Source organism: Actinoplanes solisilvae (assembly GCF_003999975.1).
GTDB classification, from domain to species: domain Bacteria; phylum Actinomycetota; class Actinomycetes; order Mycobacteriales; family Micromonosporaceae; genus Actinoplanes; species Actinoplanes solisilvae.
Map to the genome: position 1 here is coordinate 169,989 of NZ_RJAC01000014.1, position 56,475 is coordinate 226,463.

Below are 56,475 nucleotides of genomic sequence, written 5' to 3' on the forward strand. Positions count from 1 at the left end.
CGGCCCGCCCGAGTCGCCCGCGCCGGCACAGTTGCCCAGCCGGTGGCCCTGTGCCGCGTTGCGGATCTCGCCCATGTTCCAGTAGTCGAAGTTGATCCCGGTGGCGTTGACCGAGTAGCCGCAGATCTCACCGTTTGCGTAGCCGGCCGCGCAGTACTGGTCGCCGCTCGCGGCCCACCGCGACCACTTCGACCGTACGGTCGTGTAGCCGGTGTTGGTGCGCCACACATACGGCTGCACCGAGTAGGCGCTGCGGACCTCGATCAGCGCCATGTCGCCCCGGTAGTACGCCGACCCGTTGATCTTCACGGTGCCGGCGGTGTTCCAGTTCTCCCGTGTGCCGGCGGCGACGGTGCCCATGTCGTACGCGGGTGTTCCGACGGTGCCGCCGTTCATGACGCAGTGACCGGCCGTGAGCATGCCGTGCACCCCGGGCGCGATGGCCCACGGGAACGCGGTCGTGCAGGTCCCGCCGCCGGGCGTATGGATCTTGGAACCGCCGTAGAACGGGCTGGTGTCGTTGTCGCGGGTCGTGATGGTCGCCTTGATCCGCGGCCGGACCCGCACCGCGAGGTCGTCGGTTCCGAACCGCTTGACCAGCTCGGCCGCGAGCTCGTCGCTGAGCCGCTCGACCGACACGATGATCCGGTTGTTGATCGCGTCCGGCTCGGTCATCCAGATACTGTCGGCACCCGGGATCGACGACTCCTTGAGGTCGAAGGCGTCGTCCTTGACCCGCTCCAACCGCGCGAACGTGACCGGCGCCTTCTCCGTCGCCTTACCGGCCACGGCGCGGGCCCCGACCGTGGTGGCCACCCGGATGAGCACCTTAGGGCCACCCGCCGCCGCCCGGTCGACCGCCGGGTAGCCGAAATCGACGGGCCGCTTCGTGGCCAGGTCGTAGGCGTCGCTCCAAGCTTTCGCGACACTCTCGGGCAGCGGGGTCGGCGGGCCGGGCACCGCTCCGGTGAGGACCTGAAGCCCGCTGGCGTGCCGATACCCCTCGCCCCCGGGCGCGGCGTGGACCGGCGTCCCGATCAGCCCGGCCGCGACCAGCGACGCCGCGACCAGCCCTTTCCATCTGAGTTGCATTCCCCCTCCAATGCGTTGACGTGCGTCTCAGTCAACGCATCGGAGTCCGGCCGCGACAGCACGACAACCGGCCGTTCACCGGCAGTTTCGTCAGTGCTTGCGGGCGACTCCGCAGCAGACGGCCAGTTCGGTCGCCTCGCTGCCCGGGGCCGGGCGCCAGAGCGGGGTCGGCACGACGCCGGGGTCGACGAGGTCGAGGCCGTCGAAGAACGCGGTGATCTGCTGGGCCGTCCGCAGGTGGTAGTTCGCGCCCTCGCTCTTGGCCGCCTCGATCGCGCTGTCGTTCTGCGGGGTCGTGATGCTGTCGTTGATCGCCAGGTAGCTGCCGGACGGCAGGGCGTCGACGATCGTGCGCACGATCTCGGCCGGGCCGTCGGCGTCGGAGACGTGCCCGAGGATGCCGATCATCATGACCGCGATCGGCTGGGAGAAGTCGAGCGTGTTCCGGGCCGCGTTCAGGATCTTCTCGGGGTCGCGCACGTCGGCGTCGATGTAGTCGGTGGCGCCGCGCGGGTCGCTGGTCAGCAGCGCTCGCGCGTGGGTCAGCACGAGCGGGTCGTTGTCGACGTAGACGATCCGCGATTCCGGGGCGATGCGCTGGGCCAGCTCGTGGGTGTTGTCGGCGGTCGGCAGGCCGGTGCCGAGGTCGAGGAACTGCCGCACGCCCGCCTCGCCGGCCAGGAAGCCGACCGCGCGGGTCAGGAACCCGCGACCGGCGCGGGCGAACTCGACGATCTCGGGGAGCTGGGCGGCGACCGCGTCGGCCGCCTGCCGATCGGCCGCGAAGTTGTCCTTGCCGCCGAGCAGGTAGTTCCAGATGCGCGCGCTGTGCGGCACCCCGGTATCAAGCTTCTTCTGCAGCTCACTTGTCATCGAAGTGCTCCCCTCACGCCGCCGTGGCGGCCCAGCCTACCGTCCACTGTGGTGAGGAGAAGCATGCCTCCGAAAGGCAACCACCTGTCCCCCACGTTGTTGATCTCCGTTCGCGACGAGCGGGCCTACTGAGGCCGACACATGCGCGAACAAGGAGCCACCATGCACGAGACGAGCCGCCGCGGTTTTCTGGCCGGCGCCGGTCTGATCGGCGCGGGGGTCGCCGGCGCGGGACTCGGGGTGTTCACGCCCGAGCCGGCCGAAGCCCACACCCGCCCCGACATGGAGGACCTGAGGTTCACCCTCGCCGTCATCCCCGACACCCAGTACCTGTTCGACGCCGACCGCGGTGACCCCGCCCCGCTGGCGGCCACGCTGCGCTGGATCCAGGACCGGCAGGCCGACGAGAACATCGTCTTCACCGCGCACCTGGGCGACATCGTCGAGAACGCGCAGGCAGCCGAGCTGCAGGCGGCCGGTGAGGTCTTCAAGATCTTCGACAAGCGCCGTACGCCGTACAGCGTGCTCGCCGGCAATCACGACATCAATCCGAACACCACGGATCAGCGCGGCCCCAGCCCGTACCTGGAGGTCTTCGGACCGCAGCGGTTCCGCTCGCTGCCGACCTATCGCGGGGCGACGCCGGACGGCTACAACACGTACCACGTCTTCCGTGCGGCCGGTCGCGAGTGGCTGGTGCTCGCCCTCGACTGGCGGCCCTCCGACGCCACCCTCGCGTGGGCCAAGCAGGTGCTCAAGGCCCACCCCCGTACGCCCGTCATTCTCACCACCCACGACCTGGTCGACGCCGACGACGCGGGGAAGGCCGAGCTGTCCGGCCACGGTCAGCGGCTCTGGGACGGACTGATCAAGGACAGCGACCAGATCTTCCTCACGCTCAACGGGCACTTCTGGCCGCCGGGACGGACCGTGCTGGCCAACGCCGCCGGCCACGACGTGCACCTGCACATCACCAACTACCAGAACCGCTACTACGGTGGCGGCGCGATGATCCGGCTCTACCACTTCGACCTGGCCCGCGACACGATCGACGTCGAGACCGTCTCGCCGTGGATCCTCGGACAGGACGAGCGCAACGAGCTGGAGCAGCGCGAGGTCGAGCTGACCGACCCGGCCAACCGGTTCAGCGTGCCGATCGACTTCACCGCCCGTTTCGCCGGGTTCGCGCCGGTGGCGCCGCGTCCGCCGCGGGGGCCGGGCGCCGTGCTCACGAAGGGCACGCTGGCGTACTGGCGGTTCGACAATCCAGCCGGCGGTGCGGTGCCGGAGGGCGTACGCATCCAGGACCTCTCCGGCCGGGGCAACCACCTCGAGCGGGTAACCCTGCCCGGCAGCGGCCCGGACGCGCTGCGCTGGTCGGCCGAGCACGACGGCGACCAACCCGCCCACGGCAGCGTCTTCTTCGACGGCGGCAAGAAACCGGCCCGCGGCGCCTACCTGCGCACGATCGACGGCGCGCCGCTCAACGACGCGACGCTGGCCAACGGCTACACGATCGAGGCGTTCGTCAAGCTGCCGGACGACGTACGCGGCACCAACCACGCGTGGATGAGCATCCTCAGCCGGTTCGGGGCGGGCGCCGACGCGGGCAAGACCGGCGACGACCCGGCCGAGCCGATCGCGACGCTCAGCCTCTCCGACGGCATGGCGCTGCAGTGGGCGATGTTCCCGCTCAACCGCGACGCCATGTCGACCAACTGGGGCCACGAGATGACCGCCGGTGAGTGGTTCCACGTGGCTGTGGTCAACGACGGCAAGCACACCACCCTGTACGTCGACGGCGCCGAACTGCTGCGCAACCCGTCGACCCCGGCGAAGGGCGTGGCCACGTCGCACGAGCCGTGGTTCGTCGGCGCCTACCACTACGACCGCATCGTGGAGCAGGCGTTCTACGGCTGGCTGGGCGACCTGCGCATCGTCGACCACGCCCTGCCGCCCAGCAGGTTCATGCGCGCCTGAGCAAAGCGGGTTCGCGGTCAGCGCGGCCGCGAACCCGCCCCGCACCTGGTTACCCTGCTGCTTCGATCGATCGCGCAGGAGATCAGGAGCTTGCCATGTCACTGAACGTTCGAACCGCCGCCCGCGCGATCATCCTCGACGAGGCCGATCAGGTCCTGTTGTGCCGCTTCGTCTTCCCCCACCCGGCGGTTCCGGACGGAGCACCGGCCGTCTGGGCTGCGCCTGGCGGCGGCGTCGAAGCAGGTGAGGACGGGCTGTCCGCACTGCGCCGCGAGCTGCGCGAGGAAACGGGGTTGGTGACCGCCGCCGATCCGCCGCACGTCTGGCACCAGGTCATCGCCGCGGATCACGCCCCGCCCGGTTTGGACGGCCTGGTCAACGACTACTTCCTCGTCCGCGCCACCCACTTCGAGCCCCACGGCGAGTTCACCGACGACCACCTGGCCGTTGATGAGCACCTAGCCGGCTTTCGCTGGTGGAGACTCTCCGAGATCGCGAATTACGCCGGGCCCGACCTGTTCTCGCCCCGCGACCTCACCACGCCACTGACCGACCTGCTCACGTCCGGGATACCCTCCGCTCCGGTCACACTCGGTCTATGACGTGCCCAGACCCGACTCGTTGATCAGGGGTTCGAGCAGTTTCGACATCGTGGCGGCGGCCCGTTCGGGGTCGCCGCCGACGATCGCGTCGACGAGGTCGGTGTGCAGCTGCGCCAGGTCGTCGGTCTCCCCCGCGACGTCGTGCAGCTGCACCTCCTCGAACACGTCGATCAGTCCCTCGTAGACGTCTTCGAGCAGCGCGTTGTGGGTCGCGGCGACGACCGCCCGGTGCAGGGCCGAGTCGGCGCGCACCCGCTCGTGCACGTCACCGCCGGTCCAGGCGGCGCGCCGCTCCTCGAGCAGCGCCGCCAACCGTGAAGCGTCGTCCGAGGTGCGACGGGCGGCGGCGATGCGGGCCGACGCGGCGTCGAGGGCCAACCTCAGTTCGAGGCTGTCGCGGCGGGACGTGCCCGCGACCCGGCGCGACACCGACGAGCGCAGGTCGGACGTCGACACCACGAACGTGCCGCGCCCCTGCTCGCGCGACAGGATGCCCGCCTGCACGAGCGAGCCGATCGCCTCGCGCACCGAGTTGCGCCCGGCGCCGCTCCACTCGACCAGCTCGGGCTCGGTCGGGATCTTGCTGCCGAGCGGCCATTTTCCCTCGGTGACCTGCGAGCGGAACAGGTCGGTGAGGCGGGCGCCGAGAGCTGCGCGATCAAGGCTGGGCACGGGTGCAGCCTAAACGGAGACCGGGCGGCAGGCGGCCCATCCCGCGCCGAGCGTGACCAGCAGCGTCGCCGCGAGCAGCCCGTACGTCAAATTCCACCCGCCGGTCGCCTGGTTGATCGCCCCCAGCGCCAGCGGCCCGACGCACCCGATGCCGTAGCCGATGCCCTGCACCACACCGGACAGTCGCGACGCCGTCTGCGGGTTGGCCGACCGCGCGCCGATCAGCGTCAGCACCAGCGGGAACGTGCTCACCCCGAGCCCGAACGCCGTCGCCCACACAAAGGCCCCAGCGGCGGGCGCGACGATCATGCCGACATATCCGACACCCATGAGCACTGCACAAACAACCACGATCCCGTACGCATTGTCGAAGCGCCTCGTCAGCGGCGGCACCACGAACGCCGCGATCAGCCCGAGCCCGGCGAACCACGAGAGCAGCAGCGCACTCTCGGTCGAGCTGAGTCCCGCGTCCTGCAGCATCGCCGGGAACCACGTCACCAGCGTGTAGACGTGCAACGTGGTCATGGCCATCAAACCGATCAACCCCAGCACCAAGGGGGTACGCCACGTCAAGCGGGACGGCTCGAGCCGGGCCGGCTCAGTCCCGGCCCGGGTGCGCTCGCTCGCGCTCACGCTCGAGGAGTCACTCCGGCGGTCGCTCGACCGGGGTGCCGCAACGAACCACAGTGCCGCCGCCACCGCCGTCACGACCGCCCAGGCCCCCGCCGCCGTCCGCCAGCCATAGACATGCGCGAGCGGCAGCGCGACCAGCGGCGCCGCCAACTGCCCGACCTGCAGCAACACCATGTACATCGTGCTGACCGCGTGCAGCCGCTCGGGAAAATACTGCTTCACGATCGGGATCAGGATGACGTTGCACGCCCCCACCCCCGCGAACGCGACCACGGTAGCGACGATCATGACGGTCGGCGACCAGGCGACCGCCCGCAGCAGAATGCCCACGGTCGCCGCCGTCACCGCGAGCGCGGCCGTACGCTCCAGCCCGAGCCGTCGTGCCAGGGGCGGCGCCGCGAACGCCGCCCCCGCGAAGCAGGCCGTGACGATCGTCCCGATCGCGCCCGCCACCACCGGCCCGAAGTGCAGATCCCCGGCGGCGTCCCCGGTCAGCACGCTGAACCCGGTCACCGCCGTCCGCAGGTTCAGCGCGGTCAACGCGACGGCCAGCAGAATCCCGCGATGCACCCGTGGGCGCGCGGGCGCGGCGAGCAGAGTCGTAGTCACCCCGGCAGTAAATCATGGGATGATGGGATGAATCTAAGCGATCTCTATCACTCGCTTCAGGGCGGCAGGTTGTCCGCCGTCCGCCCGGCGGATCGCGGCGCGCAGCAGCCCGGCGAAGGGCCGCCAGCCACCCCCGGCGCGGCAGTCGGCGGTCAGCGTGAGGGTCGTACGATCGCCGTCGGGCTCGCAGCGGTAGGTGTAGGCCGCGGTGACGCCGCCCTGCGACGAGTGCACGACAACCGTGCGGCCCGGTTCGACGATCTCGATCCGGCCGGTCCGATCCCGGCCCCGGCTGCGGAAGACGAGTTCCGAGCCGCTCACCCGGACGCTCTCCACGCCGGCCATCCAGGCGGGCGCGGCGGGCCAGTCGGTCAGCCGGGCCCACACCTCGGCGACCGGGCGTCCGACGATGACAGATTTCGTGAAGGCAATGGTCACGGCGCTCAGCCTGGCCCGCCGGCCCGATCCGCGTCTTGGACGGATTTCACATCGACGTCCACCTCCGGCACGAAGCCCGGGGCCGCCTGATCGGGGGTGAAGGCCGCGCGCTGGGCGGCGACGTAGGCGGACGGCGACACGCCAGTGTGCCGGCGGAAGTCCCGGATGAAGTGGCTCTGGTCGAACCAGCCGTACGCCGCCGCGAGCGCGGGCCAGTCGACCGAGGCGTAGACGTCGATCGCCGCGAGCAGCGCCCGCAGCCGCATGATCCGGGACACGATCCGCGGACTCAGCCCGACCATCTCGGTGAACTCCCGGTCGAGATGCCCGTGGGAGACGCCGAGCCCGGCCGCGAGCCCGGCGATCGGCTGCACCGGATCGGCTTCCAGCGCCCGCACGGCCGCCTCGCACCGAAGCAGGGCCGGACCGGGCGGGCCGGCCGCCAGCACCTTCTCGACGAGATCGAGCGTGCCGTCGGCGAGCAGCGCGGTCCGCAGTGCCGTCGCAGCCGGCCAGGCCGTGAGAAGCTCCACGACCTTTCCCCGTACGGAAGCGGGCCGCAGGCCGAACGAAGCCCGGCACCCGACCGCGGTGGTCACCACCCCGTAGCAGTGGGTCTCGCCGAGGGGTTCGTTGAGCACCGGCCGGTCGTGCGGGCCGATCAGGAAGCCGGTGTCGGTCACGAGTTCCGGGCCGTCGCCGGCCACCACGCGGATCGGGTCGCCGAGCACGATGACAGCGACCGTCGACCCGGTGGGCGCGATGCGTTCCCGGCGGTAGCCGATGCGGCCGCGGGCGTACCAGATCGACTCCACGAACCGCCCCGACGCGGACGGGCTCCGGGTCTCGAAGACGAAATCCACGTCCCATCTGACCACGGGACAGCACGCAGAACCGCCCGGTGGCTCCACCCGGGCGGTTCCCGTTCAGGCTGCCCGGGCGGCGGCAACCTCGATCACGCTGACGGCCGGTCGCGGCCGGAACCGCACGCATTCTCACTAGGGACACACGGATGCGAGCGCGGCCGGTTACCCCCGACGATCGCTGTGACTACATGAGCAGCCGCACTCCTCGGCATCGAGACGCGTGCGGCGCCCGTACCGCACCGGAGGAACCGTCATGACCATCACCACCACCGGCCGAGTCGTCCTCGAACCGGCATCCCAGCAGTTCGTCGAGGCCACGGCCCAACCGCCCTTCCTGTACGACCTGGGGCCGGTCGCGGCCCGCAAGGTCCTCGACGACGTGCAGGCCGCCCCGATCGCGCTGCTCCCGGTCGACGAGGAGTGGATCACCGTTCCGGCGGATGTGGGCGACGTCCGGGTACGCATCGTCCGGCCGAAGAACGCCGCGGCCGTTCTGCCCGTCGTCCTCTACATGCACGGCGGCGGGTGGATCCTCGGCAACGCCGCGACCCACGACCGGCTCGTGCGCGAGCTCGTGGTCGGCACCGGGGCAGCCGTCGTCTTCGTGGAGTACACGCGATCCCCCGAGGCGCACTACCCGGTCGCGATCGAGCAGGGCTACGCGACCGCCCGATGGGTCGTCCGCGAGGGCGCGTCGCACGGGCTCGACCCGCTCCGGATGGCGGTGGCGGGCGACTCGGTCGGCGGGAACATGACCGCCGCGCTGGCGCTGATGGCTCGGCAGCGCGGCGACGTCCGGTTCGTGCACCAGTCGATGTACTACCCGGTCACCGACGCCGGGATGGACACCGGCTCCTACGAGCAGTTCGCCACCGGCTACTTCCTCAGCGCCAAGGCGATGGAGTGGTTCTGGGACGCCTACGTGCCGGACGTCGAGCGCCGGCGGGAGATCACCGCGTCCCCGCTGCGGGCGGAGCTGGACCAGTTGGCTGGGCTGCCGCCCGCGTTGGTGATCGTCGACGAGGCAGACGTGCTGCGCGACGAGGGTGAGGCGTACGCGGCGAAGTTGCGATCGGCGGGGGTCGCGGTGACGGCGGTCCGGTACGACGGCATCACCCACGACTTCATGATGCTCAACCCGCTGAGCGGCACCCACGCCACCCGCGCCGCGATCGCCCAGGCCATCGCGGTGCTGCGCGACGCGCTCGGCACCGCCCACGATCGCGTCGTGACGGCCCGGACCGTTGGGACCGGCCTCATTCGGGAGGACCTCGCCGCGACCGGGTAGGAGCACCTCCTCCCGCTGAACGCACCTTGACCCGGAGCCACTGCCTGGGGTTGCCTGGAGCCACCGCCGGGCGGAGGTGACATGGCAGCGACCTGGGGCGACGCGCGTTTTCGGCCCCGGCAGCGCCGCACCGCGCTGCTGGGGCGCGAAGCGGAGTGCGCGGCGCTCGATCGGTTGCTGACGGCGGTGCGAGGCGGGCAGGGCCGTTCGCTGGTGATCCACGGTGAGCCCGGAGCGGGCAAATCGGTCCTGCTGGACTATCTGATCGAGCGGGGAAGCGACTGCCGGCTGGTGTCCGCGGTGGGCATCCAGTCCGAGGCGGAGCTCGCGTACGCGGCGTTGCATCAGGTGTGCGCGCCGATGCTCGACCTGATCGGCCGGCTGCCGGAACCGCAGCGCGACGCCCTCACCACGGCGTTCGGCCTGCGCGGCGGACCGCCGTCCGATCGATTCCTGGCGGCCTCGGCGTCCTCGGCCTGTTCGCCCTGGCCGCCGACAGCCGGCCGCTGCTCTGCGTGGTCGACGATCTTCAGTGGCTCGACGAGGCCTCGGCCACCGTGCTGGCTTTCGTGGCGCGCCGGTTGGTCGCGGAACCGGTGGCGTGCGTGTTCGCGGTTCGCGACACCGAGCCGGTCTTCGCCGACGACGCGAATCTCCCGCGGTTGCCGGTGGGACGGCTCAGCGACGACGACGCCCGCGCACTTCTGGCAACGGCGGTGCTCGGCCCGCTGGACGAGCGGGTGCGGGACCGGATCATCGCCGAGGCCGACGGCAATCCGCTGGCCCTGCTCGAGCTGCCACGCGGACTGACGAACGCGGAGCTGGCCGGCGGCTACGGATTTCCGGCCGGCCAAGGGCTCGTTCAGCGGATCGAGACGAGTTTCCGGCGACGCCTCGACCGGATGCCGCCGGACACACGCCGCTTGCTGCTGGTGGCGGCCGCGGAACCGTACGGAGATCCCGTGGTCGTCTGGCGCGCGGCTGCACGGCTGGGCCTCGAGGCGGACGCCGCCATCGCCTCCGACCTGATCCAGTTCGGCGCCCGGATCCGCTTCCGGCACCCGCTCGTGCGTTCGGCCGTCTATCGGTCGGCCTCGCCGAAGGACCGGATGGCCGTGCACGCGGCGCTGGCCGAATCGCTCATCGGGAACGCTCAGGCGGAGCGGCGGGCGTGGCATCGCGCCCACGCGACCGCGGCGCCCGACGAAAACCTGGCCGCGGAGCTCGAGCGGTCGGCCGAGCGCGCCCAGGCCCGGGGCGGCCTGGCCGCGGCGGCCGCCTTCCGGCAACGCGCCGTCCTGTTCACCCCTGACCCGGAGCACCGGGCCCGACGCGCGCTGGAAGCCGCCCAGGCCCATCACGACGCCGGCGCGCCCGGCCCGGCTCAGGAACTGCTGGAGGTGGCACGCAGCGGCACGCACGACGCGGAACTCCTCGCCCGGGTCAGCCTGCTGCGCGCCGAGCTGGCCTTCACCTCGGACCACGGCAGCCAGGCTCCCCCGCTGTTGCTCGACGCGGCCCGGCAACTGGCCGCCTTCGACATCCCGCTGGCCCGCCAGACCTACCTGCAGGCGGTCTCGGCCGCGATGTTCACCGGCCGGCTCGCCGAGGGCGACGGCCTCCAGGAGATCGCTCTGACCGCACGGGTCGCGCCACCGTCGCCCGCCGCGCCTCGCGCCGTCGACCTGCTGCTGGACGCGTTCACCTCGTTGCTCACCGAGAATCCGGGCACAGCGGCGCCGTTCATGGAGGACGCACTCCGGCTGTTCAAGGGCGGCACAGTCTCCACCGAGGAAAATCTGCGCTGGTTGTGGCTGGCTTTCGTCCTCGCGCTGGCCCGATGGGACGACGACGCCTTACGCCTGCTGGCCGAACGGCACGTGCGTCTCGCTCGCGGCGCCGGCGCGCTCGCGGTGCTGCCGTTGGCTCTCAACGCTCGCGGCCTTCTGCACTTCTTCGAGGGCGACCTGGGCGAGGCAACCGCGGGCGTCGACGAGATCGAGACCATCACCACCGCGACCGGGATGCGGCTCACCCATTACGGCGCCCTCGCTCTCGCCGCTTGGCAAGGCCGTAAAGCTGAGGCCGAACGGTTGTGCGCCTCAGCCGTCCGCGAGGCGACGGCCCGCGGCGAAGGAGTCGGCCTGAGCAACGTCCAGTGGACCCGCGCCGTGCTCTACAACGGCCTCGGCCGCTATGCGGAGGCCCGGGACGCGGCGAGCGCGGCGAGCGCCGACGGTCCGGTCCCGGGCGCGGCCGCTCAGTTCGGTCCGGCCGAACTCGTCGAGGCGGCTGTCCGCTGTGGCGACACCGCCTTGGCGGCCCGCGCCCTGGAACAACTGCTGCGCAGCACGCGAGCGAGCCGGAGCGGCTGGGCGCGCGGAATCGAGGCCCGCTCGCGGGCGCTGCTCGCCCCTCGCGACGAGGCCGACGACCTTTACCGGACGGCGATCGAACGGCTGGACGGCACGCGGCTGCGCTCGGAGGCCGCCCGCGCCCACCTGCTGTACGGCGAATGGCTCCGCCGCGAGCGGCGCCGGCTGGAGGCGCGCGAGCACCTGAACCGCGCCCACGACATGTTCGACATGATCGGCATGGACGCGTTCGCCGGCCGCGCGGCCCGCGAGCTGCGCGCGACCGGCGAGACCGCCCGCCGGCGCAGCGTCGAGACGAACAGCGACCTGACACCCCGCGAACTGCAGATCGCCCGGCTCGCCCGCGAGGGCCTGAGCAATCCGGAGATCGCCAGCCGGCTGTTCATGAGTCCACGCACCGTCGAATACCACCTGCACAAGGTTTTCACCAAGCGTGGCATCACGTCCCGCGTCGAACTCCGAGCCGCCCTGGCCGACGACATCCGGACGGCTGGACCGGGCAGATGACGGCGTCAGAACTCCAGGACGAGCCGGCCGCGGACACCACCGGCCTCCAGGCGCCGGTGCGCCTCGGCCGCCCCTTCGGGCGGGAAGACACCGGCCACGCGCAGGCTGATCCGCCCCGTCGCGGCCAGCCGGCCGAGCAGGTCGAGCTTGTCCGGGCGCCCGTCGTACTCGTGCACGAAGGCGTAACTCAGCGCCACCTGGCGTTCGGCCGCCTGCTGTTCGAACGCGACCTGGTCGGGACGGCTGCGCACGTACACCAGGGAGCCGGCCCGGCGGACGGCCGGCAGCAGGGCCGGGCCGATGACCGCGGCGTCCAGTGCCGCGTCCGCGCCGTCCGGCCACAGCGCCCGGATGCGGGCGGCCACGTCCGGTCCGCGTTCGACGATCTCGTCGGCGCCGAGCGACCGTACGAGCTCGAGGTCCTTCGGCGCGGCGTCGACCAGGACCTGATGGCCGGCCTCCTTCGCCAACTGGACGGCATAGCCACCGACGGCGCCGGCCGCACCGGTCACGACCAAGCGGCTGTGCGGTCGCAAACCGAGGTGGTCGAGGCCGTTGAGCGCGGTCAACCCGCTCATCGGCAGGGTCGCGGCCTCGGCGTGACTCGCGCCGGCCGGCATCCGGGTCACCCAGGCTTCCGGCAGCACCACCCATTCCGCGTAGCCTCCACCGGCGGCCCGGGTCGGGTTCACCATCGCCATCACGTCGTCGCCGATCGCGAGCCGGGCCGACGAGGACGGGCCGACCTCGTCGATCGTCCCGGCGACGTCGAGGCCGGGAACGGCCGGACGGACGGCCGTCGGCCGGATCGGCGACAGACCACCGCGAATGAGCGTGTCCACCGGATTGACGACCGCGGCGCGCACCCGGATGCGGACCTCCCCGGCGCCAGCATGCGGCTCCGGAAGATCGATGACGTTGAGCACCTCGGGTCCGCCGAACCGGGTGAGACCGACCGCCCTCATGCCGACACCGTCCCCAGCGACAGACGAACGCCGGTGGCCGAGGAATTCTCGATCGCGTCGATCAGGCGGTGCCGGGCCAGCGCCAGTTCGAAGTCGGGCACTGTGCGGGTGTCCTCGGCGAGGTCACGGGCGAGCTCGGCGTAGAGCAGCGCCACCCCGGCCGCGGGGGTCCCGGCCAATTCGGCGGGGACGTCCCGCAGGTAACGCGACGGCACGTCGAGCGGGGTGACCGAGGTTTCCGGCCCGCGTCCGCCGGCGAGCGTCAAGGGGGCGACCTGCATGTTGCCCCAGGCGGCGGTCAGCACGAGGTCGCCGTCGGTCCCGTTGATCTCCCAGCGGAAGTTGTCGCCGCGAGACGTGCCGCCGCGGTAGAAGACGGAGGCGGCCGTGCCGGAGCTCAGAGTGCCGATGAGGGCGACCTGGTCGGCGACGGTCACCGGGATTCTCGTGCCGTCCTCGAGCACCGTCGTCTCCTTGCGCCCGACGACGAGGTTGCTCGTCAGGGTGCCGAACTCGCCGAGCACGTAGTGCAGCGGATCGAGCGCGTGCAGCGCAGCCGAGGTCAGCGGGGACGCGCCGGCGGCCTGGTCGAACCAGTACGCCTGGCGGTGGCCGGCGACCTCGCCGCCCCAGACCATCCCGGAGCCGACCATCGTGGTGCCCAGGACGTCGCCGATGTACCCGTCGCCGATCAGTTCCCGCGCGTAGCGGACCTCCGGGGCGTACCGGCCCTGCAGCCCGGTCACCGTGCGGGCGCCGGTCCGCCGGGCAAGTTCGGCGAGGTGCTCGGCCTCGGCCAGGCCGGCGGCCAACGGCCACTCGCTGTACACGGTCTTGCCCGCCGCCAGCGCCGCCTTGATCAGATCGAAGTGCTGCGCGACCGGCACGGCGACGACCACCAGGTCGACGCCTGGGTGCTCGATGAGCCGGCGATGGTCGTCGTAACCGGGAACGCCGTGCTCGGCGGCCGCGGCGTCCGCCGAGGCGCGTCGCGACGTGCTGACCGCTCGTAGCTCGAACGCCGGCGACGCCTGGATCACGGGGATGTGTGACAGCGACGCCCACGAGCCGATTCCGATGATGCCCACACCTGTCGGGGACATGGTTCTCCTCCTGCGATGAGCGGCCACCTTCGGGCCGCCGGGAACCGACTGTAGGCTTTTCTGGAACGATCGACAAACAATAAGCTCGTGACAGACGCTACAGTGAGTTATTTGGCCTATTTGTTCTTTGTCGATCGCTCCAGAAAAGAGTACGGTCTGCTCATGGCTCGTCATCGGGAGTTCGACGTCGACGCCGCCGTGGTGGCGGCGATGGACGTGTTCCGTCTCAACGGCTACGAGGGCACCTCGATGAGAGACCTCGCCGACGCGACGGGGCTGGGCAGCGGCTCGCTCTACGCCGCGTTCGGCAACAAAGAGGGCATCTACATGGCCGCGCTCGATCTTTACCGCGCGCGCTACGCGGCACCGCTGGCCGACATGCTGCGCGCCGGGCACGACGCCCGCGAGGTGATCCGCGAGGTCTTCGTGAGCGTGGTCGACGACATCGTCACCGACGGGCAGCGCAAGGCGTGCCTCATCGTGGCGGCGGCGATGGAGCGGGCCCACCTCGACAAGCGGGTGGCCGAACGGCTCCGGTCGACCACTCAGGCGCTCGAGCTGGCGCTGTTCGACACCCTCGCCGAGGGCCAGCTGCGGGGCCACATCCCGGCCGACCGCGACGCCCGCGACCTGGCCGCATTCCTGGTGACGAGCATGCAGGGCCTGCGGGTGATGGGCGCGATCAACCCCGACCGGGCCACCCTCATGCGCAGCGCCGAGGTGGCGCTGCGCTGCTTGATCTGACGCCGCTGGAAGGACCGAAGAATGCGTTCGCTGGTATTGCGGGAGTTCGGCACCCCGCTCGAACTCGAAGAGATGGACACCCCCGTCGCGGGTCCGGGCCAGGTGCTGGTCCGGGTCGCGGCCAGCGGGGTCAACCCGCTCGACACCAAGATCCAAGCAGGCAAGGCGGCTCACGCCCGAACCCGCCTCCCGGCCGTGCTGGGCCTTGACCTGGCCGGCGTCGTCGAGGTGGTCGGTCCCGGCACGACGGGCTTCCGACCGGGCGACGAGGTCTACGGCCTGACCGGCGGGGTGGGTGAGCTGCAGGGGTCCCTGGCCGAGTACGCGGCCGTGGACGCCCGGTTGCTGGCACCCAAGCCCCGATCGCTGTCCCTGCGCGAGGCGGCGGCTCTGCCGCTGACCGTCATCACCGCCTGGGAGGGCCTGGTCGACCGGGCCGGGGTCCGGGCCGGGCAGCGCGTGCTCGTGCACGGCGGAGCGGGCGGGGTGGGTTCAGCCGCGGTGCAGATCGCGCGGGCCCGCGGCGCCGAGGTCTTCGCGACCGGCTCGCCACGCAGCCTGGAAGCCATCGAGCGCCTCGGAGCCGTCCCCGTCGACCGTACGACCACCTCCGTCGAGGAGTACGTGGCCAAGTACACCGGGGGCGAGGGCTTCGACATCATCGTCGACACCGCCGGCGGAGCCACCCTCGACGCGTCCTTCGCGGCCGCCCGCGTCTACAGCGGTCACGTCGTCAGCGCGCTGGGCTGGGGCACACACGCACTCGCCCCGCTGTCGTTCCGCGGCGCGACCTACTCCGGCGTCTTCACGCTCCTGCCGATGCTGACCGGACGCGGGCGCGAGCATCACGGCGAGATCCTGCGCGAGGCAGCCGCCCTGGCCGACGCCGGAGCGCTCGCGCCGCTGCTGGACACCCGGCGGTTCATCCTCGACACGGTGAGCGAGGCCCACGCCCTGGTCGCGGACGGCGGCAACGTCGGCAAGGTGGTCATCGACATCACGATCTGAGCCGCACGGAACAAGAAACGGGCCGCCGCGAGCAATCGCGGCGGCCCGTTGTCAGGCGGGAGCTCAGGCGGCGGCGACCAGGCCGGCCGAGACCGGCTCCAGGGCCGAGGCCAGGATCTCCCGGACGTCCGAGACGATGTGCACCGTCAGGGCGGCCAGCACGTCGGCCGGGACGTCGTCGAGGTCGGGCTCGTTGCGCTTGGGCAGGTAGACCTCGGTCAGGCCGGCCCGCTGGGCGGCGAGCAGCTTCTGCTTCACCCCACCGATCGGCAGCACCCGGCCGGTCAGCGAGACCTCGCCGGTCATGCCGACCTCGGCCCGCACGTTGCGGCCGACCAGCAGCGAGACCAGTGCCGTCGTCATCGTGACGCCGGCCGATGGCCCGTCCTTCGGCACCGCGCCCGCGGGCACGTGCAGGTGGATCGGGTGGTCGAGCTGCTCGGGCGAGATGCCGAGCTCGTCGGCGTGGGCCCGCACGTAGGAGAGGGCGATCTGCGCCGACTCCTTCATCACGTCGCCGAGCTGACCGGTGACCGACAGCCCGCCCTTGTCGCCGGGCAGCAGCGACGCCTCGATGAAGAGCACGTCACCGCCCATCCCGGTCACGGCCAGGCCGGTCGCCACGCCGGGGACGGCGGTGCGCTCGGACGACTCCGGCGTGAACCGGGGCTTGCCGATCAGCTCCTTGAGGTCGGCGACCTCGACCGTCGCGGGCAGCGTGCCCAGGGCGGCCTTGCGGAACGCCTTGGCCAGCAAGCGCTCGAACGACCGTACGCCGGCCTCTCGGGTGTAGTTGGCGGCGATCTCCCGAAGCGCGTCCTCGGTGACCGTCACCTCGCCCTCGGACAGCGCGGCCTTCTCGAGCTGGCGGGGCACGAGGAAGTCGCGGGCGATGGCGACCTTGTCGCTCTCGGTGTAGCCGTCGATCGAGATGAGCTCCATCCGGTCGAACAGCGCCTGCGGGATCGTCTCGAGCACGTTCGCCGTCGCGATGAACAGCACGTCGGACAGGTCGAGGTCCAGGTCGAGGTAGTGGTCGCGGAACGTGTGGTTCTGCGCCGGGTCGAGCACCTCGAGCAGCGCCGCGGCAGGGTCACCACGGTAGTCGCTGCCGACCTTGTCGACCTCGTCGAGCAGGACGACCGGGTTCATCGAACCCGACTCCTTGATCGCTCGCACGATCCGGCCGGGAAGGGCACCGACGTACGTACGGCGGTGGCCGCGGATCTCGGCCTCGTCGCGCACGCCGCCCAGGGCGACCCGGACGAACTTACGGTTCAGGGTGCGCGCGACCGACTCGCCGAGCGAGGTCTTGCCGACGCCGGGAGGACCGGCCAGCAGGATCACCGCGCCGGAGCCGCGGCCACCCACGACGGACAGGCCCCGCTCCTCACGACGGGCGCGAACGCCCAGGTATTCGACGATGCGTTCCTTGACCTCGTCGAGGCCGTGGTGGTCGGCGTCGAGCACCGCCCGCGCGGCGGCGAGATCGGTGTTGTCCTCGGTGCGGACGCTCCACGGCAGGTCGAGCACGGTGTCGAGCCAGGTGCGGATCCAGCCCGCCTCCGGGTTCTGGTCGCCGGCCCGTTCGAGCTTGCCGACCTCGCGCAGCGCGGCCTCGCGTACGGAATCAGGCAGGTCGGCCGCCTCGACCCGGGCGCGGTAGTCGTCGTTGCCGTCGGCCTCGCCCTCGCCGAGCTCCTTGCGGATGGCCTTGAGCTGCTCGCGCAGCAGGTATTCGCGGTTGCGCTTCTCGACCGACTCGCGGACGTCGCTCTCGATCTTGTCGCTGACCTCGGACTCGGCCAGGTAGTCCTTCGTCCACTCGATCAGCAGGTGCAGCCGGGCCTCCACGTCGGGGGTCTCCAGCAGCTCACGCTTGCGGTCGTTGGACAGGTAGGGGGCCCAGCCGGCGGTGTCGGCCAGGTCGCTGGGGTCCTCGATGGCGCTGACCGACTCGATGACCTGCCACGCCTCGCGGCGCTCGAGGACCGAGACGACGAGCTTCTTGTACTCGGCGGCCAGCTCGCGGGTGTGCGCGTTCGGGGTCGCCGCCTCGACCGGCTCGACCTCGACCCACAGGGCCGCGCCGGGGCCGGTCACGCCGCCGCCGATGCGGGCACGCTCACCGGTACGCAGCACGGCCGCGGGGGCCCCGCTACGGGACTTGCCGACCTGCTTGACGCTGGCCACGACGCCGTGGGACGCATAGCGGTCCTCCAGGCGCGGGGCGATGAGCAGCTCGGACCCGGCCGAGGTGCGGGCCGCGTCAACGGCCGCCTGAGCTGCCTCGTCGAGCTCGACCGGAACGGCCATGCCCGGAAGCAGGACGATGTCATCAAGGAACAGAACGGGAAGTCGCTTGCTGGTCACGCGGTACCTCCGAAAATTGAGTGCGTCGGGCTCAACCTCGGAGATACCGCGTGTCTTCCAGCGTTCGCTGGGGGCGAACAACGCCCCTCGATGTCAGTCGGTGCCGGACTCCATGGCCGCCTGGTCGAGCAGCTCGGCGTCGTCGGCCACCGCGCCGCGCGAGGCGATCTCTTCCGCGCCGCCGGCCGGCAGGGCGCCGATCAGGCCCTCGGGGCTGCCGATCATGCCGAGGCGCGCGTACTGCTCGAGCTTGGCACGGGAGTCGGCGATGTCGAGGTTGCGCATCGTCAGCTGGCCGATGCGGTCGGCCGGGGCGAACGCGGGCGTCTCGGTGCGCTCCATCGACAGCTTGTCGGGGTGGTAGCTGAACGCGGGGCCGGCGGTGTTGAGCACCGAGTAGTCGTCGCCGCGGCGCAGCCGGAGCGTGACCTCGCCGGTGACCGCGTTGCCGACCCAGCGCTGCAGCGACTCGCGCAGCATGAGCGCCTGAGGGTCGAGCCAACGGCCCTCATACATGAGCCGGCCCAGTTTGCGGCCCTCGTTGTGATAGCTGGCGACCGTGTCCTCGTTGTGGATCGCGTTGACCAGGCGCTCGTACGCGATGTGCAGCAGCGCCATGCCGGGGGCCTCGTAGATGCCGCGGCTCTTGGCCTCGATGACCCGGTTCTCGATCTGGTCGGACATGCCCAGGCCGTGGCGGCCGCCGATGGCGTTGACCTCGAGCACCAGGTCGACGGCCGAACCGAACTCCTTGCCGTTGACCGTGACCGGGCGGCCCTCGACGAAGCCGATGGTCACCTCTTCGGCTCCGATGGCGACCTCGGGGTCCCAGAACCGCACGCCCATGATCGGGTCGACGAGCTCGATGCCGGCGTCGAGGTGCTCGAGCGACTTGGCCTCGTGGGTGGCGCCCCAGATGTTGGCGTCGGTCGAGTACGCCTTCTCGGTCGAGTCGCGGTAGGGCAGGTCGCGGGCGAGCAGCCACTCGCTCATCTCGGTGCGGCCGCCGAGCTCGCTGACGAAGTCTTTGTCGAGCCAGGGCTTGTAGATGCGCAGCGACGGGTTGGCCAGCAGGCCGTAGCGGTAGAACCGCTCGATGTCGTTGCCCTTGAACGTCGAGCCGTCGCCCCAGATCTGCACCCGGTCTTCGAGCATGGCCCGCACGAGCAGCGTGCCGGTGACGGCGCGGCCCAGCGGGGTGGTGTTGAAGTAGGTGCGGCCGCCGGAGCGGATGTGGAACGCGCCGCAGGCGAGAGCGGCCAGCCCCTCCTCGACGAGCGCCGAGCGGCAGTCGACCAGGCGGGCGACCTCAGCACCATATGACCGGGCGCGGTCGGGCACGGAGGTCACGTCGGGCTCGTCGTACTGGCCGATCTCGGCCGTGTAGGCGCACGGGACGGCGCCCTTCTCGCGCATCCACGCGACCGCGACCGACGTGTCGAGCCCGCCGGAAAAGGCGATGCCGACGCGTTCACCAACCGGGAGAGAGGAGAGGACCTTAGTCACGCGTCAGATTATGCACTACGCCGCATGAAAATACGAGACCGACCCACCCGGGCGATCCAACAGTCCGACAATTCGGGCGGGCGCACGCCGCCTCACGCAGTCGGTCGATCATGATCGATATGACAACTGCCCAGCTCAAGTAGGGTGGCGGGATGCCGAGCAGACGTGTCCGCCTCCCCCTGGTCCTCGCCGCCGCGGCGATCCCCCTGATCGTCGCCGGCCCCTCCTCGGCAGCGGTAGTGCCGGACGGCGGGACGCCCCCGACCCTCGCAGCGACTGCCCCCGCCAACGCGGTCCACGTCTCTTGCAAGACCGGCAACGACCACAACCCGGGAACGCCGGCCAAGCCGCTGCGCTCCCTCAGCGCCGCGACGTCCCGCGCCGCCGGCAAGGTGATCGCCCTGGCCCGCGGCTGCACCTGGGCAACGACCGTCAACCTGCGCGGTGACGGAACCAGACTGACCGCCTACGGCTCCGGTTCGCTCCCGGTCATCGACGGCCGCTCGGCCGGTCTCCGGAGCGTCGTGCTGCTCGCCGGCCGCAACCAGGTCATCGAGAACGTGCGGGTGACGAACGCCCAGGCCAACGGCGTCGAGATCCGGGGCGCGAACAGCCGCGTACGGGCCAGCACCATCGACCACGTCGGCGTCGGCGTGGCGTTCAAGGGCAGCGGCGGCGTGGCCGAGCGGGTGACGGTCCGCAACCTGCACATGATCCGCAACACCCCCGGCGGCAACGACGACTACGGCGCGACCGGCTTCGCCGTGGAGGCGAGCGGCGTCGAGATCGGCTACAGCAGTTGCACCGACTGCCGGGCCACCAGCCACGACTACGGCCACGACGGCGGCTTCGTCGAAGTGTGGAACTACGCCGACGACCTCGACGTGCACCACAACACCGGCTCGAACACCGAGGGCATCCTCGAGATCGGCGGCGACCGGTCCAGTTCGTCGGCCCGCGGCATCAAACTGCGCCACAACACGTTCCGCGACTCGCACGGCGGCGTCGTCCTGCACACCGACGGCAAGTTCGCCATCGCCGACGCGCAGATCGCCGTCACCGCCAACACCATCACGAGCACCGGCACCCAGGACCCGCCGATCCTCTCGGGCGACGCGAGGCGGGTGACCTTCGAGGGCAACCGCATCAGCACGGCCAGCGTGGTCAGCAACACGACCCCGGCCCGCCACCGCTGCAACAGCATCACGCTGCGCAAGGGCGCCGCCCTCGGCTACCCCCGCCACAGCACCGAACGCCTCGACGGCAAGGCCCCCTGCTCCTGACCCCGTCACCCGAATGAGGACGTTCGCGGCCGCTCTGTGGAAAGACGTGCGCCCGGGTGGCACTCTCGGGCGCGGGGTGCGCGATGGCGAGTTCCTTCGAGGCGCGGAACGGGTCGGACAAACCACCGCCCGAGGCGCGGAACGGGTCGGACAAACCACCGCCTGAGGCGCGGGACGACTCGGACAAATCGCCGCCCGAAGCGCGGGACGGGTCGGGCAAAGCCGCGCCTGGCCGGCCGCCACGACCGTCCAAGCGGCGCAATCCGGTCAGCGATCAACTGCCCGAGGCCGTACGACTTCTGCTGCTGGGATTGGAACGGCTGGCCGAGGGCAGGTTCAGCTTTCCGCGGATGGTGACGCTCATTCACCGCGAGGGCGGAGAACGGCTCAACCCGGCCAACATCACCCGGTGGCGTAACGGCACCGAATTTCCGACCGAGGACGCCGTACGCCGATGGACGCGCGTGTGCGGCGGCGACGTCGACGCCGTCATCCAGCAATACGTGCTGGCCAAAGACGCCTACGACGCGTGGAAAGCGGACGGGCGCCCCTCGCCGGCCACTCCCGCAGTCCTCGCCGGTCCGATCGACACCGCGGCCTCAGCAATTCCCGACGCCGGGCAGGTTCCCGGCGGCACGCCGGCAAGTCCCGACGCCGGGCAGGTTCCCGGCGGCACGCCGGCGATTCCCGACGACGCCGCCTCAGCGATCTTCAGCGGCCGCGGGCCCGCAGTATGGATCGCCGCGGCGGTGGCCCTCGCGGTGGTGGTGTCGGTCGGGGCCGGAGTTCTGCTGTGGCCCCGGCCGGATCGTGGCATCACGGTGGGTTCCTGCACGTGGCCGGTTCGCGCCGTCCCGGCGCCGGACAGGGTGACCCCGGCCGGAGCCTTCGTCTACAAACTCCCGAGCGGAGACGGGTCCCGCGACGTCCCGATTCTCGCCGGTGGCGCCGTGCTTCAGCCCTTTGTCGCGTCCGCACCCCGCATCGGCGCGGTCGCCTCGATCATCGGCCTGGACGGCAACCGCACCGATGTCACCCGGGACCACCCGGTGCGGTTCGAGATCATCGCGGTGCGCCCGTCGAAGCCGGCCACCGTGATCGCCCGCCAGGAGACCGCGGTCACTCCGGCCAACGTCAACCGGGACGTCGTGGCGACCTTCGACTCCCCCGTCGCCGTCGAGACCGGAGAGGTCTACGTGCTGCGCGTGGTGAACCTGTCGACGTCGGCGGTCATCGGTTTCTACGTGAACGGCAGGGCCGGTCCGGACCGGTCGGTGCCGTACGCGGAGGACGTCTGTCTCGAGAACGCCGAGGGGCCGTTCACCACGGCCGGCTGGTCCATGTCCGGTCTCGTCGCCGCCGCGGCGTGAGGCCGCCCGACTTTCAGGAATCGGCTGTCACCGCAGGTCAGGAGTTTGCAGATCGGCTTGATAATGCGAAACCCGCCGTACGGGCAGGCGGGCGTCGATGATTTCCGCAGCATCCCCGGCCGACCGACGACCACGAAGCGGAGAACTGGATGAAGGTCAACATTTTGCGGCGCACGGTCGCCGTGGCAGCCGCTCTCCTGACCGGGAGCATTCTGGCTGTCGCCGCACCGGCGGGCCCCGCCCAGGCGGACAGCTTCCCCGATTCGTCGTTCCTGAATCCGGCCGAGGAGGCGTGGTGCACTGCCTGGCCGTCTCGCAGCAAGCTGTGCGTCGAGGTCTATGCCGTCGAGGGTCTGTGGGCGAACCGCAACGCCGTCGGTTGTGAGACGCCCGACCCCTGCACGAACGGCGAGGAGCAGAACGGTCTTCAGCACTGCCTCTGGTCCGCGATCTTGAAGTTGCGACACGGCCCGGGCACGGCGACCGAGTTCCTGACCCGGCACGAGAGCGGCTCGGACGACCAGGACGACACCGACCGTGACTGGAACAACAACGGTCTCGGCTTCATGATCGCGGATATCGTCGAGGACGAGCGCGCCGCGGACCCGTCCATCGACGACAAGAGCGCCGTCCTCGATTGGTGCATGTTCGTCGTGGACAGTGACGACCTCGACTACAACCCGAACCCGAACCCGGATCCGCTCGCGAGGCGTTGACCGGCCGCCGCCAACGGTTTCTCGTAGAAGATCCGTTGGCGGCGCCCGGGTATCGTCGAAGAATGGCGGACGATCGCTCAACTGAAAAGGGCGACGCGGAGCCTGGAAAAACCGCTACGACGGGCGTTACTCTGACGGTCGCCGCCACCGTCTTAGGCATCGCCGGTGGTTTCATTCAGGTGCAGGACGAGCCGGCCAAAGTGTGGACAATGGGCGCCGCCGTGCTGGCGGCGCTCGCTGCGTCTCTGGCCTTTTTGGTGTGGCGAAAATTTCAGCCGCACCGGCGCCGCCGATGGCAGCAGATTCGTGGTGCCGCCGGGTCGGCGGTGCTGTCCATTGCGGTCTTCCTGACCGCTGTCTCGGTCAAACCGGCCGACACCCCCGCCTCGCCGGCGCCGACCGCGCCGGACCCCGCGGCCGACGTCTACATGCACGAGATCATGTCGAGCAGCCTCGAGAACACCACGGTCCGGCTCGGCCCGGGCGGTTGGGCGATGACCGAATTCCGCGTCACCCGGCCCTACCTGAGATCCATCGAAGTGGCGGCCGGCTCGAACGGTGAGAAAATCCTGCTGATCGTCTACGACGAAAACGCGCAAGAAATCGCTTCCGGTGAGCCGATAATCAGCGGATATCGAGCGAAGCACATCTTCCGTCAACCCAAGGACATATCGGCCTACGTCGGGTCGAGGCTCTACCTCATGGCGGCAAATCTTCCCGAAAGAGAGGCGCGGGTCTATTTCACCAAGCATGACGCCGACCCGGGAATCAACAGTTACCTCCGCTGCCCGCGCCCTCGGCCTCTGGATTGCCTGAATCCCCGAAAGCAAGATCTCAACGCCCTCGTCGTGGGTCGCGAAGCGCCCTGGTGAATCAGGCCAGAAGCGGGTTCTCGATCTCGTCGGCCAGAAGAGCGGCTGAGGCGGGGTCGCCGCTGTGGCGCAGCGCGCGGACGGTCATCTCGCGCATCCCGGTGCGCGACGCCAGCCGGAGCAGGGTGTCGGCCCACAGCGTCACGTCGGGGTGGCCGTGCCGCCGGCCGAGGTCGCACTGGGCGTCGAGGATGTGCGCGTCGAGCCAGACGTACGGGTCGGCCAAGCGGTTCGAGCGGGTGCGCGCGTCGGCGAGCAGGTCGAAGGCCCGGCCGGTGTCGCCGGCGGCGTCGGCGACCAGCGCGAGCGACCGGGCCGCGATCCCCTCCCAGCAGGGGTCGCCGAGCTGGCACGCCCGGGCGAACGCCTGCCGGAGGATGCCGGCCGCCGCCGCGGGGTCGCCCAGGGCCAGGTGGGTCTCCCCGCGCAACGCCTGCGGCCACGGCACGAACGCCAGCCAGTGGTCCTGCTCGGCCACCCGGATCGACTCGTCGAGTCGCGCGGCGGCCGCCTCGAGCTCCCCGGTCAGCAGATGCACCCGGCCGAGCATCGACAGGGCGTACGCCCGGGTCCGCGCGTCGACCGTCAGCCCGATGGCTTCTTCCAGCAGCTTCACCGCTTGCGGGTACGCGGCCCGGTCGCTCGCCACCGAGCCGAGATAGGTGGTCACCCGTGCCGTGATCGCCGGTGAGCCGTCGGCGACCGCGAGGGCGTCGGTCAGCCACCGTTCGGCCCGGTCGTAGCGGGCGCGCAGGAAGTCGACGTACCCGATCTCGGCCCGGGCCCGCGCCGCCGCGGCCCGGTCGCCCACGGCCAGCGCGATCCGGTCGGCCTCGTGCAGGGTGGCCAGGCCCTCCTCGTCCAGGCCGCGCAGCGAGTGGATCAGCGCCTCGGCCAGCCGGAGCCGGGCCGTGAGCCGCCACCGGTCCGACTCCGCGCGATCGGCCAGCGCGACCGCCGTACGCAACGACCGCACCCCCGCCTCGACCGAGCCGGCCGCCACCGCCGCCGCGCCCGACTCGACGATCGCCTCCAGCGAGGCGTCGTCGGCGACGATCTGGCGTTCACGTCTCGCCGTCTCGACCGCGATGCCCGGCGCGACGCCCAGCTCCCGCGCGAACAGCGAGGTGACCGCCGCGTACTGCCGCTCGGCGGCCCGATCGTCGCCGGCCAGCCGGTAGAGCCGGATCACCAGGGCCTGGTGGTTCTCGTCGAGCGGGTTCATGCCCGCCGCCCGCACCGCGAGACCGCGCGCGGCCGGCAGGTCGCCGGCGGCCAGCCGTCCCAGCGCCGCCTCGTGCAGGATCGCCTCGGCCGCGGCGGCGATCCGGCTCCGCTCGGAGAGCAGCCACGACTCGAAGACGGGCGCGCCCCGCACCGCGATGCCGTCGAGCAGCTCGGCGCCCAGGCCCGGCAGCGCGACGGCCGCGGCCCACGACCCGTGCCGGAGCACCTCGACGTCGACGACTGTGCCGGGTGGAAGGCGCAGCCGCACCGGATCGCCGTCGACCTCCACCCCCAGGCAGCGGCGGATCTCGGCCAGCCCCCAGCGCAGGGCCCGCAGCGGGTCGTCGGCCTCGGCGTACAGGAGGCCGGCGAGCCGGCTGCGGGTCAGGGGCTGCTCGCTCAGGATCAGGCGGGCCAGCAGGGCCCAGCTTTTGCGGCTGCGCACCTGGTAGGCGACCCCGTCGGACCGGTCGACCCACGGAGAACCGAGAAGGTGCACCGCAAGTCCCATCCCGGCTCTCCCTCCCAGCGAAGATCAGCCCTGGGCGCTGATCGGGTAGATCTCGTCGGCGACCAGGCCGTGCGCCTCGCGGTGCACGGTGTTCGCGGCTTCCGCGTCGGGCGCCTCGACCAGGCAGAAGATCTTCCCGGCCTCCTCGTCGACCCAGTACTTCAGATAGTTGACCTCATGCGGGCCCTGGGTGGCCAGATCGGCCTCGTGCGCGGCGGCGACGTCGCTCGCCGACACGCCACCCTCGACGTTGTGCACGTCCATGAAAACGGGCATGACCTGCTCCTGACTTCACGGTCCCGGGTTCTTCCAGGACTCGTACGTCATCGGACCGCGCCGCCGTTTGACCAATCGTTTGACTAGAAGGCCTGTTCCACGCTGCACCACCAGCTCGTACGCCCGCCGACCGTGCTCTTCGCCATCGGCGCGCCGTCGCGGGGGCAGTGAGCGCCCGCGAACCGGTACGGAATGAGCCCCAGCGTGTGCACCCCGCCCTGCTTGAGCGCCGAACCCACCGCCCGGCGCATGGCCCGCAGCAGGCGGTCGACGTCGTCGGCGCTCAGCTCGTCGACCGGACGACCCGGGTTGACGCGCGCCGCCCACAGGATCTGATCGGCCAGCAGGTTCCCGATCCCGGCGATCGCCTCCTGGTCGAGCAGCCGCGCCTTGACCGGGGCCGTGCCGCGGGCCAGCGCCGCCCGGAACTGCGCCGGCGTCACGGTCGCCGCGTCGGGGCCGAGCGACGCGATCGGCGGGTCGAGGCGTACGCGGCCCAGACGCCGGGGGTCGACCAGCATGAGGCGGCCGCCGTCGGCGAAGGTCAGCGCGAAACGCGACCACCGGTAGTCGCCGTGCACGCGGCGGCCCTCCCAGTAGTCGCCGCCGTCGATCTCGGAGCCGTCCGGGGCGGCAATCACGATCTTGCCGGACATGCCGAGGTGGATGCCCAGCTCAGGGCCGCCCTCGCCGGTGTCGCACCACATGCTCTTGCCCCGGCGATGCGCCGCCACCAACGTCCGCCCGACAAGGGCGTCGCGGATCTGGCCCGGAAGATAGGGACGGCAGACGTACGTGTCGGAGTCGTCCACGCCGACGATCTCGCGCCCGAGCCCCGCCCGCTCGATGACCGCGCGGGCCGACTCGACCTCCGGCAACTCGGGCATCGGCGCGGCCTAAAGGAAGCGCTCGGGGTCGAAGCTGTCGAGCTCGATGATGCGTACGCGGGGAAGGACGCTGGTGAAACAGCCGGCGTCCTCCTCGATGTCGAAGATCTGCAGGCCCGGCAGCTCGGCGAAGCCCGCGTTGAGGAACTCCTTGAACCCGACGACGCCGACCTCGCGATCGCCTTCGAGGAGCTGTTCGATCTGCGGCAGGAAGTCGCCGTCGTGGCTGGCCAGCAGCACGTTGCCGGTGCGCTGGGCGATCGCCTCGAGGGTTCGCTGGATGCCGATGTCGACGACCTTCTGATCGGGCGAGCCGGCGAGCGGGATCGGCCGGTAACCCATGCTCAGCAGGGCCCGTACGAAGGGCATCGGCAGGACGCCGCCCGAGGCGTTGAGGAAGAACAGGCCCTTCACCGGTTGCTGCCACGTCGTCTGCGCGAACTCGCGCAGGCGCTCCCACCGCGGGCGTTCCGCCGGGGCGGGCCGGCGGTCGAGAACACTGTTGCCGAGGGTGGCGTCGATGTTCTCCCCGTCGACGATGAGGTACGTGGTGGATTCCGGTGTGCCGGGCATAGCCGTGCCTCTCCAACGTGGGAAGCACCGGTCGTGGCAGCCCGTGCCCGCGGATCACACTACCGCGAACACGGGCTCGCCAACCTCCTCGGTGAGCTGATCAACGCGTCAGCCCGCGAAGATCACTTGCTGCGGTGCCGGACGGTCCGTGGTGGTGCCGTCGCCCAGTTGCGCGCTCGCGTTGTTCCCCCAGCACCACAGAGCGTTGCCGGTGCGGTAGGCGCAGACGTGGTACGCCACGGCGGAGTCGGCCGTCCAGTCCACCGCGTCACCGATCCGCACCGGAGCGTACCGGTGGGTTGTCGTGCCGTCGGCCAGTTGACCGGCCCGGTTGTTGCCCCAGCACCACAGGCTGCCGTCGGTGCGGTTGGCGCACGCCGTGTCGAAGCCGGCGTTGACGCTCGTCCAGGTGGACAGGCTGCCGACCTGGACCGGGGAGGCCTGGTACGAACCGCTGACGCCCAGTTGCCCGTACCCGTTCTCACCCCAGCACCACAGGGTGCCGCCGGTAGGGACCCCGCAGGTGAAGGTGTGCCCGGCCGTCACGCCGGTCCACGTCGCCGTGCCGACCTGCCCCGGGGTGGTCCGATAGCTGAGGATGCCCAGACCGAGCTGCCCGGCCGAGCTGTCGCCCCAGCACCACAGGGTGCCGCTGGTGCGGGTGGCGCAGGTGTGAGCCGCGCCGGTGGTGACACTCGCCCAGTCGCCGGCCGCACCGACCCGCAGCGGGCTGCTGGCTGAGTAGACGACGGCGCCGTCGCCGAGCTGTCCGTGCCGGTTGAGCCCCCAGCACCACAGCGTTCCGTCCGTACGGACCGCGCAGGTGTGGCTGTCACCCGCGCTGACCTGGGCCCACGTCGTCGCGTCGCCGACCTGCGTCGGCACGCCACGCCGAGCCGTGCTGCCGTCGCCGAGCTGACCCCGCGTGTTGCTGCCCCAGCACCACAACGTCCCGTTGGTCCGTACCGCGCAGGTGTGGCTCGTGCCGGCGTCGATGGTCGCCCATCCGGCCTCGCTTCCGACCCGGGCCGGCGTACTGCGGCTCGCGGTGGTGCCGTCACCGAGCTGGCCACTGGAGTTGCCGCCCCAGCACCAGAGAGTTGCGTCGGTACGGATGGCACAGGAGTACGCGTAGCCGGTGGCGACGCTCGACGTCGCGGAAGCGGCGCGCGCGCCGGCCGAAGCCACCGTGCCGCCCGTGAAGACCGACGCCAGGGCGATCAGCAGCGCGACGACGGCGGCTCTTCCGGCCAGACGTCGTCCTCGATACCCGTTCAAGCAGCCACTCCTTCGTGAGCGGAGGCGGATGACTGGAGGTCGCGTCACGCGGCGGCGCATGCGACACCGTTCAGGGCGAACGCGGCCGGCGGCGCGGCGTCGCCGCCGTGCTGGGCCTGGAATCCGATGCCGACCGACGCTCCCGGGGCGATGACGCCGTTGTACGACATGTTTCGCGCCGTGACCTGACCGGAGGCCGGAGAATAGGTGGCGTTCCAGCCGGAGACGATGGACTGTCCAGAGACGAGCCTGAACTCGAGCGACCAGCCGTTGACCGTGGTGGCACCGGTGTTGGTGACGGTGAGGTTGGCGGTCAGTCCGTTGTTCCAGGCGTTGACCGCGCTGGACACCCGGCACGGCGAGGCGGACGGGCTGCTGGGCGGCGGACTGCTCGACGGCGGGTTGCTCGGCGGCGGGCTCGTCGAGTTGTCGGCGGGGGCGGTGGCCGGTCCGAACTGGGTGAGGAAGCGCCAGACCTCGGCCGTGGTCCAGGTGCGAGAGGTGTCGTTGCTGCCGCCGTCGACCGGCTCCGGGGTGTGGTCGCCGTCGAAAGCGGCCCACTGGACCGGGTATCCGGCCCGGCATCCCGAGTACGCCGTGGTGATGTGCCGCAGACTGCCGTTGGACGGCTCGGGCGGGCTCTGGGCGGTGCACCCGTTGACCCGGACGAAGGTGTCCCGGATCTGGCGTCCGAGGCTGACGCCCAGCACGCTGTCGCGGGTGCCGTGGATGCCGAAGTAGGCGACCGGCTGGTCACCGCCGGCGCAGCCGCTCAACTGCGCGCCCGAATAGGCGACGACCGCTCGGAAGACCGTGGGCCGGGCACAGGCGAGCGCGTAACTCATCGAGCCGCCGTAGCTCCAGCCCAGGGCGAAACGCTGGGTGGTGTCGACACAGAGGTCGTTCTCCACCACCCGCAGGATGTCGTCGACCAGGGCCACGTCACGGCCGCCGGTGTTCGCCCAGCCGGCGTCGAGACCTTGCGGAGCGATGAAGATCGCGCCGTTGTTCGACGCCCGCTGCTGGCCGTAGAAGGCCCAGGCCGAGCCGGCGCTTCCCCCACCGTCGGCGACGTTCTGCGCCGAGCCGTTGAGCCAGTGCAGCCCGACGAAGAGGCGGTACTTCAGGTTCGGCTGGTAATCGGCCGGGAGCCGCAGGATGTAGGTCCGGGACCGGCCACCGCTCTGGATCGTGTAGGTGCCGTTGCGCAGGGTCGGGGTCTTGCCGCATCCGCTGGTCGCGGCCTGAGCCGAGAAGCCGCCGGCCGAGACCTCGGCGGCCGAGGCCGTCACCCCCGCGGTGGTCGCTGTGACGGCGACCGCGAGCATCAGTCCGGCAATGGAGATCACGGCCCATCCTTTTTTCGCCATCACGTGACTCCTGACTTGGTCGGCGCAGCACTCTCCGGCTCATCACCGGAGAGCGTTGCCAGATATTGCAGGCAGATTACGGGAGCGCTCCCATGCATTCAAGAACTTCACTGGATTGAGCCGTTCTCCGCGGCCAAGACCAATCCGTAACGAATTTTCAGTGCCGATTCCGCCGGCATTTATCCGCGATGGGCGAGAGTTGGGTGCGCCCGCCGCGCAGCCCCACGAACTCGTCGCCGCCGAGCCGGGTCGGACGCCCATCGGCACCGCGAGCGCAGCACATCCGGCGGGCGGGTCGCGTCACGAGATTCGTCTCGGAAGTTTCGAGTCTTCCGCCCGGCCGACTCTCCACGCACCGGCCCCATGTGCGCGCTCCCAGCCGAACATACGCCTGCATGATCTACAAAGCACCAGCTAGATGGCGGGCTGGAAGTTCACTGGCCGCCCCTCGCAACGGCGGCAACTTCCGGCAGACTTCCGGAAACTGTTGTTTCCACGGTGTTACCCGTGTCAGCATGACCCAACATTGAAGCTCATCGTTCTCCGATCTTGGCGGTGCCGATTCGCTCGCAACGGCTCACCTCGTTGTGACGTTCGGCGGCCCGGACCCGGCGACCGAGAAGGGAGTCCTCGTGGCAGCCAGTCCCCCTGTCCACCCCACCGGCTCAGGTGGAGGCCGACCGGCACGGATCCAACTGTTGATCGGCGGCGTCGTCGCCGCCGTCGCCGCGGCGGCGGGCGTGGTGATGGTGATACCGGAGGCCAACGCCGCGGCCAGCACGCTGGGCGCCGCCGCCCAGCAGACGGGCCGGTACTTCGGCACGGCGATCGCCGCGAGCCGGCTCAGCAACTCGACCTACAGCACCATCGCTGCCCGCGAGTTCGACATGATCACGGCCGAGAACGAGATGAAGCCGGACGCCACCCAGCCGAACCGGGGCCAGTTCAACTTCAGCTCGGGCGACCAGATCTACAACTGGGCGACCCAGCGCGGCCTCAAGGTCCGCGGCCACACCCTCGCCTGGCACGCCCAGCAGCCCGGCTGGATGCAGAGCCTCAACGGCAGCAACCTGCGCCAGGCGATGATCGACCACATCAACGGCGTGATGAACCACTACAAGGGCAAGCTCGCCGCGTGGGACGTCGTCAACGAGGCGTTCAACGAGGACGGCAGCCGGCGCAGCTCCAACCTTCAGGGCACCGGCAACGACTGGATCGAGGTGGCCTTCCGCACCGCGCGCGCCGCCGACCCGTCGACCAAGCTCTGCTACAACGACTACAACATCGAGAACTGGTCCTACGGCAAGACGCAGGGCGTCTACAACATGATCCGGGACTTCAAGTCCCGTGGCGTGCCGATCGACTGCGTGGGCCTGCAGACCCACTTCACCGGCGGCAGCTCGCTGCCCGGCAACTTCCAGACCACGCTGTCGAGCTTCGCGGCTCTCGGCGTGGACGTCGCGCTCACCGAGGTCGACGTCACCAACTCGTCCACCTCTCAGTACGCCGGGCTGACCCAGGCCTGCATGAACGTGCCCCGCTGCATCGGCATCACCGTCTGGGGCGTGCGGGACAGCGACTCGTGGCGGTCCAACGAGAGTCCCTTGCTGTTCGACGGCAACGGCAACAAGAAGGCCGCGTACACCTCGGTCCTCAACGCTCTGAACGCCGGCACCCCGACCTCGCCGCCGCCGAGCGACGGTGGTTCCCAGTCGCCGCCACCAAGCGGATCGGGCCGGATCGTCGGCGCCCAGTCCAACCGCTGCGTCGACGTGCCGAGTTCGTCGCAGACCAACGGCACCCGGGTCCAGCTCTACGACTGCAACGGCCAGTCCAACCAGGCCTGGACGCTCACCTCGAGCAAACAACTGACCGTGTACGGCACCCGGTGCCTGGACGCGGCCGGCTCGGGCAACGGCGCGGCTGTGCAGATCTACGCCTGCAACGGTCAGGCCAACCAGCAGTGGAACGTCAACTCCAACGGGACCATCTCGGGCGTCCAGTCCGGGCGATGCCTCGATGTGTGGGGCACCGGCAACGGCCAGCAGGTCCAGCTCTACGACTGCCACGGCCAGGCGAACCAGCGCTTCAGCCTGAACTGACACCCTCGCGGCGCGGCGGTGCGGTGACGTCCCCGGTCCCCGCACCGCTTCGCCATGCCCGCGATCAGGACCGTGCCACCCGTTCGTAAGTTTCGGATTTCCTGAAGCCACCAGCATTCGAACGGGCCATATTTCCACCCCACGCGCGCCGAACAGCGTTGTCGAAATCCGCCTTCACCTGGCGTCTTATGCTCGTCGACGTATCGAAGATCGAGTTCGGTATTTCCGTAAGGTTTCCGTAACTTGTTGACAAGCGCTCATCCGGCGGGCCACCATCTCGCAATGACGGACCTCGATGCCGTCGCCCCCGCCACAGCGGACGACACCGGTGGCGCTACCGCACCGGCCTGTCCCCCGAGATGGCTATGCCGTGCCCGTGGGGCTGTTCCCCGGCAGCCCCTTCCCCAAGGAGGACGCAGTCACATGACCGCAGAACTCGCCCACCCGAAGCGCCACAGACGTGGCCGCACCCGCGTGCTCTTCGGCGCCGCCTGCGCACTGGTGATGACCGTCGCCGGCGTCACGGTGGCCGGCACCGCGCACGCCGAGGCGGACCGGACCGTCAGCTCGAACACCACCGGCACCCACAACGGCTACTACTTCTCGTTCTGGAAGGACAGCGGCAACGCGAGCATGACGCTGCGCGCCGACGGCCGGTACTCCAGCAGCTGGGACCGCAGCACCAACAACTGGGTCGGCGGCAAGGGCTGGGCCACCGGCAGCCGGCGGACGGTCACCTACTCGGGCAGCTACAACCCGGGCAACAACAACACCTATCTCGCCCTGTACGGGTGGACGCGCAACCCGCTCATCGAGTACTACATCGTCGAGAACTTCGGCAGCTACAACCCGAGCAGCGGCGCCACCCGCATGGGTACGGTCACCACCGACGGCGGCACGTACGACATCCTGCGCAGCCAGCGGGTGAACCAGCCGTCGATCGACGGCACCGCCACGTTCTACCAGTTCTGGAGCGTGCGGCAGTCGAAGCGCAGCTCCGGCACGATCACGATCGCCAACCACTTCGACGCGTGGGCCCGGGCCGGCCTGAACCTCGGCTCCAACCACGCGTACCAGATCATGGCGACCGAGGGCTACCAGAGCCAGGGCAGCTCCGACATCACGGTTCGCGAGGGCAGCGGCGGCAACCCCGGCAACCCGACCACCCCGCCGCCCGGCGGCAGCAACTGCACCGCCGTGCTCTCGGCCGGTCAGCAGTTCGGCGACCGGTTCAACCTCAACGTCTCGGTGCAGAACGCGAGCAACTGGACCGTCGGGCTCAACCTGAACGGCGGCCAGAGCATCCAGAACAGCTGGAACGCGTCGGTCAGCGGGACCACCGGCACCGTCACCGCGCGGCCGAACGGCAACGGCAACAACTTCGGGGTGACCATCATGGCCAACGGCAACTGGACCTGGCCGACAGTCACCTGCAATCAGAGCTGATCCTCCTGGCGCGGCGGCGAGAGCCGCCGCGCCATCCTCAGCGGAAGGTTCTCCATGACAATTGCGAAGTCCGCTGACTCGACCGTCGGCGAGGACGGGACCGATCGACGGCTGGTCCGGAACCCGGTACTGCCGGGGTTCCACCCGGATCCGTCGATCCTGCGGGTCGGTTCCGACTACTACATCGCCACGTCGACGTTCGAGTGGTACCCCGGTGTGCGGGTGCACCACTCGACCGATCTCGTCAGCTGGCAACCGCGCGGCGGGGTGCTGACCGAGCGGCGGCTGCTCGACCTCGCCGGGACCGCGGACTCCTGCGGCATCTGGGCACCCAATCTGACGTACGCCCACGGGCTGTTCCATCTTCTCTACACAGACGTGTCGACCTTCGCCGGCGGCTACTGGGACCCGCAGAATTACCTGGTCACGGCGCCGAGCATCGACGGACCGTGGTCGGACCCGGTGGTGCTGCACGGCCGCGGGTTCGACGCGTCGCTGTTCCACGACGAGGACGGCGTCACCTGGATGCTGTCGATGCGGGCCGACTGGCGACCCGGCCGCAACCGCTTCGCGGGCATCGAGATCCAGCAGTACGACCACCGGGAGCGCCGCCTGACCGGCCCGGTGCACCTGATCTTCGAGGGCACCGACGCCGGGCTGACCGAGGCGCCCAACGTCTATCGCAAGGACGGTTGGTACTACCTGGTCACCGCGGAAGGTGGCACGAGCTGGGAACACCAGGTCACGGTCGCACGGTCCCGCAGCCTGCTCGGCGACTACGAGGTCAGTCCCGGCGGCCCGCTGCTGACCTCGGCCGGGCGCCCCGAGCTGGCCCTGCAGAAGGCCGGCCACGGCAGCCTCGTGCAGACCCCAGCCGGCGAGTGGTACCTGGCGCACCTGGTGGCCCGACCCTACACCCCGTCCGGCCGGTGCGTGCTGGGGCGCGAGACAGCGCTGCAGGAGGTCGCCTGGCCGCCCGGCGAATGGCCCCACATCCGCGACGGCGTGCCGGCCGAACATTTCCCGGCCCCCGCCGGTGCCCCGCACGAGCCCGGCCCACGGTCGTCCGAGCAGTTCGAGGTCGACCACTTCGACGGCCCGGAGCTCGGCGCCAACTGGTCCACGCTGCGCCGCCCGTCCACCCCGGACTGGGCCGACCTGTCCGCCCACCCCTCGCACCTGCGGATCCGCGGCGGCCAGTCGCCGATGGGTCTGCACCGGCCGAGCCTGGTGGCCCGCCGGGTCACGGCCCGGCACTGCACCTTCGAGGCGACGTGCGAGTTCGAACCGCGCAACTCGCGGCAGCTCGCGGGAGTCACCGCCTACTACAACTCCCGCAACTGGTACTACCTGCACGTGACGGCCGACGACGAGGGTGCGGCGGTTCTCGACGTGCTGTGCTGCGACAGCGGGCGCGTCATGGTGCCACCCGGTCTGCGGGTGCCCCTCGGCGACGTCCGGCGCGTGGGTCTGCGTACCCGGCTGGACGGCCCGGCGCTGACCTTCGGCTACAGCACCGGCCCCGACGAGGAACCGTTCTGGCACGACATCGGCCGGGTCTTCGACGCGACCACCCTGTCGGACGAGTACGCCGCCACGATCGTCCCCGGTGAACCGGAGGCGTGGGGCTTCACCGGCGCCTTCCTCGGGCTCTGGGTGCAGGACCTGGGTGGCGAAGGCGGCTACGCCGACTTCGACCGGGCGCTCTACCGTGCGGACTGAGTCACGGTGATCTCCGCCTCGGGCGCATCGAGGACGAACGGCGCGGTGTGGCCGGCCCACCGCAACTCGTAGTCGCCGAGGAAGCCACGGACCTCGACGCGCCCGGCGCCATCCGTCCGCAGCCTCGTCGGCGGCAGCCACCACTCGCCCTTGACCAGATCTCGCAAGGCTTCGTACGCGGGCTTGGGTGTGCCGTCGGTGCGCACAAGCCCGCAGGGAGCGCCGAGCCATGCGCCGTCGTCCGTCAGTCCCCAGTAGGTGACCGCCTCGACCGCGGGGTGCGCGAGCAGTGTCCGGTAGTGCCGGACGATCTCGTCGGCCTGCCGCTGCTCACCATCGGGCGTGGTCGGCCAGGACGGGAGCTGGTAGTCGTTGAGGTCCTCGATGTGCGGTGGCATCAGGTCGCCGGAGACCAGCGTGGTCTCGGACATATGGATGGGGAGACCGAAACGCGCGAACCGCTCGAGGACTGCCAGCGTCCTCTCCTCGCCCCAGTAGCCCTGGTGCATGTGGCTCTGCAGACCGAGCGCGTCGACCTCGATCCCGGCCTCGAGAACAGCCTCGATCAGAGACTCGTACGCCTCGGACATGTCGAAATCGTTGAGCAGCAGTGTCGCGCGCGGGTCGGTCGCGCGCGCCTCCTCGAAGGCGAGGCGGACCATCGCGACCCGGCCCCGCTCGCCGGCCAGCCGGGTGATCGCGTTGCGGTGCGGCTCGTTGCTGAACACCGGCATGATCACGGCTTCGTTGATGGCGTCCCAGGCCCCGATCACGTCGGCGAAGCCGGCCACCTCGCGCCGGATGCGCGCGCGGACCGCCGCCTCGACCTCGCCGGCCGGCAGGTCCCGCAGCCAGTCGGGCGTCAGCGTGTGCCAGACCAGCGGGTGCCCCTTCACGCGGGAGCCGTGATCGGTGAACCACTGAGCGGCGCGGTGCAGCCGCGCCGTGTCGGGCCGGCCGCGCCGCGGTTCGAAGCCGGCCCAGTAGAACGGCAGCGTCGCCGTGTTGAAAACGTCGAACCACAGATCGGCGAGCCGTGCGGCCGCCTCGGTCTCGCCGTTCGCTTGCGGGACGGTCTCGCCGTTCGCTTGCGGGACGGTCTCGCCGTTCGCTTGCGGGACGGTCTCGCCGTTCGCCAAGGCGACGAAGTCGAAGCCGATATTGCCGAACGAGAAGGCGTGGGCGCGTTGCTCGACGACGACGTCGTGGTCGGCCAGCGGCCGGCCGTGCGGGTCGAGCAGGCGGACCACGGCATCGCCGAACCGGTGACCAAGCTGGGCCTTCGTCATTGCGAGCCTCCCGGCACCGAGCTGCAACTTCCGATCGCTTGCGAACGTTTCAGTCGACCCACGAACGACCTCGATCGCGGTGGAGGCCGCCGAACTCTTTCCACCTCATGGTGATGAATATCTTGACATGCACATTGGTCACTTCATAGCTTGAGCGACACATTCCGGAAACACTCCGAAACTTTCGGTTCCGAGAGGTGATCTTCGTGGCGCCTAAGAAACTTTTTGCTGTGGCTTCCGCACTGGTGCTGGGGGCGATGGGCCTGACCGCCTGCAGTGGTGGCGACGACGGTGGCTCCGACTCCGGGGGCAACGTCACGATGCAGTTCTGGCACAACTCCACGACCGGTCCCGGCAAGGCGTTCTGGGACAAGACGGTGGCCGACTTCCAGACCGCCCACCCCAACGTCAAGATCAAAATTCAGTCGGTCCAGAACGAGGATCTCGACGGCAAGCTGCAGACCTCGCTGAACTCCGGGTCCGCGCCCGACATCTTCCTGCAGCGCGGCGGCGGCAAGATGGCCGCGATGGTCGAGGCGGGTCAGCTCAAGGACATCACCGGCGACATCACCGCCGAGACGAAGGCGGCGATCGGTGACGCCGCTCTGGGCACCGGGCAGGTCGACGGCAAGTCGTACTCCGTACCGGTCTCGATCCTTCCCGGCGGTTTCTGGTACAGCAAGAACCTGTTCGAGAAGGCCGGCGTCACCGCACCGCCGACCACGATCGAGGAACTCAGCGCCGCGGTAACCAAGCTCAAGGCCAAGGGCACGCCGATCGCGCTCGGCGCCAAGGACGCCTGGCCGGCCGCTCACTGGTACTACTTCTTCGCCCTGCGCTCCTGCGACAAGGGCGCGCTCGACGCGGCGGCCAAGGACAAGGACTTCAGCAACCCGTGCTGGACGAAGGCCGGCGAGGACCTCAAGGCCTTCGCCGACACCAAGCCGTTCAACCAGGGCTTCCTGACCACCTCGGCGCAGCAGGGCGCGGGCAGCTCGGCCGGCCTGGTGGCCAACTACAAGGCCAGCATGGAGCTGATGGGCTCGTGGGACCCGGGCGTGATCGCCGGCCTGACGAAGGACACCAAGCCCCTCCCCGACCTGGGCTTCTTCCCATTCCCGGCGGTCCCCGGCGGCCAGGGCGACCCGGCCGCGATCATGGGCGGCGCCGACGGCTTCTCCTGCTCGGCGAAGGCGCCCAAGGAATGCGCCGACTTCCTCAACTACATCGTCACCAAGCCCGTGCAGGAGGGCTACTACAAGGCGTTCAACTCGCTGCCCATGAACAAGGAGGCGCAGGGAGCGGTCACCGAGGACTACCTCAAGGCCGTGCTCGACGCCTACAACAAGGCGCCGTACGTCTCGCAGTGGCTCGACACCGTGTACGGCCAGAACGTGGGTAACGCGCTGAACGTCGGCGTGGTGAACCTGCTCGCCGGCAAGGGCGACGTCGCCGGGATCATCAAGTCCGTGAACGACGCGGCCAAGAAGGGCTGAACAAGTGGCACTCACGGAGGCAGCGCCCGACAACCGCGTGCGGGCGCTGCCTCCGGTCCGCCCACGCCGTCGCGGAATCGGCTGGGCCCAGCGGCTCGAGATCGTGGCGCTGTCCGGCCCGGCGATCCTGGTGTTCGTCGGCTTCGTGATCTTCCCGGTCCTGATGGCCGCCTACTACGGCTTCTACCGGTGGAAGGGCTACGGGGTGCCGACCGACTTCGTCGGCCTGGACAACTACGTCACGATCCTGAAGGACAGCCTTTTCCACGAGGCGCTGTGGCACAACGCGCAGATCGTCGTGCTGTCCATCGTCTTCCAGCTGCCGGTCGCGCTCGGGCTCGCCCTGCTGCTCAACCGGGGGATGCGGGCCCAGTCGCTCATCCGGGTGCTCATCTTCGTCCCGTTCGTGATCTCCGAGGTCATCACCGGTACGGCCTGGGCCCTGATGCTGCAGACCACCGGCGCGGTCAACGACGTGCTGCGCTCGATCGGGCTCGGATGGCTGGCCGAGGACTGGCTGGCCAACCCGAAGCTCGCCATCTGGTCGCTGATGCTCATCCTGACCTGGAAGTACGTCGGGTTCGCGGTGATCCTGTTCCTGGCCGGCCTGCAGAACATTCCCGAGGAGCTCTCCGAGGCCGCCGCGGTCGACGGGGCCTCGTACTGGCAGATCCAACGGCACATCACCCTGCCGTTGCTCGGACCGACACTACGGATCTGGGCCTTCCTGTCGATCATCGGTTCGCTGCAGCTGTTCGACCTCGTCTACATCATCTGGGGCCAGTACGTCGCCTCGACCGCGGGCACCTCGACCATGACGACGTACATGGTCGTCGAGGGGAGGAACGCGGCCAACTACGGCTACGGAAACGCCGTGGCGGTCGTGCTCTTCCTCGTCTCATTGACCATCGCGCTCGTCTACCAGCGTTTCGTTCTGCGCCGGGACACCGAGGGCGCGCTCACCGAAGGAAAGTAGACCGTGGCGACGAAGCACAGCAGCGGAGGCAACCCCGTCGTCTATATGGCCGTCCTGTTAGTGATCGGCCTCATGCTCGGACCCGTCATCTACATCATCATCGGCGGGTTCCGGACCAACTCGCAGATCACCACCGACCCGGCCGGCCTGCCCGACCCGTGGGTGCTCGGCAACTACACCGACGTGCTGACCGGCGACGTCTTCTGGCGCCAGTTCGGCAACTCGACGATCGCCGCGGTCATCACCACGGCCGGAGTGGTCGCCCTGGGCGTGATGGCGAGCTACGTCCTCGCGCGTTACAGCTTCCGCGGCCGCGGGGCGATGTACGCGTTGTTCGCGGCCGGGCTCATGTTCCCGGCCACGGTCGCCATCACGCCGCTCTACCTGCTGGTGAAGAACCTGGGCCTGGTGAACACGCTGCCCGGCGTCATCCTCCCGCAGATCGCCTTCGGACTCCCGACCACGATCATCATCCTGGTCCCGTTCCTGCGGGCGATCCCCAAGGAGATCGAGGAGGCCGCGGCCATCGACCGCTGCAGCCGGCTCGGCTTCTTCTGGCGGATGGTGCTGCCGCTGTCGGTGCCCGGCCTGATCACCGTCGGGATCCTGGCCTTCGTCGGCAGCTGGAACAGCTACCTGTTGCCGCTGTTCATCCTGAACGACCAGGAGACCTTCACCCTGCCGCTGGGGGTGCAGAATTTCTCGTCGCAGTACTCGGTCGACACCGCGAAGGTGCTCGCCTTCACCTCGCTGTCGATGATCCCGGCGCTCGTGTTCTTCAGCCTCTTCGAGCGGCGCATCGTCGGCGGGCTCACCGGAGCGGTGAAGGGCTGAGCCGGAAGATGCGCAGGTGGCGGTGGGAGGCGCGGGTCTTGTAGTTCTCGTAGCCGGGCCACTGGTCCACGATCAGCCGCCACAGACGTTCGTGATCGTCGTCCAGAGCCTCGTACGCGATGACCGGGATCTCGGCTCCGCCGAGCGTGACCACTGCCCTCGGGTCGGCGGTCAGGTTCCAGGCCCAGGCCGGGTCGCTCTCGCCACCCCAGTTCGAGGCGATGACGACCAGATCGTCGCCATGCCGTACGAATTGCAGGGGGCTGCTGCGCGGCAGCCCGCTACGCCGCCCGGTCGTCGTCAGCAACAGCGACGGCGCCATACCCAACGCGACGACCCGCCCCCGCGTCACCCGGCTGAGCAGCCGGTCGACCCGCACGAGACGCCGGGCCACCGGCGTGAACGCCGACCACGACCCGGCCGTACGCCACAGCTTCCTCCACACCCGGACTCACCTCTCGTCGCGCGGAGGACCACCGTACGCCCGGCACCCTCGCAGGTGCCGGGCGGCCGGTCAGGTCACCGGCGGTAGATGGTCAGCTCGGACATGTTGCGGTAGCTGATACCGGCGAAGTCGATGGACTGGCCGGGGTTGGCCGTGCCACCGGGGGCGCTGTCCTGCTCCCAGTTCGCGTGGTGGTAGTCCTGGCGGCCGATGACCTCGAAGAACTGCTGGAAGTTGATGTCGCCCTCACCCAGCGGCACCATCGTGTAGCCGTTGGCCTGGGCCGGAGCACGGTCGCCGTCCTTGGCGTGGAACAGCGGGAACCGCTCGGTGCGCGGCGCGACGGTGAGGATCGGGTCGAACAGATCCTCCTTCGCGTTCCCACGAGCGTCCACATAGGTGTGGTGCTTGAACCGGGCCACGTACGCCCAGTAGACGTCCATCTCGAAGAAGACGTAGCGCTCGTCGGTCTGGCCGAAGAAGTACTCGAGCTTGCGCAGCCCGCTCGACCGGGTCGGCCGGCCGTTCGCGTCGAGAGGCCCCGCGTCGAGCAGGAACCCGTACGCGGCGTCGTGGTTGTGGGTGTAGAGCTTGAGCCCTCGTTTGCGGGCCGTGCGGCCGAGCTCGTTCCAGAGGTCGGCGGCCGCGTCCCAGTCGGCGCGGTAGGCGCTGCCGGTCGGGTCGCTGCCGGTGCCGATGTGCTTCATGCCGAGCGTCTGGGCGATGTCGAGCTGCTGCTCGAAGGTGGCCGCGTTGATCGACGTGTGCGTGCCGTTGGCGACCAGCCCGTTGTCGTCGAGGATCTTGCGGATCTCGGCCGGCGTGATCTGCCGGCCCAGGATCGAGGTGTGCTGGTTGTAGCCGGCGAACTCGATCTCCTTGTAGCCGATCTCGGCCAGCCGGGCGAGAACCCGTTCGAAGCCGTACGGCACCCCGGAGTCATCGGGTGCGGCGGAGATCCGGTCACGGACGCTGTAGAGGATGATGCCGCGGTTACGGGACGGGATCAGCGGTTCGGCACGCAGCTTGCCGGGGCCGTGCCCGTGGCCCTTGTCGTGCGCGAGGGCCGGCGAGCCGGTGGCCAGCACGGGAAGTCCGGCGGCTCCGATGGCGGCGGCCGCACCGGCGGAGGCGGTAAGAATCTGACGGCGGGAGACAGGCGATTTGAACATGCGAACTCCATAGAGGACGTTGTTCGGAGTTTGTGTCACGCGTGTTTCAGACTTGAAAAGACACTAACGCTCGCCAGAGTCAGAAGATAGTCCAAGATAGATCCAACTTTCGTCTGAACAGACAAAAGTCGATCCCTGAGTCATTACGGATCATCGCGCGCCGAAAGCCTCCCGGCGACTTCTCGATCACGCCCGTTCTCGGCCCCGCCACGCGCAAGCCCGCCCCTCGGCCCCCGCTACGAGCAAGCCCGCCCCGCAGCGCATTCCGGCCGCGCCTCCGCGCCACGCCACGCCCGGCCTCAGCGGCCTGGCCGACGGCCCCGAGGCGGCCGAGCAACTGCTCAAGAACCTCGCGGCGGGCGTCCCGATGGAGCGCCTCGGCCGGCCCGAGGAGATCGCCGAGACCGTGCTCTTCCTGGCCTCCCCGGCCGGCAGCTACATGACCGGCGCCCAGATCTACGTCGACGGCGGCGCCAGCCAGATCTGACCGTACGCCGAGGCGGGCGCGACGGAAACGTCGCGCCCGCCGGTGGCCTCAGGGAAGGTTGATCGGGCGCAGCACAGCGTCGATGCCGTGCGCGATCTGGCGGTTGCCCTTGTTGATGTCGAAGCGGATGACGCGCGGGTCGCGGTCGGAGCGGTCGGCGTCGATCAGCTTGACGCGCTTCCAGTGGTGGCCGTAGACGTCGACCTTGATGGACGAGCCGGCGGCCGTCTTCAGCGAGGCGCCGTCGGCCTTGAGCGCCGCCTTGCGGTCGATCGTGGCGCCCGGCACGACGTGGTAGAGCAGGACGGACTCGACGGTGTTGATGCCGAGCCCGGCCACCGCGGTGAACGCAGCCTTCTCGCTCGGCAGGCGCTTGGTGTTCTTCAGGTCGGCGACCAGCTTCTGGAACGCGCGGTCGTCGGGCAGGAACGCCGTCAGAGCCACCTTGCCGTCGGTCAGCACCTTGACCTGGCTCGACGGCTTGGCCTTCAGCACGGCCAGCACGGCCGCGGTGAGAATGTCGTAGTCGCCCCCGCGGTGGTCGAAGCCGCTCTTGTCGGCGGTGAGGACGGCGGCCAGGGACTTCGTGCCCAGCGGTTTGGTCTTGCCGTGGGCGCTCGCCGGAGCGGCGAAGAGCGCGGAGGCGACGACCGTGGTGGTCGCGACGGCGGCGAGTCGGGTGAACCTCATCATCGAGCGTCCTTTCCAAGTACGGGCGGTGGCAGTCGCGCCACCACCCGTACTTCGCCCCGGTCGCCCCGGATGGATGCAGTTATTCGGTCAGAATTCCGCGCAACAGGCTGCGGCCGGAGTGCGTGGCGTCGCCGTCGTGCGGCTCGTCGCTGATGTCGACCAGGCGGTACTGATTCATGTCGATGCCCGGCGGCACCGGCAGCACCGAGTCGCCCTGATCGGGCAGGTTGCCCAGGGCCACCATCTTCGTCAGGTCGTCCGGGTCGATCAGCCACACCTCGTGAAAACCAGTGGTCAACGGCAGATTTCGTACGCCGATGCGCATCTCGCCGTCCGACAGCACCCGAACCGTGCCGCCCGCAGCCGCCGGGACCGTCGCCAACGGAGCCAGCGTGGCCCGGGCCGTGACCGTCTCGGCCGGAGCCCGCCCCGCGAACCGGTCGACCGCGACCGTTCCGGCGACGGCGACGATCGCCGCGGCGGCCGCGGCGAGCACCGGCACGAGCCAGCGCGGCCGGCTCCGCCGTACGGGAGAAGGCTTCTGCTGCCGGACGGGCTCGGCGATGTCGGCCTCGATGCGCTGCCAGATCTGCTCCGGCGGAGGCGGCAGGTCGCGCAGGTCGTGGGTCTCGGCACCCAGACCGGTGACGGTGCGCAACGTGTCGAGCTCGTCCCGGCAGGTGGCGCACCGGGCCAGGTGGCCGGACTCGGCGGCGTCCTCGGCCTCCTCAGAGAGCGCGAAGAGGACCAGCCGATCGGGATCCAAATGTTCCACCGTCCACCTCCCAACGGCGTCGCAGGTTCGCCAGTCCGCGCCGGATATGGCTCTTGACCGTACCGAGCGGGAGCCCGGTCACGGCCGCTATCTGTGGGTGGGTCAGGTCGTCGAAGAATGCCAGCTCCAGGGTGCGGCGCTGCTCCTCGGGCAGGCGGCCCAGCTCGTCGGCGACCACCAGCCGGTCGACGACACGCTCCGGGCGCTCCGCCTCCTCGGCCGGGGCGACCTGGGATCGTACAGTCTCGACCAGCCGGTCGTCGCGGGCCGCGGACCGCATCCGGTCGATCGCCTTACGCCGCGCGATGCCGAGCAGCCAGCCCAGGATCGTGCCGCGTTGCGGGTCGAACGAGTCCCGGCCGGCCCACGCCGCCACGAAGGTCAACTGTGTGACGTCCTCGGCGTCGGCCCGGTTGCCGAGCAGCCGTTGAGCCAGATAGAGCACGGCCGCTCCGTGCCGGTCGTAGGCGAGCCGCAATGCCTTCTCGTCGCCGCTGCGCAAGCGCTCGGCGAGCTGATCGTCGCGGTCCATCGACCTCCCTTCCGCGCGTCGTCCACCCAGTCGTTCGTTCGGCGAGGCCTCGGCGGATGCACCGAACTTCCCCGATTTCGCTGCATCCATCCCACACCGTCACGACGAAGGACCTGGCATACCGAACCACGATGAGCCGTTCGAGGGAGTTTCGATGCGAATCCTGCACATACGACGCGCGGTCACGGTCGGCACGGCGTCCCTGCTCGCCCTGGGTGCCGCCGGCGCGTTCGCCGCCGGTCCGGCCTTCGCCAAGGCGAACTCCAAGGTGTCGGTCGTGCACGGCATCCCCGGTCAGCCGGTGGACGTCTACGTCAACGGGGAGAAGACCGTCCCCGGGTTCCAGCCCGGCAAGGTCGCCGGGCCGCTCAGCCTGCCCGGCGGGGAGTACGACATCGCGCTGACCAAGCCCGGCGACGCTCTCGGCAGCGCGCTGCTGACCGTCGAGAACGCCGAGGTGCCCGGCGACGCGAACATCAGCCTGGTCGCCCACCTCGACGAGGGCGGGAAGCCGGTGCTGACCCCGTTCGTCAACGACACGAGCAAGCTCGACCCGGGCCAGGCCCGCCTGATCGTGCGGCACACCGCGGCCGCGCCCGCCGTCGACGTGCGCGCCGGTGGCCAGCCGGTCTTCGAGGACGTGACCAACCCCAAGGAGGGGAAGGCCGACCTCGACGCCGGCAGTGTCTCGGCCGACGTCGTGCTGGCCGGCACGCAGACCCGGGTGCTCGGCCCGGCCGAGGTGAACCTGCGCGAGGGCGCGGCGACGATCGTCTACGCGACCGGCTCGGCCGAGGACAAGACGCTCGCTCTGGTGACCCAGACAATCACCGGTCTCCACTCGGCGCCGGGCGGCGTGCCCAGCGGTGACGGCGGGCTCGCCGACCGGGGGAACTCCCTGCCCTGGTACAGCGTGGGTGGCGCCGGGATCCTGCTGGTTCTGCTCGGCCTCGCCCGCCTGGTGGCCACGCGTCGATGAGCACTGCTGCGCACCGCGGCACGTCCCGGCACCGGCCGGGGCGTGCCCTGCTCCTCGTGGCCGTGGGCACGGTGCTGACCACCGTCGCCGGCGTGGCCGCCTGCCAGGCCCGGCCGGAGGGCGACTTCGGCCCGGCCGGTGTCGCGACGTCGGCGCCCGCGAGCCCGTCCGCTGCCGTCGCCGGACCGGTCCCCGTCCATGACGGCCGGCCACCGGCGGCGGCCCCGGTCGACGCGCCCGTCCGGCTCACCGTCCCGGCGCTGAAGCTGGACGCGACCGTCGATCCCGTCGGCATCGACCGGCGGAGCGGCGACTTCGCCGTGCCACCGAGCGTCGACCGGGTCGGCTGGTACCGCTTCGGACCGGGCTTCTCGGCAACGACGGGCTCGATCGTCGTCGCCGGTCACGTGGACAGCGCCGCCGAGGGCGAGGGTGCGTTCTTCCGCCTCGGCGCCCTGCGGACCGACGACGTGATCACGCTCGCCGGCCCGGGAGAGCGCACCCGTACGTTCCGGGTGGTGGCCCGCGAGCGCTACCGCAAGACGGCGATCCCGCTGGGCAAATACTTCGCCCGTGACGGCGCCGCTCGGCTGACCCTGATCACCTGCGGCGGCCCGTTCGACGCCCGCACCCGCCACTACCGCGACAACGTGGTCGTCACCGCGACCCCGCAGCCGTAGGCCGGCGTCGGCATACCGCTTCCGAGGTACGGAACGTCAGCGCCGCAAGATCTCCGACGGCGACGTTCCGTACCTCGCCCGGTGCAGTTGAGCGAAGCGGCCGAGGTGGACGAAGCCCCACCGATGGGCCACGGCCGCGACCGTCACCCGGGTCCAGTCGGAGCTGCGCAGGTCGTCGTGGGCCCGGGCCAGCCGGACGTCGCGGACGAAAGCCATCGGGGTGAGGCCGACGTGGCGCTTGAACGCGTCCTGCAGGCTGCGCGTGCCGACACCGGCGACCGCGGCGAGGGCGGCGAGCGTGAACGGCCGGTCCGGATGCGCCTCGACCAGGTCGACGACCCGCCGGACCGCCCTCGGCGGCGGCCCGCCGCGGGTGCGCTGACGATCGAGCGTCCGACGGTCCGTGGCGACGATCAGCCCCGACACCACCAGTTCCTGGATCCGGTCGCGGTGCAGCGGATGACCCGTCAGGCTCTGCTCGCCGAACGCGTCGGCGTGCACCCACCGCACCAGCCGGGACCAACTGGCCAGCAGCCCGGGCACCGCGCCGGCGTCCAGCCGAGGCTTCGTGGCGTACGGCTCGTCGAGCATGACGGCCAGTTGCCGCCGCATCAGGGCCGGCTCGATGCGCACCCCGATCACCTCGCAGTCGGCGCTCCACCGGTCGTCGACCTCCCCCGCGTACGGCTGGTAGATCGCCGCCGCCCCGGGCAGCACCGGCAGCGAGGGACGTACTTGCAGGCGACCGGCGCGCACCACGTTGACCTGGAAGCAGTCGAGTTCCGGGAATCGCACCCGGAGCGCGGCGCCGAAGCTGACCTCGTTGATGCCGAGGTCGCCGACGGCCGCGGCCCTGACCCGTACGGCGAAACTCGGGTGGCGGTCGGCCGGCACGAGAACGCTGGAGCGGAACCGGGCGTCGAGGAACGCTTTGGCCTCGGCGAGGTCACTGGTTCGCAGCACGGCGGACGAGCCGCTCGATTCCATCGCACCGCCCTGCGCTCGATGGCCTGTGCCATCGACTCTAGGGCCTACGGCTTGCGGCCGACGGCGCCGTACTGGTCGATCTCGGCGCCGTCGGTGTCGGGACGCCAGCGGGTCACCGAGACCAGGCCCGGGTCGACGAACTCGAGACCGTCGAAGAACTGGGCCAGGCGGGCCGGGCTGCGCAAGTGGTAGGGCAGCGCCGCCGATTCGTTCCAGATGCGGGCGGCCTCGACGACCTCGGGGGTGATGTCGGTGCCGTCGTAGATGGCGAGGTAGCTGCCGGTCGGTACGGCGTCCAGCGCCTTACGCACCATGGCCTGGGCGACGGCGTCGTCCTCGACGTGGCCGAGCACGCCCATGAACAGCACCGCCACCGGCTGGGTGAAGTCGAGCGTGCGCCGCGCCTCGCGCAGCACCAGGTCGATGTCGTGCATGTCGGCGTCGATGTAGCTGGTAGCGCCGTCGGGGTGGCTGGTCAGCAACGCTCGGGCGTGGGTGAGGACCAGCGGGTCGTTGTCGACGTAGACGATGCGGCTGTCGGGCGCGACCGACTGGGCGACCTCGTGGGTGTTGCCGGCGCTGGGCAGGCCGGTCCCGATGTCGAGGAACTGGCGCACCCCGGCTTCACCGGCCAGGTAACGCACGGCCCGCACGAGGAAGGCCCGGCTCAGGCGGGCGTGCTCGGCCAATTGGGGCTGGCTCGCGAGGATCTGGTCACCGACCGCCCGGTCGACGGCGAAGTTGTCCTTGCCGCCGAGCAGGTAGTTCCAGATGCGGGCGGTCTGCGGGACCGAGGTGTCCAGCTGCACGTTGTCCGACACGATGATCAGCATAGACGTTCCACGATGCGCGTGCGGAGCCCAACCGAAAAGGACACGATCCGATACCAAGCCCCCACGGGTTCGCCGTGAGTGGTTAGGGTCTCGCCAATGGTGACCGACGTCACCGCGTTTGTCCGTACCCATAGGACACGGCGTAGGTCCGTACCCATAGGACGAGGTGAACAGGATGCGTGCATCAGTGAGGCTCATCGCCGTCGGCGCCGTCGCGGCGCTGACGATCGGCGCGGCCGGCTGTGCAAAAAGTGATCGTGACAGTGGGGGCGACGAGAACACGTCCGCCGCTGGTGGGACCTTCATCTTCGCGGGCGCGGGCGACCCGAAGAACTTCGACCCGATCTTCAACGACGACGGCGAATCGTTCCGGCCGATCCGGCAGATGTACGACACCCTCGTCACCCACAAGCCCGGCACCGCCGAACTGGTGGGCGGCCTGGCCGAGAGCTGGTCGAACGACGCGACCGGCAAGATCTGGACGTTCAAGCTGCGTCAGGGGGTCAAGTTCCACGACGGCACCCCGCTCGACGCGGCGGCGGTCTGCGCGAACTTCGACCGCTGGTTCAACATGAAGGGCGAAGCCGCCCAGTCCCAGATGATCTACTACACCGACGTCTTCGGCGGGTTCGCGGGCAGCCCCGACGCGGTCTACTCGAACTGCAAGGCGCAGGATGCGAACACCCCGGTCGTGACGATGACCAAATACAAGGGAGCGTTCCCGGGCGCGTTCACGCTCACCGCGTTCTCCATCGCCAGCCCGGCCGCGATGAAGAAGTACGACTCCGACACGGTGACGCAGAACGGCGACTCGTTCTCCTACAGCGCCTTCGCGAACGAGCACCCGACCGGCACCGGCGCGTTCACGTTCGGCGGCTGGAACAAGGCCACCGGCGAGATCACGCTGAACAAGAACCCCGACTACTACGGGGACAAGGCCAAGGTCGACAAGATGATCATCAAGATCATCAAGGATGAGAACACCCGGAAGCAGGAGCTGCGCGCCGGCACGGTGCAGGCGATCGACTTCCCGGCCCCGGCCGACCGCAAGGCCCTCGCGGCCGAGGGCTACAAGGTGCTCGACCGGCCCGCCTTCAACATCCTCTACCTGGGCATCAACCAGAAGAACAACCCGAAGCTCAAAGACCTGCGGGTACGGCAGGCCATCGCGTACGCCCTCAACCGCGCTCAGCTCGTGCAGACCAAGGGGCCGGGCGGCGCGAAGGTGGCCGACCAGTTCCTGCCCGACACGGTGAGCGGCTACGCCCCGGACGTGCAGAAGTACGACTACAACGTGGACAAGGCCAAGCAGCTGCTGGCCGAGGCGGGCGCGACCGGGCTGACGCTCAACTTCTACTACCCGACCGAGGTGTCGCGGCCGTACATGCCGAACCCGCAGGAGATCTTCACCGTCCTGGCCAACGATCTGCAGGCGGCCGGCATCAAGGTCAACGGCGTTCCGCGGCCGTGGAACGGTGGCTTCAAGGACGACGTGCAGCAGTTCGGCAAGCAGGACCTGCACATCCTCGGCTGGACCGGCGACTACAACGACCCGGGCAACTTCGTCGGCACGTTCTTCGGCCGGGGCAAGGTCGAGTTCGGTGACCAGGCGATGGCCGAGATGTTCACCGCCATCGGCAAGGCCGACGCGACCGTCGACCAGGCGGCCAAGAAGGCGGCGTTCGAGCAGGTCAACCGTGACCTGGCGACCAAGTGGCTGCCGGCCGTGCCGGTCTGGCACGCCCCGCCGGCGCTGGCCACGACCAAGAACGTCGAGGGTCTGGTCGCGAGTCCGTTGACGGCCGAGGAGTTCAACACCGTCTCGCTCACCAAATAGCACCAGGCGTAGCCGCGGCCCGGACCTCACCAGGTCCGGGCCGCCGGTCGCTGATACGCGAAGGAATTCCTCATGGTGAGAGTCATCTCGCGCCGCCTGATCCAGCTCGTCGTCACCCTGATCGCCCTGATGACGCTGGTCTTCTTCTGGCTGCGCAGTCTGCCCGGCGGACCGGTCGACGCGTTGCTGGGCGAACGCGCGACCCCGCAGACCCGCGAGCTGCTGACCCGGGCCCTCGGCTACGACCAGCCGATCTGGGTCCAGTACGGCCGCTTCCTCAAGAACGTCGTGACCGGCAACTTCGGCAACTCGATCCGCACCGGCGAACCGGTGACCGACGTGATCAGCCGAGCCTTCCCGGCCACCGTCGAGCTGGCCCTGGGCGCGATCATCATCGCGATCGGCCTGGGCATCCCGCTCGGCTATCTCGCGGCCCGGCACCGCGGGCGGCTGCTCGACAACGCGACCATCATCGTCACCCTGATCGGCATCTCGATCCCGATCTTCTTCCTGGGCTACCTGCTCAAGGACTGGCTGACCCAGGGCGTCCACTACTTCCCGCCGTCCGGCCGCATCTCCACCGGGCTGGGCAACACGGACGTGACCGGCTTCTTCGTGCTCGACGGGCTGCTGACCCGGGAGTTCGACGCCTCGGCCGACGCTCTCTGGCATCTCGTGCTGCCCGCGTTCACCCTGGCCACGATCCCGCTGGCGATCATCATCCGGATCACCCGGGCCAGCGTCCTCGACGTGCTGGACGAGGACTACATCCGCACCGCGGACGCCAAGGGCCTGCGCAGCCCGACCATCCGCAAGCGGCACGTGCTGCGCAACGCCCTGCTGCCGGTGGTCACCACGATCGGCCTGCAGACCGGGGCGCTGCTGGCCGGCGCGGTGCTGACCGAGAAGGTCTACAACTGGGGCGGCCTCGGCACGCTGATCACCGACTCGATCAGCGGCGGCCGCGACTACCCCGTACTGCAGGCCCTGATCCTGCTGGCCGCCGTCGTCTTCATCGTGGTCAACCTGCTGGTCGACCTCTCGTACGCGGTCATCGACCCGAGGGTGCGTGTGCAATGAGCCGACCCGGGGGAATCTCGACCCTCGCCGATCACAAGCGCAAGCGGATCGACGAGCTGATCGCCCGCACGGCCGAGGCCGGCGGGGTCAGCCTGCTGCGCGACGCCGGCCGGCGACTGCTGCGCAACCCGACCGCGATCGTCGGCGCCACGATCATCCTGCTGTTCCTGGTCATCGCGATCTTCGCGCCGCTGGTGGCACCGCACGACCCGGTGCAGCGGTTCCCCGAGCTGACCAAAGATCTGACCGTCGACAGCATCCCGGGCTCGACCGCCGGGCACCCGCTGGGCAGCGACCCGCTCGGGCGCGACTTCGCATCCCGCATGGTCTTCGGCGCCCGGCAGACGCTGTTCGTCGGCGTGCTGGCGACGCTCATCGGCCTGCTGGTCGGCGTGCTGCTCGGGGCGCTGGCCGGCGCGATCGGCGGCTGGGTCGACGTGCTGGTGATGCGCCTGGCCGACGTCATGCTGGCCCTGCCCGGCCTGCTGCTGGCGATCACCCTGGTCGCGCTGGCCAGCCGCTCGACCCAGTGGACGGTGATCGTCGCGGTCGCGGTGGTGAACGTGCCGATCTTCGCCCGATTACTGCGCGGGTCGATGCTGGCCCAGCGGGAGAGCGACCACGTGCTGGCCGCCCGCGCGCTGGGCGTGAAGCGGCGCGACATCGTGCTGCGGCACATGCTGCCGAACTCGATGACCGCGGTCATCGTGCAGGCCACCCTGACCTTCGCGGTGGCGATTCTGGACGCGGCCGCGCTGTCGTTCCTGGGCCTCGGCGACCCCGACATCAACCGGGCCGAGTGGGGCCTGATGCTCGGCGTCGACGGCGTCCGCTACTTCGAGGTGCGACCCGAACTGGCGTATTTCCCGGCCCTGGCGATCATCGTCGTGGCCCTCGGCTTCACGTTGCTCGGCGAGAGCATCCGCGAGGCGCTCGACCCGAAGAACCGGCGGTGATGTGTCATGCCCCTTCTCGACGTACGTGATCTGTCGGTGGTCTTCGACCGCAAGGGCACCCGGCCGGTCAAGGCGGTGGACGGCGTCAGTTTCACGGTCGAACCCGGCCAGACGGTCGGGCTGGTCGGCGAGTCCGGCTGCGGCAAGTCGGTGACCAGCCTGGCGATCATGGGACTGCTCCCCCGCCGCGGCAACCGGGTCACCGGCGAGGTGCGGTTCTCCGATGTCGACCTGCTCAAACTGCGCCCGCGCGAGCTGCGGGACTGGCGCGGCCGCGACATCGGCATGATCTTCCAGGACCCGCTGTCGTCGCTGAACCCGGTGATCCCGCTCGGCGTGCAGGTGGCCGAGGTGCTCGAACGTCACCAGGGCCGGACCCGTCAGGCAGCGCTGCGCGAAGCCAAGGAGTTGCTCGACGCCGTCGGCATCCCCGACCCGCAGCGGCGGCTCAAGGAGTTCCCGCACCAGCTCTCCGGCGGCATGCGGCAGCGGGCGCTGATCGCGATCGCGCTGGCCTGCAAGCCGCGCCTGCTGATCGCCGACGAGCCGACCACGGCGCTCGACGTGACCATCCAGGCGCAGATCCTCACGCTGCTCAAGGAGCTGGTCGACAACTCCGGCACGGCCCTGGTGATGATCACGCACGACCTCGGGGTGGTGGCCGGGCTCTGCGACACCGTGAACGTCCTGTACGCCGGCAAGGTCGTCGAGCGGGCCTACCGGCACGACCTGTTCGAGGACCCGCGCCACCCGTACACCCACGGTCTGCTGCAGTCGGTGCCGAGGCTGGACGTCGACCGCGGCGCGCGGCTGCACCAGATCCGCGGGTCGGTGAGCGACAACATCCCCTGGTCGGAGGGGTGTGCTTTCGCCCCGCGCTGCGACCGGGTGATCGACGACTGCATCGGCGAGACGGTGCCGCTCGAACCCACCCGCCGCGCCGGCGCCCTGCGATGCACGAACCCCGTGGAGAGGGAGGTGGCGGTGTGAGTTTCCTTGTCGAGATCGACGACCTCAAGGTTCACTTCCCGATCAAAAGCGGACTGCTCTTCGACCGTACGGTCGGATACGTCTACGCCGTCGACGGCGTTTCCCTGAAGATCAAGCGCGGGGAGACGTACGGTCTGGTCGGTGAATCCGGCTGCGGCAAGTCGACGCTCGGCCGTGGCCTGCTGCGCCTGGTCGAGCCGACCCACGGCACCATCACCTTCGACGGTACGGATGTCCGGTCGCTCGCCGGTGAGCGGATGCGGCTGTTCCGGCGCCGCATGCAGATGGTGTTCCAGGACCCGATGTCGAGCCTCGACCCGCGGCAGTCGGTCGAGTCGCTGCTCGTCGAGGGGTTGAAGGCGCACGACCTGCACAAGAACAAGGCGGACACGCAGCAGCGGCTCCGGTCCACGCTCGACTCGGTGGGGCTGCCCGCGTCGGCGCTGAACAAGTATCCGCACGAGTTCTCCGGCGGCCAGCGGCAGCGGATCGGCATCGCCCGCGCCCTGGTGCTCGGCCCCGAGCTGATCGTGGCCGACGAGCCGGTGTCCGCGCTCGACGTGTCCATCCAGGCCCAGGTGGTGAACCTGCTCGACGACCTGCAGGAATCGCTCGGGCTGACCTACCTGGTGATCGCGCACGACCTGGCCGTGATCCGGCACATCTCCGACACGATCGGCGTGATGTACCTGGGTTCGCTGGTCGAGGAGGCGAGCGCCGACCAGTTGTACGAGCGGCCCCTGCATCCGTACACCCGGGCTCTGCTCTCGGCCGTGCCGATCCCCGACCCCCGGGTCGAGGACCGACGCGAGCGGATGCTGCTCGTCGGCGATCTGCCGTCGCCGGCCAACCCGCCCAGCGGCTGCCGATTCCGTACGCGTTGCCCCTGGTCACAGAGCCGCTGCACGGAGGAGCGGCCGTCGCTGAGGACATTCGACGACTCGGGCCAGCGGGTCGCGTGCCACTTCGCCGAGCAGATCCTCAGCGGCGAGCTGAAGCCGCACGAGGTCCGCGCCGAGCTGGTCCGGCCCGACGTGGACACCGGCGTGGGCGCCGAGCTGATCCCGACCCGAACGGACCTGCCCCTGCCCTGACCTCACGGCGCCTCGGCGGTGGCGATCAGGGTGGCCCGGCCGATCACGTGGCCGAGCATCTGCACGCCCAGGTAGGCCGGCGTGGACGCCGACGTGACGGCGAGCTCGTCGACGTCGAGCGCGTGCACGGCGATGACGTAGCGGTGCGGGCCGTCCCCCGGCGGCGGGGCGGCCCCGAGATAGCGCACCGACCGCAGATCGTTGGGCACGGTCACCGCCCCGCGCGGCAGGCCGGCGCCGCCGTCGTCGCCCGCGTTCTCGGGCAGCGACGTGGTGCTCGCGGGAAGGTTGGCCACGGCCCAGTGCCAGAAGCCCGACCCGGTCAGCTCATCAGGGTCATAAACGGTCACGGTGAAGCTGCGGGTCCCGGCCGGGGCGCCGCTCCACGAGAGCTGGGGCGACTCGTCCCGGCCGCCCGGCATCCCCAGCAGGCCGGAGAGGTGGGCCGGGGCCAGCGGTTTGCCGTCCTCCGCGCTCTCGCTGGTGACCGTGAAGACCGGCGCCGCCGGCAGCCGCTCGAACGGGTCGTTCATCGGGTTTCCTCCGGGTCGCTCGGATGCCTCGTCAACGGCACCGTGTCGATGGTCAGCCACTTGGCCAGCGGGAGCGCCCGCAGAATCTCGTCCAGCTCGGCCGGATCAGCGGCCTGCCACACACCGGCGAAGCGGCGCTCGCCCAGCCGCCACAGCCGCTCGAGGTGACCCTGAGCGGCCAGCTCGCGGGCCCGCTCGGCCTCCCGCTCGAAGACCTCGTCGTCGTCCGGCTCGCCCACATCGAGCGTGACCAGGTATTCCGTCCAGTCCGGGCGGACCTTCACCGTGCCCGGGCCGGGATCGTTGGGGTGCTCCCCCAGCGGCGTGGCCGAGTCGGTGCGCCAGACCCGCAGCGGCATCCCCGCGAGAGTCGTCTCCAACTCGTCCGCGTCCCCGGCCGTGAACACGCCGATCGACCGCCACTCCCCCGGGCCGAGCGGCGGCCGCCACAGCCGCAGCATCTTCCCCCGCGTGACCAGCCGCGCCGTGTTGGCCGCCTCCCGGGCTCGGACGTCGTCGACCTCCTGCTCCGACGTGCCGTCGGGCACCCGCGTAACCATCGTGACCAGGTATTCCATGTTCCCAGACTGGCCCGGCGGGGCGGGCGGCCACACCCGTAGGACTCCCTGGCCGGCACGAACCAGGGGCAACCCGTCTTGCCCCTGCGGGAACGGCCGCGCCGAGCGGGCGGACGGCGCCCTTCTCTGATGATCAACTCGGGGTTTCCGTTCGAACCCCGAGGACACACCGCCGCGCGGCGAGGAACCTTCGTGAACCCGCGCTGAGGCCTCCGGCCAAGTGTTCGGCTGCTCGATTGGCTGGTCAGCCCGCTGAGGCGTCCAGGGCTGAGCGGAGCTGCGTGCGGTTGCTGATGCCGAGCTTCGGGAACGCCTTGTAGAGGTGGGTCGCGACGGTTCGGTGCGACAGGTAGACCTGGTCGGCGATCTCGCGGTTGCTCATGCCCGACGCGGCCATCCGGGCGATCTGCAGCTCCTGTGCGGTGAGCGTGTCGGCGGTTCCGGGACGCGCGAACTTGTCCGATCGGCCGGCGGCGACCCCGGCGGCGCGCAGTTCGCTTGTCGCGCGTCGCGTCCACGGGGTCGCCCCCGCGCCCTCGAAGACCCGCAGGGCCGCGCTGAGCTGCTCGCGGGTGTCGACGATGCGCCGCCTCCGGCGAAGCCACTCCCCGTACGCCAACCGCGTGCGCGCCACCTCCAGCGCGCTCGGATTGCCGGGCACGGTGGCCAGCGCCGCCTCGAAGTGGTCCTCGGCGCGGTCGGGTTCGGCCTGGGCCCAGGCGCGGCGCACCAGGTTGTCGAGGAACGGGCTGCCGAACGCGGCGGCCTGCCGGGACGCCTCCTCCAACAGCGGCACGACCGAGGCCGTACGGCCGGTGCGCGTCGCCGCCTCGGTCAGGTCGGCGATCGACCACAGTCCGGTGGTGGCCATCGCCTGGGCCCCGTGCAGGGCGGTCCACGCGTCCTCGTCGCGGTGCTCGTTGAGGGCTACCAGCCCGGCCGACCAGTGGGCGCGGGCCTTGATGAAGGTGGGCCCGCTCAGTTCCCCCGCGCGCCGCAGCGCCTCGAGCGCGGCCGTGTTGTCGCCCCGCCAGGCGTGCGCGCGGGCGGCCGCGATCGCCGAGTCGGCCGCCGTGACCCGCAGTCCGAGGTCGGTGCTGAGCCGCAGGGCCAGCTCGGCGTCGGCCAGCCCGTCCCGCAGCCGGCCCATGCCGATGCGGATCAGCGCCCGTTCCCGCAGCGACCAGGCCTCGTCGCCCGGCGCGCCGGCGCGGTGGAAGTGTTCGACGCCGAGGTCCCAGCAGGCCAGCGCGGCCGCCGGGTCGTGCACGGCCTGGGCCATGAGCCCGACCCCGATGATGATCTGCGAGCGGCTGGGCCGGTGGTCGCCGCGCTCGGCGAGGTAGTCGCGGACGTCGCCGAGCAGTCCCGGCATGCGGGTCCGGGCCTGCGCGGCGTGCTCGGCCGGGTGGAGCAGCACCCGTCCGAGCAGGGCGGGCAGGCCGCCGTTGTCGCCGGCGGCCGCGTCGATGGCCTGCGCGAGCCGCTCGCGTACGTCGTCCGGCAGTCCGTGGATGCAGTGGGCCGTGGCCGCCGTGGCCAGGATCCGCAGGCGCTGCGCCCGATGGTCCTGCCCGTCGGGGCCGCCCAGCCGGGCCACGAGGTCGAGCAGTTCGTCGGTGCTGTGACCGGGCAGGGCGGCGCTGGCGCCCAGCGCCGAATCGGTCAGGGCCAGGGAGGTGAGCGTCTCGGGATCGGTCGCCTGCGGCCAGGCCTCGCGCACCAGCAGCGCGCTGTCCGCGACCTCTCCGGCCTGGCGGGCGACCTCGGCCGCGGTGGCGATGCGGCGGGTCCGGTCGGCCACCGAGGCCGAGAGGGCGGCGGCCCGGCGCATCGCCGCGACCGCCTCGGTGAGGGCGCTGCGGGCCTGGGCCCGGGCCGCGGTCTCCTCGAGCGCGAGGGCGACCGTGTCGTCGTACAAAGGGGTCGCGGCGGCGGCGTGCCAGGCGGCCCGGTCGGGAT

Annotated in this window: 51 protein-coding genes and 1 pseudogene (2 of these 52 running past the window's edge); 25 read left to right on the plus strand and 27 right to left on the minus strand. The window is 70.4% G+C overall.

Annotation, left to right across the window (positions count from 1 at the left end; genetic code table 11):
* Positions 1-1,092, minus strand: the 5' portion of a protein-coding gene (locus EER30_RS29780) for a S1 family peptidase (protein WP_127503951.1). 141 nt of this gene lie to the left of the window's left edge; the window shows 1,092 of its 1,233 coding nt (coding positions 1-1,092); its start codon is at positions 1,090-1,092; its stop codon lies beyond the left edge, outside the window.
* A gap of 90 nt (positions 1,093-1,182) precedes the next feature.
* A complete protein-coding gene (locus EER30_RS29785) occupies positions 1,183-1,965 on the minus strand; it encodes an SAM-dependent methyltransferase (RefSeq protein WP_127503952.1) in 783 nt (260 codons plus the stop codon).
* Between the two features lie 162 nt (positions 1,966-2,127).
* Here EER30_RS29785 and EER30_RS29790 point away from each other — a divergent pair, with 162 nt between their 5' ends.
* Complete coding sequence (locus tag EER30_RS29790; protein WP_127503953.1) at positions 2,128-3,945, plus strand: LamG-like jellyroll fold domain-containing protein; 1,818 nt, start codon at positions 2,128-2,130, stop codon at positions 3,943-3,945.
* A 95-nt stretch (positions 3,946-4,040) separates the two neighbouring features.
* Positions 4,041-4,547 (plus strand): NUDIX domain-containing protein, encoded by a 507-nt coding sequence (locus tag EER30_RS29795; RefSeq protein WP_127503954.1) that lies wholly within the window; start codon positions 4,041-4,043, stop codon positions 4,545-4,547.
* Here EER30_RS29795 and EER30_RS29800 read toward each other — a convergent pair.
* Genes EER30_RS29800 through EER30_RS29815 form a run of 4 tightly spaced genes read right to left on the minus strand, consistent with a single transcriptional unit; the run spans position 4,542 to position 7,777 of the window.
* Positions 4,542-5,219: a FadR/GntR family transcriptional regulator gene (locus EER30_RS29800; protein WP_127503955.1), complete on the minus strand. Its 678-nt coding sequence runs from the start codon at positions 5,217-5,219 to the stop codon at positions 4,542-4,544. The two genes, EER30_RS29795 and EER30_RS29800, sit on opposite strands and share 6 nt — an antisense overlap.
* Before the next feature lie 9 nt (positions 5,220-5,228).
* Entirely contained in the window at positions 5,229-6,461 is a 1,233-nt protein-coding gene (locus EER30_RS29805; protein ID WP_127503956.1) for an MFS transporter, read from the minus strand.
* 33 nt (positions 6,462-6,494) lie between these two features.
* On the minus strand, positions 6,495-6,899 hold the full coding sequence (locus EER30_RS47380) for an SRPBCC family protein (protein WP_164842523.1): 405 nt from the start codon (positions 6,897-6,899) through the stop codon (positions 6,495-6,497).
* Positions 6,900-6,904: 5 nt separating this feature from the next.
* Entirely contained in the window at positions 6,905-7,777 is an 873-nt protein-coding gene (locus tag EER30_RS29815; protein WP_164842524.1) for a helix-turn-helix domain-containing protein, read from the minus strand.
* Between the two features lie 241 nt (positions 7,778-8,018).
* Between EER30_RS29815 and EER30_RS29820 the strand changes: the two genes are divergently transcribed.
* The 3 genes and pseudogenes from EER30_RS29820 to EER30_RS29825 all read left to right on the plus strand — a co-directional run bounded on the left by EER30_RS29820 (position 8,019) and on the right by EER30_RS29825 (position 11,935).
* Complete coding sequence (locus EER30_RS29820) at positions 8,019-9,053, plus strand: alpha/beta hydrolase (RefSeq protein WP_127503959.1); 1,035 nt, start codon at positions 8,019-8,021, stop codon at positions 9,051-9,053.
* 81 nt (positions 9,054-9,134) lie between these two features.
* A pseudogene (locus EER30_RS49770) lies at positions 9,135-9,413 on the plus strand (ATP-binding protein); the annotation flags it as partial.
* 155 nt (positions 9,414-9,568) lie between these two features.
* Positions 9,569-11,935 (plus strand): helix-turn-helix transcriptional regulator, encoded by a 2,367-nt coding sequence (locus EER30_RS29825; protein WP_349290893.1) that lies wholly within the window; start codon positions 9,569-9,571, stop codon positions 11,933-11,935.
* A 5-nt stretch (positions 11,936-11,940) separates the two neighbouring features.
* On the opposite strand, the gene EER30_RS29830 is transcribed toward EER30_RS29825, so the two are convergent.
* Together EER30_RS29830 and EER30_RS29835 are read right to left on the minus strand one after the other, a co-directional pair.
* Positions 11,941-12,900 carry an NADP-dependent oxidoreductase gene (locus EER30_RS29830; RefSeq protein ID WP_127503960.1) on the minus strand — a complete coding sequence of 320 codons (960 nt, stop codon included), beginning with the start codon at positions 12,898-12,900 and terminating at the stop codon, positions 11,941-11,943.
* A complete protein-coding gene (locus EER30_RS29835) occupies positions 12,897-14,003 on the minus strand; it encodes a Gfo/Idh/MocA family protein (protein WP_127503961.1) in 1,107 nt (368 codons plus the stop codon). The genes EER30_RS29830 and EER30_RS29835 overlap by 4 nt, the downstream gene beginning before the upstream one ends.
* 162 nt (positions 14,004-14,165) lie before the next feature.
* Between EER30_RS29835 and EER30_RS29840 the strand changes: the two genes are divergently transcribed.
* A complete protein-coding gene (locus tag EER30_RS29840) occupies positions 14,166-14,747 on the plus strand; it encodes a TetR/AcrR family transcriptional regulator (RefSeq protein WP_205650482.1) in 582 nt (193 codons plus the stop codon).
* 21 nt (positions 14,748-14,768) lie between these two features.
* A complete protein-coding gene (locus tag EER30_RS29845; RefSeq protein WP_127503962.1) occupies positions 14,769-15,755 on the plus strand; it encodes a zinc-dependent alcohol dehydrogenase family protein in 987 nt (328 codons plus the stop codon).
* 63 nt (positions 15,756-15,818) lie between these two features.
* Here EER30_RS29845 and lon read toward each other — a convergent pair whose 3' ends face one another.
* Positions 15,819-18,128: an endopeptidase La gene (lon, locus tag EER30_RS29850; protein WP_127503963.1), complete on the minus strand. Its 2,310-nt coding sequence runs from the start codon at positions 18,126-18,128 to the stop codon at positions 15,819-15,821.
* 93 nt (positions 18,129-18,221) lie between these two features.
* A complete protein-coding gene (gene argG, locus EER30_RS29855; protein WP_127503964.1) occupies positions 18,222-19,634 on the minus strand; it encodes an argininosuccinate synthase in 1,413 nt (470 codons plus the stop codon).
* Between the two features lie 152 nt (positions 19,635-19,786).
* On the opposite strand from argG, the gene EER30_RS29860 reads away from it, so the two are divergent.
* From EER30_RS29860 to EER30_RS29875, 4 genes are all read left to right on the plus strand, one after another.
* Positions 19,787-20,917, plus strand: a complete 1,131-nt coding sequence (locus tag EER30_RS29860; protein WP_127503965.1) for a right-handed parallel beta-helix repeat-containing protein — start codon at positions 19,787-19,789, stop codon at positions 20,915-20,917.
* Between the two features lie 83 nt (positions 20,918-21,000).
* The gene (locus EER30_RS29865) at positions 21,001-22,287 is read left to right on the plus strand and encodes a hypothetical protein (RefSeq protein WP_127503966.1); all 1,287 of its coding nucleotides are present in this window, start codon (positions 21,001-21,003) and stop codon (positions 22,285-22,287) included.
* Positions 22,288-22,436: 149 nt separating this feature from the next.
* Complete coding sequence (locus EER30_RS29870) at positions 22,437-23,003, plus strand: hypothetical protein (protein WP_127503967.1); 567 nt, start codon at positions 22,437-22,439, stop codon at positions 23,001-23,003.
* 62 nt (positions 23,004-23,065) lie between these two features.
* Entirely contained in the window at positions 23,066-23,875 is an 810-nt protein-coding gene (locus tag EER30_RS29875; RefSeq protein ID WP_127503968.1) for a hypothetical protein, read from the plus strand.
* Between the two features lies 1 nt (position 23,876).
* On the opposite strand, the gene EER30_RS29880 is transcribed toward EER30_RS29875, so the two are convergent.
* The 6 genes from EER30_RS29880 to EER30_RS29905 all read right to left on the minus strand — a co-directional run bounded on the left by EER30_RS29880 (position 23,877) and on the right by EER30_RS29905 (position 29,976).
* Positions 23,877-25,613, minus strand: a complete 1,737-nt coding sequence (locus tag EER30_RS29880; RefSeq protein ID WP_127503969.1) for an AfsR/SARP family transcriptional regulator — start codon at positions 25,611-25,613, stop codon at positions 23,877-23,879.
* A 24-nt stretch (positions 25,614-25,637) separates the two neighbouring features.
* Positions 25,638-25,889 carry a DUF4242 domain-containing protein gene (locus tag EER30_RS29885; protein WP_127503970.1) on the minus strand — a complete coding sequence of 84 codons (252 nt, stop codon included), beginning with the start codon at positions 25,887-25,889 and terminating at the stop codon, positions 25,638-25,640.
* 83 nt (positions 25,890-25,972) lie between these two features.
* Entirely contained in the window at positions 25,973-26,776 is an 804-nt protein-coding gene (locus tag EER30_RS29890) for an Fpg/Nei family DNA glycosylase (RefSeq protein WP_127503971.1), read from the minus strand.
* 9 nt (positions 26,777-26,785) lie between these two features.
* Complete coding sequence (locus EER30_RS29895) at positions 26,786-27,349, minus strand: NYN domain-containing protein (RefSeq protein ID WP_127503972.1); 564 nt, start codon at positions 27,347-27,349, stop codon at positions 26,786-26,788.
* A gap of 108 nt (positions 27,350-27,457) precedes the next feature.
* Positions 27,458-28,627, minus strand: coding sequence for an RCC1 domain-containing protein (locus tag EER30_RS29900; protein WP_240670385.1), 1,170 nt, complete (start codon positions 28,625-28,627; stop codon positions 27,458-27,460).
* Positions 28,628-28,671: 44 nt separating this feature from the next.
* Complete coding sequence (locus tag EER30_RS29905; RefSeq protein ID WP_349290894.1) at positions 28,672-29,976, minus strand: CE1 family esterase; 1,305 nt, start codon at positions 29,974-29,976, stop codon at positions 28,672-28,674.
* A 719-nt stretch (positions 29,977-30,695) separates the two neighbouring features.
* On the opposite strand from EER30_RS29905, the gene EER30_RS29910 reads away from it, so the two are divergent.
* The 3 genes from EER30_RS29910 (at position 30,696) to EER30_RS29920 (ending at position 35,267) form a co-directional block, all read left to right on the plus strand.
* Entirely contained in the window at positions 30,696-32,099 is a 1,404-nt protein-coding gene (locus EER30_RS29910; protein ID WP_432417577.1) for an endo-1,4-beta-xylanase, read from the plus strand.
* A gap of 423 nt (positions 32,100-32,522) precedes the next feature.
* On the plus strand, positions 32,523-33,545 hold the full coding sequence (locus EER30_RS29915; protein WP_127503975.1) for a glycoside hydrolase family 11 protein: 1,023 nt from the start codon (positions 32,523-32,525) through the stop codon (positions 33,543-33,545).
* Positions 33,546-33,599: 54 nt separating this feature from the next.
* The gene (locus EER30_RS29920; protein WP_127503976.1) at positions 33,600-35,267 is read left to right on the plus strand and encodes a glycoside hydrolase family 43 protein; all 1,668 of its coding nucleotides are present in this window, start codon (positions 33,600-33,602) and stop codon (positions 35,265-35,267) included.
* Here the strand turns inward: EER30_RS29920 and EER30_RS29925 are convergent.
* Positions 35,252-36,556, minus strand: coding sequence for an endo-1,4-beta-xylanase (locus EER30_RS29925; protein WP_127503977.1), 1,305 nt, complete (start codon positions 36,554-36,556; stop codon positions 35,252-35,254). The two genes, EER30_RS29920 and EER30_RS29925, sit on opposite strands and share 16 nt — an antisense overlap.
* Positions 36,557-36,786: 230 nt before the next feature.
* Here EER30_RS29925 and EER30_RS29930 point away from each other — a divergent pair, with 230 nt between their 5' ends.
* From EER30_RS29930 to EER30_RS29940, 3 genes are read left to right on the plus strand one after another with little or no spacing between them, the layout of a single operon-like run.
* Positions 36,787-38,052: an ABC transporter substrate-binding protein gene (locus EER30_RS29930; RefSeq protein ID WP_240670386.1), complete on the plus strand. Its 1,266-nt coding sequence runs from the start codon at positions 36,787-36,789 to the stop codon at positions 38,050-38,052.
* A gap of 4 nt (positions 38,053-38,056) precedes the next feature.
* Complete coding sequence (locus EER30_RS29935) at positions 38,057-39,028, plus strand: carbohydrate ABC transporter permease (RefSeq protein ID WP_127503978.1); 972 nt, start codon at positions 38,057-38,059, stop codon at positions 39,026-39,028.
* A 45-nt stretch (positions 39,029-39,073) separates the two neighbouring features.
* Complete coding sequence (locus EER30_RS29940; protein ID WP_127504035.1) at positions 39,074-39,862, plus strand: carbohydrate ABC transporter permease; 789 nt, start codon at positions 39,074-39,076, stop codon at positions 39,860-39,862.
* Here EER30_RS29940 and EER30_RS29945 read toward each other — a convergent pair.
* Together EER30_RS29945 and EER30_RS29950 are read right to left on the minus strand one after the other, a co-directional pair.
* Entirely contained in the window at positions 39,840-40,307 is a 468-nt protein-coding gene (locus tag EER30_RS29945) for a nitroreductase/quinone reductase family protein (RefSeq protein WP_240670387.1), read from the minus strand. The two genes, EER30_RS29940 and EER30_RS29945, sit on opposite strands and share 23 nt — an antisense overlap.
* 74 nt (positions 40,308-40,381) lie before the next feature.
* On the minus strand, positions 40,382-41,479 hold the full coding sequence (locus EER30_RS29950) for a sugar phosphate isomerase/epimerase family protein (RefSeq protein ID WP_127503979.1): 1,098 nt from the start codon (positions 41,477-41,479) through the stop codon (positions 40,382-40,384).
* Positions 41,480-41,786: 307 nt separating this feature from the next.
* Between EER30_RS29950 and EER30_RS48930 the strand changes: the two genes are divergently transcribed.
* A complete protein-coding gene (locus EER30_RS48930; protein WP_255436993.1) occupies positions 41,787-41,966 on the plus strand; it encodes an SDR family oxidoreductase in 180 nt (59 codons plus the stop codon).
* A gap of 48 nt (positions 41,967-42,014) precedes the next feature.
* Here the strand turns inward: EER30_RS48930 and EER30_RS29960 are convergent, their stop codons facing one another.
* The 3 genes from EER30_RS29960 to EER30_RS29970 all read right to left on the minus strand — a co-directional run bounded on the left by EER30_RS29960 (position 42,015) and on the right by EER30_RS29970 (position 43,966).
* The gene (locus EER30_RS29960; RefSeq protein ID WP_127504036.1) at positions 42,015-42,656 is read right to left on the minus strand and encodes a fasciclin domain-containing protein; all 642 of its coding nucleotides are present in this window, start codon (positions 42,654-42,656) and stop codon (positions 42,015-42,017) included.
* Between the two features lie 82 nt (positions 42,657-42,738).
* A complete protein-coding gene (locus EER30_RS29965; protein WP_127503980.1) occupies positions 42,739-43,434 on the minus strand; it encodes an anti-sigma factor in 696 nt (231 codons plus the stop codon).
* Complete coding sequence (locus EER30_RS29970) at positions 43,388-43,966, minus strand: RNA polymerase sigma factor (protein ID WP_127503981.1); 579 nt, start codon at positions 43,964-43,966, stop codon at positions 43,388-43,390. The genes EER30_RS29965 and EER30_RS29970 overlap by 47 nt, the downstream gene beginning before the upstream one ends.
* Positions 43,967-44,120: 154 nt before the next feature.
* Here EER30_RS29970 and EER30_RS29975 point away from each other — a divergent pair, with 154 nt between their 5' ends.
* Positions 44,121-44,945: a DUF4397 domain-containing protein gene (locus tag EER30_RS29975; RefSeq protein ID WP_127503982.1), complete on the plus strand. Its 825-nt coding sequence runs from the start codon at positions 44,121-44,123 to the stop codon at positions 44,943-44,945.
* On the plus strand, positions 44,942-45,625 hold the full coding sequence (locus tag EER30_RS29980) for a class F sortase (RefSeq protein WP_127503983.1): 684 nt from the start codon (positions 44,942-44,944) through the stop codon (positions 45,623-45,625). The genes EER30_RS29975 and EER30_RS29980 overlap by 4 nt, the downstream gene beginning before the upstream one ends.
* Before the next feature lie 36 nt (positions 45,626-45,661).
* Here the strand turns inward: EER30_RS29980 and EER30_RS29985 are convergent, their stop codons facing one another.
* Together EER30_RS29985 and EER30_RS29990 are read right to left on the minus strand one after the other, a co-directional pair.
* Entirely contained in the window at positions 45,662-46,612 is a 951-nt protein-coding gene (locus tag EER30_RS29985) for an AraC family transcriptional regulator (RefSeq protein WP_127503984.1), read from the minus strand.
* A gap of 44 nt (positions 46,613-46,656) precedes the next feature.
* Positions 46,657-47,445, minus strand: a complete 789-nt coding sequence (locus tag EER30_RS29990; RefSeq protein ID WP_127503985.1) for an SAM-dependent methyltransferase — start codon at positions 47,443-47,445, stop codon at positions 46,657-46,659.
* 175 nt (positions 47,446-47,620) lie between these two features.
* Here EER30_RS29990 and EER30_RS29995 point away from each other — a divergent pair, with 175 nt between their 5' ends.
* The 5 genes from EER30_RS29995 to EER30_RS30015 all read left to right on the plus strand — a co-directional run bounded on the left by EER30_RS29995 (position 47,621) and on the right by EER30_RS30015 (position 53,402).
* Positions 47,621-49,282, plus strand: coding sequence for an ABC transporter substrate-binding protein (locus tag EER30_RS29995; RefSeq protein WP_127503986.1), 1,662 nt, complete (start codon positions 47,621-47,623; stop codon positions 49,280-49,282).
* Positions 49,283-49,354: 72 nt separating this feature from the next.
* Entirely contained in the window at positions 49,355-50,362 is a 1,008-nt protein-coding gene (locus EER30_RS30000; protein WP_127503987.1) for an ABC transporter permease, read from the plus strand.
* Positions 50,359-51,318 carry an ABC transporter permease gene (locus EER30_RS30005; protein ID WP_205650483.1) on the plus strand — a complete coding sequence of 320 codons (960 nt, stop codon included), beginning with the start codon at positions 50,359-50,361 and terminating at the stop codon, positions 51,316-51,318. The genes EER30_RS30000 and EER30_RS30005 overlap by 4 nt, the downstream gene beginning before the upstream one ends.
* A gap of 6 nt (positions 51,319-51,324) precedes the next feature.
* The gene (locus tag EER30_RS30010) at positions 51,325-52,308 is read left to right on the plus strand and encodes an ABC transporter ATP-binding protein (RefSeq protein ID WP_127503988.1); all 984 of its coding nucleotides are present in this window, start codon (positions 51,325-51,327) and stop codon (positions 52,306-52,308) included.
* Positions 52,305-53,402 carry an ABC transporter ATP-binding protein gene (locus EER30_RS30015; protein WP_432417578.1) on the plus strand — a complete coding sequence of 366 codons (1,098 nt, stop codon included), beginning with the start codon at positions 52,305-52,307 and terminating at the stop codon, positions 53,400-53,402. The genes EER30_RS30010 and EER30_RS30015 overlap by 4 nt, the downstream gene beginning before the upstream one ends.
* Positions 53,403-53,404: 2 nt before the next feature.
* On the opposite strand, the gene EER30_RS30020 is transcribed toward EER30_RS30015, so the two are convergent.
* The 3 genes from EER30_RS30020 to EER30_RS30030 form a co-directional block, all read right to left on the minus strand.
* Positions 53,405-53,935, minus strand: a complete 531-nt coding sequence (locus EER30_RS30020) for a YbhB/YbcL family Raf kinase inhibitor-like protein (RefSeq protein ID WP_127503990.1) — start codon at positions 53,933-53,935, stop codon at positions 53,405-53,407.
* Positions 53,932-54,513 (minus strand): muconolactone Delta-isomerase family protein, encoded by a 582-nt coding sequence (locus EER30_RS30025; RefSeq protein ID WP_127503991.1) that lies wholly within the window; start codon positions 54,511-54,513, stop codon positions 53,932-53,934. Before EER30_RS30025 ends, EER30_RS30020 begins: the two co-directional genes overlap by 4 nt.
* 244 nt (positions 54,514-54,757) lie before the next feature.
* Positions 54,758-56,475 carry the 3' portion of an AAA family ATPase gene (locus tag EER30_RS30030; RefSeq protein ID WP_127503992.1) on the minus strand. It continues 1,015 nt past the right edge of the window, so 1,718 of the gene's 2,733 nt are visible here — the last part of the coding sequence; its start codon lies beyond the right edge, outside the window; it ends in the stop codon at positions 54,758-54,760.

What these genes read in the sequence shown, in the direction of transcription:
- EER30_RS29785 (WP_127503952.1), bottom strand. Translation starts at nt 1,965, where the DNA reads ATGACAAGTGAGCTGCAGAAGAAGCTTGATACCGGGGTGCCGCACAGC.
- EER30_RS29790 (WP_127503953.1), top strand. Translation starts at nt 2,128, where the DNA reads ATGCACGAGACGAGCCGCCGCGGTTTTCTGGCCGGCGCCGGTCTGATC.
- EER30_RS29795 (WP_127503954.1), top strand. Translation starts at nt 4,041, where the DNA reads ATGTCACTGAACGTTCGAACCGCCGCCCGCGCGATCATCCTCGACGAG.
- EER30_RS29820 (WP_127503959.1), top strand. Translation starts at nt 8,019, where the DNA reads ATGACCATCACCACCACCGGCCGAGTCGTCCTCGAACCGGCATCCCAG.
- EER30_RS29830 (WP_127503960.1), bottom strand. Translation starts at nt 12,900, where the DNA reads ATGAGGGCGGTCGGTCTCACCCGGTTCGGCGGACCCGAGGTGCTCAAC.
- EER30_RS29835 (WP_127503961.1), bottom strand. Translation starts at nt 14,003, where the DNA reads ATGTCCCCGACAGGTGTGGGCATCATCGGAATCGGCTCGTGGGCGTCG.
- EER30_RS29840 (WP_205650482.1), top strand. Translation starts at nt 14,166, where the DNA reads ATGGCTCGTCATCGGGAGTTCGACGTCGACGCCGCCGTGGTGGCGGCG.
- EER30_RS29845 (WP_127503962.1), top strand. Translation starts at nt 14,769, where the DNA reads ATGCGTTCGCTGGTATTGCGGGAGTTCGGCACCCCGCTCGAACTCGAA.
- EER30_RS29860 (WP_127503965.1), top strand. Translation starts at nt 19,787, where the DNA reads ATGCCGAGCAGACGTGTCCGCCTCCCCCTGGTCCTCGCCGCCGCGGCG.
- EER30_RS29865 (WP_127503966.1), top strand. Translation starts at nt 21,001, where the DNA reads ATGGCGAGTTCCTTCGAGGCGCGGAACGGGTCGGACAAACCACCGCCC.
- EER30_RS29870 (WP_127503967.1), top strand. Translation starts at nt 22,437, where the DNA reads ATGAAGGTCAACATTTTGCGGCGCACGGTCGCCGTGGCAGCCGCTCTC.
- EER30_RS29875 (WP_127503968.1), top strand. Translation starts at nt 23,066, where the DNA reads ATGGCGGACGATCGCTCAACTGAAAAGGGCGACGCGGAGCCTGGAAAA.
- EER30_RS29880 (WP_127503969.1), bottom strand. Translation starts at nt 25,613, where the DNA reads ATGGGACTTGCGGTGCACCTTCTCGGTTCTCCGTGGGTCGACCGGTCC.
- EER30_RS29885 (WP_127503970.1), bottom strand. Translation starts at nt 25,889, where the DNA reads ATGCCCGTTTTCATGGACGTGCACAACGTCGAGGGTGGCGTGTCGGCG.
- EER30_RS29890 (WP_127503971.1), bottom strand. Translation starts at nt 26,776, where the DNA reads ATGCCCGAGTTGCCGGAGGTCGAGTCGGCCCGCGCGGTCATCGAGCGG.
- EER30_RS29895 (WP_127503972.1), bottom strand. Translation starts at nt 27,349, where the DNA reads ATGCCCGGCACACCGGAATCCACCACGTACCTCATCGTCGACGGGGAG.
- EER30_RS29915 (WP_127503975.1), top strand. Translation starts at nt 32,523, where the DNA reads ATGACCGCAGAACTCGCCCACCCGAAGCGCCACAGACGTGGCCGCACC.
- EER30_RS29920 (WP_127503976.1), top strand. Translation starts at nt 33,600, where the DNA reads ATGACAATTGCGAAGTCCGCTGACTCGACCGTCGGCGAGGACGGGACC.
- EER30_RS29925 (WP_127503977.1), bottom strand. Translation starts at nt 36,556, where the DNA reads ATGACGAAGGCCCAGCTTGGTCACCGGTTCGGCGATGCCGTGGTCCGC.
- EER30_RS29940 (WP_127504035.1), top strand. Translation starts at nt 39,074, where the DNA reads ATGGCCGTCCTGTTAGTGATCGGCCTCATGCTCGGACCCGTCATCTAC.
- EER30_RS29950 (WP_127503979.1), bottom strand. Translation starts at nt 41,479, where the DNA reads ATGTTCAAATCGCCTGTCTCCCGCCGTCAGATTCTTACCGCCTCCGCC.
- EER30_RS29960 (WP_127504036.1), bottom strand. Translation starts at nt 42,656, where the DNA reads ATGAGGTTCACCCGACTCGCCGCCGTCGCGACCACCACGGTCGTCGCC.
- EER30_RS29970 (WP_127503981.1), bottom strand. Translation starts at nt 43,966, where the DNA reads ATGGACCGCGACGATCAGCTCGCCGAGCGCTTGCGCAGCGGCGACGAG.
- EER30_RS29975 (WP_127503982.1), top strand. Translation starts at nt 44,121, where the DNA reads ATGCGAATCCTGCACATACGACGCGCGGTCACGGTCGGCACGGCGTCC.
- EER30_RS29980 (WP_127503983.1), top strand. Translation starts at nt 44,942, where the DNA reads ATGAGCACTGCTGCGCACCGCGGCACGTCCCGGCACCGGCCGGGGCGT.
- EER30_RS29985 (WP_127503984.1), bottom strand. Translation starts at nt 46,612, where the DNA reads ATGGAATCGAGCGGCTCGTCCGCCGTGCTGCGAACCAGTGACCTCGCC.
- EER30_RS29990 (WP_127503985.1), bottom strand. Translation starts at nt 47,445, where the DNA reads ATGCTGATCATCGTGTCGGACAACGTGCAGCTGGACACCTCGGTCCCG.
- EER30_RS29995 (WP_127503986.1), top strand. Translation starts at nt 47,621, where the DNA reads ATGCGTGCATCAGTGAGGCTCATCGCCGTCGGCGCCGTCGCGGCGCTG.
- EER30_RS30000 (WP_127503987.1), top strand. Translation starts at nt 49,355, where the DNA reads ATGGTGAGAGTCATCTCGCGCCGCCTGATCCAGCTCGTCGTCACCCTG.
- EER30_RS30005 (WP_205650483.1), top strand. Translation starts at nt 50,359, where the DNA reads ATGAGCCGACCCGGGGGAATCTCGACCCTCGCCGATCACAAGCGCAAG.
- EER30_RS30010 (WP_127503988.1), top strand. Translation starts at nt 51,325, where the DNA reads ATGCCCCTTCTCGACGTACGTGATCTGTCGGTGGTCTTCGACCGCAAG.
- EER30_RS30020 (WP_127503990.1), bottom strand. Translation starts at nt 53,935, where the DNA reads ATGAACGACCCGTTCGAGCGGCTGCCGGCGGCGCCGGTCTTCACGGTC.
- EER30_RS30025 (WP_127503991.1), bottom strand. Translation starts at nt 54,513, where the DNA reads ATGGAATACCTGGTCACGATGGTTACGCGGGTGCCCGACGGCACGTCG.